A 43650-nucleotide genomic window follows, 5' to 3' on the forward strand; every position below is an offset into this window, starting at 1 on the left:
ATGACCTTCGCCCAATTCCAGAAAATTGATAATCGGGAGGCTGCAATACGCAAATTAGAGCGAATATCACTTGAGAATTTGCATAATACATTACGGATCCTTAAGCATAATGCCGCTTCTGACATTTATTTTTATCGGTTAACCTCCCGATTAATCCCTTTAGCCAATCATGAAGAACTGCTTGATTGGGATTATATGAAACCACTAAAAAGAAGTTTGCATGAAGTTGGTGATTTTGTCAGAAAGCATAGGATGAGAGTTGATTTCCATCCAGATCATTTTGTTTTACTTAATTCCCAGCAAGATAACATCTTAAAGAATTCAATCAAAACCTTAAAGCTGCATTATTTATTATTAAAGGGGATGGGGATTGACCCAACTCACCGCTGCGTCATGCATGTTGGCGGGAACTATAAAGAAACCGAAACATCACTGGAACGCTTTGTTGATAATTGGATGGCCGTACCTAGATCGATTCAAAAAATGATCATGCTTGAAAATGATGATACTTCCTTTACCCTTGAAGATACTCTTTATTTATGTGAAAAATTAGAAATACCGCTCGTTTTCGATTATCATCATCACCTTGCCCATCATGAGAATCCAAACTGGGAGGTGAATTGGGATCGGATCGTTCATACATGGAAGTACTCTCCGCTACCCATAAAAATGCATATTTCCAGTCCAAAAAGCCAAAAAGAATTTCGCCACCATTCAGATTATGTTGATATTAATATGTTTTTCAAGTTTCTAACAGAAATTAAGGGAAGCATCCCGCAAATTAATTGTATGATTGAAGCTAAAAGAAAAGATGAGGCACTTTTTCATTTAATGGAGGAAATAAGAGCTCGAGAGGATGTTGAAATCATTGATGGCTCTTCTTTTCTGTTGAAATAGGCAAAAAAACAATTGTGTTCGTAATTTTATAAATAAAGCTTGGCATTCGCCAAGCTTTATTTTTTTCTTAATACTTTTTTCATTAATATCCCTATAAAAACCCCAGGAATCACACATAACATTGGAAACCAGACTGTTCCCAGCAGCATCCCGAATACCTTTATTTTCGCTGAAAACATCAGCCCCACAGTGACAAAAAAGGCTGAAAGCACAAATGGCAGAAATGAATAAGGTTCTTTGCCTCCACCTGCATCTTTATAGGCATCCCACATGGCAAAAAAATAAACACAAGGATAAAACATTAGCCATTGGAATTCAGTGCGAAGAAAGGTCTTTTCAATTTCCCCATTAAAACTATGCATGATTACTTCGTTAAAATGTGAACGGATGTTTATCATAAATTCTAAAAAGATAAAGAGGATACCTTTTACATACTTCCCATTAAGCAATTGACCAAAACCAGGGAAAGCAATGCTCCATAATAATTTTTCTTTTGGATTCACATTTGATTAACCTCAATTAGATGCTAAATTTTTTCTATCAACGGCATGTGGGGGTTGTTCCATCCAGCCTTTTTCTACGAAGATTTTTGCTGCCATTTCAACAAATTTTGAGATTTTCAATAACGACTTGGTATACATTAACCCAATATCATGCCTTCCGTTAACTGCAGCTGAATTTCCAAATGCTCTTATTTTCATTGAGAACATATCCATTTTATGAAATAACATTAGCTTATCTGAAAATGGTGAAAAAGTAGATGCTGTCACCAAATCGTCTAAAAAAGTAGGAGTAGGTAAATTTTCATTATGTAACTTTTGCATATAGTGTTCAATGTTTTTGGTGGTCATATCTTTGCCCCACTCAAACAATTTTCGAATCTTTTCATCCTTTACCACTTGTGCAAATGACAAAATAAGTGCCTTGCTCGTTACATTATTTTCAATATTATCGTAAAGGTGGGCAATTTCTAGGGCATGTAAAGAACGTACATGTCCCATGAAACCATTTAAAAAGTCCTGATGAACAAAAGCCACCTTTTCAGGTACTGGAATTAAAGGAGGTTTCATAATAAATCCCTTATTCATTAAAATTTCATTGATTTGCTCCATTAAGTCCATTGTGGCATCCATACAATACCTAAAGAATTCTTTAACATCCTTTCTAATGACAAGAGGAATTGCAACGTTATAGATACTCATTCCTGCTTTTCCAGCGTATTTCAAATAATGAACATAGAATTGATCTTGATATAAACGTGGAGCTCCAAGGTTTACGTCCTCATTCCCAAAACCTTTAGGAATAGGGTAGTTCTCCTTTTCAAAAATTCCTTTAGTTGTATTCAAAAATTCTAAGCTTAGCTTTAATGCATTTTCTAATAACGTTTTAATATCCTTATCTTCAACATGTTGGAGATAATAACTTAATATGCATGTGGACATGCTGTTTCCCATATAGGTAGCCCAAAGTTTACCCATTTCTGCAGAAGTTAATTTTTCGCTAGTATCTTCTTTATATGAACCTAATTTAATTGGCTTAATCGTTTTCATGGATACTCCCCTTCATGCACGCTTTAGGATAGTATTCTCTTCAAATTGTATTATAATCGGCAGTAAAACCTCTTCAACAGGGAAGAGCGGTTCATTAACTGAGATTTGAAATAATCAGTAAAAAGAGCCAATTTTATACAGTAATCTCATGTGGCGGTTCACCATGAAGATTTAAGAGCCGGACAGTTTCAGGTACGATTTGAAGAAACACATAGTTCGGATCTTCTGGGCCTTCGAACCATTGATTGAATGATTCATCCCAATATTGCTTTTTTAGATTTTGTGAGTCATTAATGCTAGTTGTTCCAATGATTTCTACATAGGCGTCGCTTTATCCATTCTTTTCATAACCTAATAAGACAGAGACGGATGAGTTCTTCTCTATTTCTTCAATTTTTTCAGTATCCTTTTTTGTAGGTGTATACAGGGTAAGGTCATCATTGTAAAACGTCATATAGCGTGAATGGGGCTTATTATTTTCAACTGATGAGAGGACACCGGTTTTGTGATCAGAGATAATCTTGATAACCTTTTCTTTTAAATTTTGATTGTTCATTGATTATGCTCCTTTTTTATAAGTCAATATTAATTTCCTCATAATTAACTAACCTATACTAATCGATGGTTAATTACCATTATCAAGAAAACATAATTTAAGCTGCGAAAAGGGAAAAATTTTAATAATGGGTGACAATAGTTAATTGCGAAGAAGAAAAGGTGATGGAATGGAAAACCAAAATTACCATGCTGGAGATATCGTTTATGTTTTTTACCGAAATCCCCATACACAGGATGTTGCAAACATCCAAGCAGCTGCGGTTGTCAATAATCCTGACCAGCCCAATGAATTAGCGTTATTTTTGTACGAAACCTATTACCCGCTCTCCAATGATATGGCCATTTATTCTACAGAAGAAGAGGCAAATCAAGCCTTTGATTACTATTATGGAAGTGCCTCAGAAGGGATATTGGAATGAATAACCCTTTCACACCTAAACTGGTTTACTTTGAGCCAGATGCATTGGACTACCCATTAGGGCAAGAACTTCTAGAAAAATTTGAAAAGATGGATGTCGAAATCCGTTACACCACTTCCCATAATCAAGTAAGAAATTTGCCCGGTGACAATGACTTCCAAAGATATCGAGTTGCTAAGTCAACACTGGTGGTTGGAATTAGAAAAACACTGAAATTCGATACTTCTAAGCCTTCGGCAGAGTATGCCATTCCATTCGCGACTGGATGTATGGGGCATTGTCATTATTGTTATTTACAAACAACAATGGGCAGTAAACCATATATCCGTACATACGTGAATGTTGAGGAGATTCTTGAAGCTGCCGATAAATACATGGAGGAGCGGGCTCCAGAGCCGACTAGGTTTGAAGCCTCCTGTACCTCTGATATTGTCGGGATTGATCATTTAACACATACGCTAAAAAGAGCCATTGAGCATTTTGGAAAATCTGAACTTGGAAAACTTCGATTTGTAACCAAGTTTCATCATGTGGATCACCTCCTTGATGCGCAACATAATGGAAGAACAAGATTTAGATTTAGTGTTAACGCTGATTATGTCATTAAGAACTTTGAGCCTGGGACCTCGCCATTGGAAAAAAGGATTGAGGCGGCAGGAAAAGTCGCAAGAGCAGGGTACCCACTTGGATTTATTGTTGCGCCGATTTATCTCCATGAAGGATGGGAAGACGGTTATTACAAAATGTTTGAGCGTTTGGAAGCTGAATTGCCTCCGGAGGCTAAGGAGGACTTAACCTTCGAATTTATTCAACATCGTTTTACCAAACCAGCTAAAAAAGTAATTGAAAAAAATTATCCGATGACAAAATTAGAGTTGGATGAAGAAAAAAGAAGATATAAATGGGGGAAATATGGAATTGGAAAATACATTTATCAAAAAGAGGAAGAAGAGGATCTAAAAACTCACCTATACGGTTATATGGAAAAGTTTTTTCCAAATGCAAAATTGGAATATTTCACATAATGGAGGTTGAAAAAATGTCAAAACAACAAACTAATAGCATTAAGAATCAAAAAGGTAAATATCAGCAGGGTTCAGGAACAAAATATCATAATGAGCATGCGGGCAGTGTCCCTGGATATGGAAACAATCAAGTGGATCAAGTTCAAAAGAGTTAATATAGGTTTGATAGGGTAAGTTGGTCTGGGAATATATTTCCCAGACCTTTTTCAATGTTGTACTTCCTGGATGTAGGATATATTTTTCCATAAAAATGGAAATTTATTCAGTTTACTATTAAATAACAGAATTAAAAAGTTAGGTTAATAACTTATTTAAAGGTGAACTATACAAATATATATTTACTTTTATGGAGGCTTTTAAGTGGATAATATTAGCATACCGCAGAACTTACTTCAGCCGAAATCGCAAATCTTTGGACTCAATATATAAACGACTCGTTATCCATTTGTATATTGACTCATTCTATTGATAAAGCGGAAGATCCAGAAATTAAGGACTTGCTTGAATTCGCCCGCAGCATTGCCGAATCTCACATTGATAACATCAAACGATTTTTAAGCCAACAGAATTTTCCCATACCGAAAGGTTTTTCACTTGAAGAAGATGTTAATCTTAGTGCTCCATCTTTATTTACCGATAAATTTATGATGGTTTATATGCATGTGATGACATTGCTTGGATTAACTGGATACGCGGGTGCTGTTTCCACTTCCACAAGAGATGACCAAATCAATTACTTTATCAAATGTGATAATGAAGCGATGGAATTATATAACCGAATTGTAAACTTAATGCTTAATAAAGGGATTTACAGCAGACCTCCACATATTAACGCACCAAAGGAAATTGACTTTGTAAAGAATGAAAATTATTTGACGGGCTGGTTTGGAAAGCAGCGGCCATTAAATGCGGTCGAAATTAGCGGGATTAGTTTTAACATGATGAAACTCGTCGTTAAAGTGGTTTTAGAAATAGGATTTGGACAAGTCAGTCAAATAAAAGAAATTCAAAAGTATTATTTAAAAGGGAAAAACTTATGTGAAAGACAATTTGGGGAACTTAGTTCTTTTTTAACAAAAAGTAATTTGGCATCCCCTGCCTCATGGGTATCTGAAGTGACAAATTCAACTATTTCACCCTTTTCTGAAAAATTGATGCTAAATCATATTGTTATCCAGGTTTCCGCTGCCATTGGTTATTTTGGGGCTGGTGCATCCGTTTCTCAAAGAAGGGATATAGCTTTGGAATTCATGAAGCAAATGGCGGAGGTAGGATTATATGCAGAGGACGGAGCCGAATTATTAATAAAATACGGATGGCTGGAGCAGCCGCCGCTAGCAGATAATCGTGAGGATTTGGCAACTAAAAAACAATAATTTTAGAATCATTTAATTAATCTTGGGAAGGTTATTTATGTGCTTTAAGAAAGGTGGCACTATAAATGAATTCATTTTCCTATTTACTAAGGAGGGCAACAATGGGAATTTTAAGTGGAAATCCTAAAGAGGAACCATTACACTACGGTGAAGCTTTTGATCTTTGGGCATCAGTATTAGCAGGAAATGGTATGATTGCAGGATATCAAACCATGATTAACCATGCAGGTGACGATGATTTAAAAAAATTATTACTAGAAGCAATTGATAATTGCCAGCATGAAAAGAAACAGGTGGAAGAACTCTTAAAAGAAAATGGTATTGGTTTACCACCGGCATCACCAGAGCCGCCCGATGCATGTTTAGAGGATATTCCAGTTGGAGCTAGAATCCCAGATCCGGCTATTTCCGCAACGCTTTCAGCAGATATTGCTGCAGGGCTGGTAACCAGCAGTCAAGTGATAGGTAAATCAATTAGGGAAGACGTAGCCATGTTATATCTTCAAATTCACAACCAAAAGGCTGCACTTGGGGCAAAAGTACTCCGCTTAAATAAGGAGAAAGGCTGGCTCATCCCGCCACCTTTGCACCCAAATAAGCACGGTGATTGTTAAGACCCTTGTTAAATGAAAAGCCTGTTCCTAAAAAGGAACAGGCTTTTTTCACACAAAGTTCTGAGTAGAATTATTTCTGCTGAACCTATAAACGGCTATTAGGAAAAAGGCTGCCGCAAAAGCAATCAGAATCATAAAATTTAATGATAAACTGCTGAAGGAGCTTCCTTCTTGCAGTTTTGTCAGGGTAGCCAAGGTCCAGCGCTGCGGCAGGAAATCAGCTATTTTTTGCAGCGTTTTTGGCATAACTTCGACCGGCCAGAAGCATCCGGAAATCATAACCGTCGGGGTAATAATCAAATTTTGCATCGCTCCAGCTGCACTGCGGCTATTTGAAAATGCAACAATCACTAAATTGAGTCCTACTGAAATAAATGAAAATAGAATCATCACGAAGGCAGCCTGCCAAAATGACATGTTTATGCCGATATTAAAAAGGATTTTCATAATTGTTAACGTGATGAGAACCTGTATCGTCATAATAATCATGTTGACTGATACATTAGCCAATAAATATTTTCTTGCATTAATGGGTGTTGAAAGTAAGCGGAAATAGGTTCTGTTTTCTTTATCAAGAAGAATGATCTCTGACATATTTCCTGCAGACATAAGCATGATCATGATAAGGAACCCAATGGTTTGATTGGTCATATTCTTGTTTTTAGATGTATCCTCTAACGAATGAGTAGTCAGTTTGTAATTAGTTTGTTGAAAATCCTGATACATCAGCTTAAAGGTTTGTTGATTACCAGCAGCTGCAATACTAATTGTCGAAATATTATCGATGTACTGATATAAATAGGATTTAACAAATCCTGTGATTTGAGCTCCTTTTATCGAACTAATCTGGACATTATCAGGTTTACCAGTTAAAACACTTTCTGAATACCCTTTTTCAAGGGTAATAACACTATCTAGCTCGCCCGAAATTATTTTACCCTGAACCTTATCAGCTGGAATTTCTACAATTTTAACATTCTCCAAGCCTTTTAAAAATTTAATTGTATCGGATGCGATTTCACTATTGTCTTGATTGACAATTCCGACATGCAGTATTACTTTCTGATCTCCGCCATACACGAGCAGGGAAATCAAGATCCCGATTAAGGGCATACAAAGATATAAGATAATATTTTTCTTTTTTCGGAACGTTACACTTAGCGTATTTTGAATTAACCAGAGGATATCCTTCATTATAGTCCCTCCCGTTTTTGTAAAGAGATGACAGCCACAAGTAAGAATATGAGTGCTCCAGTCAAATGGATGGTCACTGCCGGAATGGCTGCTGCAAGATCATTTGCATAAATCATTTTGGTAATGGCTGAATTTATCCAAGTAAGGGGAGAGAGGTCCGTAATAATCTTAAAGATTCCTGTCGGATTATCAATTTTAAAATAGGCTCCACCGAAAAATGACGCTAACTGGACAAACAGCATGATGATAATTCTTGGAGCCGCACTTGTCTTCGTTAAAAAGCTGAGTCCAATTCCCATGCTGACGGCAAAAATGATTTCGGTCAGTAAGACGAGAATGACCATCCCCAAATGATCGCCCCAATTGGCTTTAAAAAATAGTTTGCTGCACAAAATGACTAATAAGATACAAACGGTATTGCTGACAAGACTCCCTAGAACTTTCCCGATAAAAATTTCGCTTCTCCTCACTGGTGAGGCAATTAAACGATCTGCCGTTTTCCTGACCCTTTCACTGACAATTAAAGAGCTTGATGACATTGCTCCATATAGGACAATCATCGTTGTAATCACTATCGCATAATAATCCATCGAACCTGGCTGTTTATTTGGAAGAATAGAAGTTTCCTTAATAAAATCATCCTTTTTCTCGCGAGTTAAGGCACTTTCCAGCTTCTCAGGGGCAACCTTCATGATCTCTGAAGCAATATTGTATTTATCGACATAGGAAGTGAGCATTCCTTGAAGAATATTCCCTTGGATGCCGTTATTGACATACAGCTGTAATCCTTTTGGTGTCACTTCTACATATCCATCATATTTGCCTTGTTTCACTTTATTTTTTGGATTGATTTTTTCGGTCACTTTTTGAAAGTGAATCCCAGATTTTTCTGCTGCATCGATAAATTGATTAAAATTTTTACTTTGTGAAGTATCTTGATATAAAACATGAAGGTCATCCACAGGAAGGCTATCCCCAAAGGTATTCGATAGGGCAGATCCGAGTACAAGCATCAGCACGATAGGAAAAGCGAGCATAAAAAACAAGGTCCTAGTATCCCGGAAGTCTGTTTTAATTCCTTTCCAAGCAATATTCAATATGTTCAAAGTAAATCCCCCTTATTGGTCACGAAGATTTCTACCTGTTAATGTTAAGAAAACAGTCTCTAAGTTCGGCGCTTTTTCTTGGAGGGATCGGATTTCAATATGACTATTGATAAAATGCTCGATGATTTTATTAAGATTGTTAACGCCGGTGTCAGAGTTTATTTTGATCAGATTTTCATCAACTTGAACGGCTTCCACACCATTGATTGCTTTGATAGATTCCACATTCACATTTTCCGTTGATTTGACTTCAATCCATAAATCCTTTGTATTGGTGATGATGGATTTTAGCTGTTCCTTTGTACCTTCGGCAATGATCTTGCCATGGTCAATGATCGCGATGCGCGAACAGATTTCCTCGACTTCCTCCATATAGTGACTGGTATAAATAATGGTGCAGCCCATTTCATTTAATTTTCGAACGGAATTTAAGATATAATTCCGTGATTGTGGATCAATTCCAACCGTTGGTTCATCCATGATGATCAGTTTTGGATGGTGAGCAATGGCACAGGCAATATTCAGCCGTCGTTTCATGCCGCCCGAAAAACTATTAGGATAACTTTTGTGTTTATCCTGTAGACCGACGAATTCCAGTGCTTCTTCCACCCTTGCATTTAACTCCGTACCGCGCAGGCCGTAAAGTCCAGCAAAGAATTTCACATTTTCAAAGGCGGTCATGTCCTCATAGATCGCTAAATCTTGAGGGACCATCCCGATGTTCATTTTGGCAAAACGGCTGTTTTTGGAAGCATTTTTTCCTAGAATATTGATGACACCCTCATTTCTCCGCAGAAGGCCAGCAATCATATTGATGGTGGTACTTTTTCCTGCACCATTAGCGCCTAGAAATCCAAATATTTCACCTTCGGCAACTGTTAAAGACATATTATCGACAGCAATAAAATCACTGAATTTTTTGGTTAAATTTTTAATCTCTAAAACGTTCATCTTTTCACCCCTAAATCGTTTGTATGGTCTAAGTATAAAAAAAAGAATGAACGGAGATAAGTGCAATCGTTCATTCTTTTCACATGAGAATATTCATATTGTTTGCGTGAGTTTTTCACGGTTGAATGGGGAGGAGGGTGGTGACGGAAAAACCACGGGTTCCATCGACAATCACTTTCCCGTTAACGGTAGCAGTTCGTTCTTCCATCCCGATGATCCCTAGTCCTTTTTTAATTTTTTCCGCTCCTGACCCATTGTCCTTAACTTCAACTCTAATCATTTTGTTCAACACTTTCAATTCGACTGAAACGAGCGTTGCTGTGGAATATTTCATGGTATTGGTTAAGGCTTCTGTGATATTTTCAAGTATAATTTTCCATTGGATCGGGGTAATAATATCTAAATTGCCATCATGAGTCAGGACCGTTTTAAATTGATGTTTTGCAGCTAATTCGTCAATGATCAGCTTGATCCGATGAATCCCCACCTGCTCAGAAGGTGGCTTCATATTTTTAAGTGTCAATCGAATGTTTTCAATCCCATCCTTGGAAATATTAATGGCATTTTGCAGCAGCTCTGTTGCTTTGCGTTTGTCTGTTTCGATTAATCGCTTGGCTGCTTCCATTTGAAAAAGCGCTCCCGTTATGGAGTGCCCGATTTTATCGTGGATTTCCTGTGAAATTCGATTTCGTTCTTCTAATTTAAAGGTGTATTCAGACTGGCGGATGTATTCTGTATTTTTATTTAAGTTTTTGGTCATTTTCTGAAGCGTTTTTCTCATTGAATCCAGTTGTTTTTCATCTTTTAACAGTCTATCCCCATACACTGATGTAATGGTAAAAATCATGAAACAAAAATTCGCCACTAATCCGTAAAGTGGCTGTAGTGTTTCATTAATATTTATTATAGGGACAATGGAAATGAGCAGGATTATGATTTTTTTATTGAAAAAATCAGAGGTTAATTCAATCAGGGCTAACGGTAAAAGTAAGATAAACAACGAATTTATCTCGAAAAAGGATGTAATCGATATTCCGATTGAGAGTAATAACAGGATTCTTTTTAATGAAATTTCTTTAAAGATATTTAGGGTGATATTTATACAGAAATAAAGCAGAATAGTGAAAACAACCCATGAAATGTGACTAATGTCAGTCCTGACACAGGTAAAGGCTATAAAAATTAATAAGGCCAGTTTGCTAAAAATAATCCAAAAATCCATCTTATTCTACTTTCCCAGTAATATAGTAAATGGCAATTTGTGTTCGATGCTCGAGTCCTGTTTTCCCAAATATAGAGGTGATGTAATTGGCGACCGTTCCTTCTGAAATAAATAATTGCTTGGAAATGGCTTTGTTTGAATAGCCCTTGGCTATTAGAGACATGATTTCCCTTTCTCTTTCTGTAAACAATGTGGTATCAATTTTTGTTTCTGTTTCTTTTTTCTCCATTAAGTTTGATTTGATTTTTTCCAAAACAACATCCTGTATGATGCTATTTCCATTCATGACGCTTTTGATGGCATCGCGAATCCGTTCAGGATCATTATTTTTCAGTAAGTAACCTTTTGCACCATTTTTGATGGCATCCAAGATGTACTCATCATCATCAAAGGTCGTTATAATGATCGGTTTTGTTTTCGTTTGTTCACTGATGAGTTTCGTTGCTTCCACGCCATTCATATTCGGCATACGAACATCGAGTAGGGCAATATCCACTACATGTTTTAAGCAGTATTCCGCTGCTTCTTTGCCATCATTTACTGTATCTAAAACTTCAAATTCCTCGTATGTATTAAGAATAATTTTTAATCCTTCTCTGATAAAAGAATTATCATCCGCAATAATGACTTTAATTTTATTTGGATCTAACAAAGTCATATTCTCCCCACTCACTTCTCTTTTTTCTCCATTATAAACCATTAAAGGGAGGACCTGTGAATTTTGTTTTTTTCCTTTTTATCATTTCCTTCAATACTTATAACATATTTCTTGAGACTTACTACTTCTTTTTCGCTTAAGACGACAGGTATTGGCCAATTGATTAGTGTTATCCGCTAATTGAGAGAAGCTATACGCTAATTGGAAAAAGTTATCAGCCAATTGAATTACGCAAAACACAAAAAATTTCGTCTTCCTCTCCAATTATGAAATTTTTTCACCTTCAAAACCCCTAATCCTAACAAAAAATACCTCATTTAGAACTAAACATTATGGAGTAAATTAATTTTGTACAAATAAAGGGGGTATTAAAAGGATTATGTCCATAACAAAAATAGAAGATAAGCAGTCATGGCAAGAGGTTTTAAAAACGGTTAAGGCTCTTGACCCACAAAAGCTCGAAATTATTAAAGCAACATTGCCAGTCGTAAAAGAGCACGGTGAAGCAATTACGAAAGCTTTTTATAAGCGGATGTTTAAGCAGCATCCAGAGCTTTTAAATATATTTAATCAAACACACCAAATTACAGGCCACCAGCCGAAAGCACTTGCAGATGCGGTATATGTGGCAGCGGCTAACATCGAGGATTTTAGTCAAATCATGCCTGTATTAGAGAGAATCGGGGAAAAACATAGAAGTCTGCAAATCAAACCAGAGCATTATCCGATAGTGGGTGAAAACCTTCTTGGAGCGATTAAAGAAATATTAGGGGATGCGGCTACTAATGAAATTATTGATGCTTGGGCAGATGCTTATGGAGTGATAGCAGATGTTTTCATCAGAATGGAAAACAAAATGTACAAAACCACTGAAGCTATGCCAGGCGGTTGGGCTGGTTACCGTGATTTCGTCGTCAATAAAAAGGTGGAAGAAAGCGACGTTATTACATCGTTTTACTTAAAACCGAAAGATGGGAAGGAGATTGCCGGCTTTATACCAGGGCAATACATAACTGTTAAATTAGAGATTCCAGGTGAGACCTACACCCATTTGCGTCAATACAGCTTATCTGATAGTCCCGGATTAGACTATTACCGAATCAGCGTAAAACGTGAAGATGTAAATGGCGATAATATTCCTGCAGGGATTGTGTCCACTTATCTACATAATCATATCAATGAAGGAGATATCATTCCGATAACAGCGCCAGCTGGTGATTTTTATTTGGATATGGATTCTAACCGGCCTTTAGTTTTAATTAGCGGCGGAGTTGGATTAACACCGATGATGTGTATGTTAAATACCACAGTAAAAGAAAAGCCAAACCGGGAAATCTATTATATTCATGCATCCCTCAATAGTAAGCTGCATGCTTTTAAATCACATGTGAATGATGTGGCAGCAGAACATAAAAATATGAAATCCTTCGTAATCTATGAGAAACCATCAGAAGAAGATAAAGAAATGCGGAACTTTGATAAGGAAGGATTTTTTAGCCTAGAATGGCTTCAACAAACTTTACCGTCCAAGGAAGCTGATTTTTATTTTTGCGGGCCAGAGCCTTTCATGAAGGTGGTAAATAAAGCGTTAAAGAAGTGGGGAGTACCGGAAAATCATATTCATTACGAATTTTTTGGGTCTTTTGGTAAATTGGATGAAATGGATTAAAACAAAAAGGCAGCAGGTATTCTATTCCTCCTGCCATTTTTGCGATAAAATTTTGCAAAAAATCTAATGGTATTATTGGTTTCTAATGGGAATCATACTTGTATAGCACTCTTAAAGATTAGAAAAATTAGTGTGTATATTGAATAATGTAAGGGGGAAGGCAAATGAAATGCCCGGAATGTGTATATGTTAATCCGGATGGGGTAAAGTTTTGTTTAAACTGCGGTGAAAAGTTTATGCGTCCTGACAACGGTAACCAGGACGAAAATAGCTATTTCTACGAATTTGCCCATTATGTCGACATGGTTCCCAAATTTGAACGTTCAGTGGAACCAAAATTTCAAAATATATTCTCACGTGTGTTCCGAAATCATAATATTCTTGAGGCAGAACGGCTTTTCATAGTAGGAACAGCGCTTACTACACCTAAAATAGAGGAAGTAAAGGAAACATGGCCGAAACCTTGGCTATTTACGAGGGTTTTCATCATTGCACTTATTGCTTTCCTTGGATTGTTTTTGGGTGTGAGCTTGTTCAAAAATATTAACTTCATACCAGGACTTATTATTGTTGGTGCTTTTGCAGTGCCATTTACCACTCTAATTTTCTTCTGGGAAATGAACGCCCCTCAGAATATTGCATTTTATAGAGTCATTTATGTAGTGTTTATCGGCGGGATCCTCTCGATGCTGGTCGCCCTTGTTTTTTTTAATATCTTAAAACATAACATTAATCCAATTACGATTGGGATCGCCGAGGAGCTGGCAAAGGTTGCGACTGTAATACTTTTCGTGCGCAACATTAAATACAGATATATCCTTAACGGTCTCTTGATAGGAGCTGCGGTTGGGGCCGGCTTCGCTGCTTTTGAAACAGCTGGTTATGCATTAAGGGCACTTCTTTCAGGTAGTTTCCCAAGCCTATATTCCACCATCCTTTGGCGTAGTTTTCTAGCTCCTGGCGGACATGTCGCTTGGGCCGCATTGACAGGTGCTGCATTTTGCATGGTACAAGGGGATAAACATCCTGAATTAAACATGTTTATAAAAGCAAAATTCCTTCGGATATTTTTTATCGTCGTTTTGTTACATGCTTTATGGGATGCTCCGATTCCAGGCATTTTCCCGGTTGGACAAATCGTTTTGATGACCGCCTCATGGATTCTCGTATTTCGGATGATTCGAATGGGCTTAAAGGAGATCGCTGAGAAGAAGGGAAGGGTAGTTATGAGTCCCTTGAATGAATTTAAATAACCAAAAAAACATCGACTATAGTCGGTGTTTTTTTGGTTTTGAATAATTATTTTATAATTTTTAGGATATGCTTCGTGGGATTGAACTTGTGTTTTTGGCTGCTGATTTTTTATGCAGCCATTCATATATAATCGGAATGATAATAAAACTGTTAATCGTTGATGTTACCATTCCGCCGATTACTACAATCCCGAGCGTTTGAGAAATTACCGTATCAGCATTATGGGTAAATGCAAGTGGTAACAAAGTAAGGACGGTTGCAGCTGCTGTCATTAAAATCGGTCTAATCCTTGAAAGACTGCCATTTAATACAGCCTCTTTAACAGGCATTCCTTCTTTTCGATTTCTTTCAATTTTGTCAATTAACACAATACCGTTGGTTACTACAATACCAGTAAGCATTAGAATACCGATTAAGGCTGCAAGATTCCATTCACCGTGGAATAAAACCAATGCGATTACCACACCACTTAATGCAAGCGGAATGCTTAATAGTACTGATAGTGGTGCTCTCCAGCCTTTGAAAATAGAAGAAGTAATCAGCAATACTAAAAGAATCGAAAATGCAACCGCAACTGACATATCGAAAATCATATCTTTTACCTGTTGAGTAATTCCACCCAATGAATACGTCACATCTTTAGGAAGTTTCATGCCGCTTAGAGCTTTCTCCGCTTGGCTTGACACTTTGCTGATATCATTTGATGTAATCTGTGCAGTGACAAGAGAGAATGGCTGACCGTCTCGTTCGCTAATAGTTGAAGGAGATGTATCCTTTGAAATTTTAGCAATTTGGTCAAAACGAACCATTTCTCCATGATTACCATTTAACGTTTCAGCAGCTAGAGATGCTAACACATCATCTGCAGTAGCATTTAACGTAATAGTAGAATTTGCTCCTGATGCAATTTGATCTAAATATTGGTCCACAGGAAGTGCTTTATGATTAATAGTGATTGTTGCATCTTTAGATGCAGACATATAACGATTAATGATTGTTAGAATGTCAGCTACTTTTACGCCTTTGTCTTGAATAGTTTTTTGGTCAAAAGTCACTTTATATTTAGGCGCGCCATTTGTTAAATCTACTTTTCCATCGACACTTAAGTCAGATATTTTTGATAAGTTGGTCCTTGCTTCTTGAGCTACTTGATCTAATGTTGCTTGGTCTGAACCTGTAAACAAAATACGCATTTGTGAATCGTCACCAGAAATGTTCTGGCTTGTTACGGTATAAGTAACATCTTTAGATAATGTCGGAAGCTTTGTTTGTAACTCTTTAATGACAGAATCTGCATCCTTGTCATTCTTTAACACAACTGATAGGTTAGCGACATTTGGATAGGTGATAAAGCCGCCGCCTTGGTCAAACACGTCATCACTTTGCGGTGTCATGGTTGAACCAAAATTGGCTGAATATGCATCAACTTTTGGATTTTCTTTTAATGATTTTTCGATTTTTTGTACTTCAGAATCTACTTGAATTAATGTGCTTCCTTTTGGCAATTCAGCTTTAATGGCAATTTGCCCGATTTTTGCACTAGGCAATAAGCTTACTGGAAGGAAAGCAGAATAGATTCCTGCACCTAAAAAGACTAAGATCGAAACAATTATCATTGCTTTTTTGTGTCTAAAAGCCGATTGCAATATAGGTTTCATTTTTATATCGAGTTTGACGGTTTGTTTTTCTCCGTTTCCGCCTTTCCAGCCCATAAACGCAAGCGCAGGAATGACAAGCATTGCCACAAAGAATGAAATGATAAGGGCAATTACGACTGACCAGGCAAAGCCACTGTAGGAAGCACTAATGACGCCGCCTACAAATGCGATTGGGATATAAACTGCGATCGTTGTTAAGGTCGAGCCTAAAATCGCAGGAATCATTTCAACAACAGAGGATGCCAAAATGGAAAGAAGAGATTTATCCTTCGATTCTTCCCGCTTCCGATACATATTGTCTAATATAACAATTGAATCATCGACAATACGACCCATCGCTACAATCAACCCAGAAACCGTTAAAATGTTTAACGTGATACCCATTGATTTTAAGAAAGCCGTTGTTGCCAGTAACGAGATTGGCAATGAAATAGCAATTAATAATGTACTTCTTACATTTCGGAAGAAGAAGAACACACAGATCATTGAGAATAAGCAGCCAAGCAACCCTTCACGGACTAGTCCAAATAGTGAGCTGTTTAATTCTTTCTCCCGGTCGAGTAATACTTTAAACGAAACATCTTTTGGATTTACTGTATCTAAGTGAAGATGCGCGATGCGGTCTTTTACTTGGTCAGCAACATCGGTAATATTTGCTGAAGGCGTTTTGATTACATTCAATGTAACACTTGGTGCTCCGTTTGTTCTGGAAACCGTTTTTACATCATTTAATGAATGAGTGATGGTACCGAACGCTGAAACAGGAATGGCTTTTCCTTCCTTATTCTTAATTGTTGCGTTTTCCATTTGCTGAACTGTTAATGTTAATCCATCAAATGATACTGGAATAGATAATTGGTTGTTTACAATATTCCCTTGTGGCATGGATGGAACAGCCAAAGCAAACGATTTATTCACATCATCCAATGTTAATCCGTTTTTCACTAGGTCTTTCATACGGACAGTTAATACATACCCATCTTTCGCTCCCCCAAATACGGATACATCTGCTACACCAGGAACAGATTTTAATTGCTTCACAATTTCCTGTGTTGCGGTCGAGCGAAGAGTTGGTTCATACAATTTTGAACTTGTTACACTGTAAGTCAAAATAGGAAATGAGCTTGTTGTTAATCGCGTCACCGAAGGAGTGCTAGTAATTGTCTGCGGAAGATCTGCATTTGCCAAGGCTTTATTAACTTGATCCTCCGCTTGTTTCATGTCGGTATTCATCGGAAAATACAAACTCATAAACAAGCCGCCATCATACGATGTGCTTTCAACATTGGACAAACCATCCACTGTTTTGACGGCACTTGCGAGATTATCGGTTACTTGCTGCTTCACCTGTGCGGCTTGATAACCAGGTACTCTCATACTAACCGAAAGGGTAGTATTATTAATTCCAGGCAAATAATCCCGCTGCATTTGAAAAGCGGAAATACCACCCCAAGCCAAGATGATGACAACACACACAATCATAAGTATGGCTCTTTGCATGGTTGCCTCTACTAATTTTTTCATGTTTTTACCTCCCCATATCTATATATAATGAACCCTATTTTTTTCTTTATAAGTTATTAGAAAATGTGCCTGCTTTCCAAAAAAGGGCACTCTAAGTATATAAAATGAACTTGAACGTTCACTGAAAAAAAGATTAATAATTGATTAAGATGCAATTTTTATCCAATTACTGTGCTACATTTCAGGAAGATAAAGGAGAGCTTATATGCTAACTCTATTTCTATATATTTGGAGGCATCATATGTCACATCTAATCACTCTATTTGAGCAGCATAGCTATGTCATTTTACTTATAGGGATCTTTCTAGAGCTCTTGGCACTGCCTATTTCTGGAGAATTTCTAATGAGTTATGCGGGATACTTTGTCTTTCAGGGAAAAATGAATTACACTCTCGCTCTCTTGACAGTCTTTTTAGCGGGTGGTGCCGGCATAACCGCAACATATTGGATAGGAAAATCAGGAGGATATAAACTCATCGAAAAATATGGCAGGTATATACACATGGGACCCGAAAGATATAAAAAAACAGCTGCATGGTTTGAAAGATCCGGCAGCAAATTGCTAGTGTTTGCTTATTTCATTCCTGGTATTAGGCATTTCACAGGTTATATTTCAGGGATTTCCAGAATGCCGTTTCGAAGATTTATAATTCCTGCTTATATTGGTTCTTTTCTTTGGGGGTTATTGTTTTATTACCTTGGGAAAAGTATTGGGGCCCCAATGGGAGGTTTTCCATCAGGCTGCAAAGAAATATTTCACTATTTTTATCATTGTTATCGCCATAATTATCGCAGTGTATTTGGTCTATAGTTTCTATAAAAATCAAATAAAGGATTTTCTTATTCGTTTTTTAAATTGGTTAATGAATCGGTTTAGAACGATTAGAGCTACTGAAGTTTTTCTTATTGTTCTTACATTGGTTTTTATTGGAATGGTCGTCCTTATGCTGGGCTTAGCTCAAGACTATTTATATGGTGAGTTTACGCAGTTTAATGAGATTACTGAATATTTGGTCCAGTCCACTATTTTTATTAGCTGGATGAAGTTATTTAATGTATTTCAATCACCCTATTCTGTTTGCGTAGTAATAGCGATAACCATAGTTCGTATTTGGAGAAGAGGCAAGAATCGGATGCTGGAGTATCTTCTTCTCATTGTTTCGATTCTAGGAGCAAGAATATTTCATGAAACCATTATGCAGATTTTTCACACGCTTCAATCCATCGGGTTTGTAGGAAAATTTCATTCTGCTAATTTTCCTGATATTAATAGTACTTTTATGATAATTGCCTATGGAACCACCATATTCTTACTTGTCAGGCATTCGAAAAATAATTATTCGCCCATTTTAATTCCAATATTGGGGTTAGTCATATTAATCGGGTTGGCGATCGTAAAAATTGCATCAAATGCGCTACTTCCTAGTGATATTGTTGGTGGATATGTCTATGGCGGAGTCTGGATATTTTTTAACTTTCTGTTGTTTGAAATGTTTCGCCTTGTGGTGCAAAAAGATTAATTGTCTTTCGGAACTTTACAAGGAATTAAACTAACTTTACGAACCTTTAACAAAGTGGAAACCCTAGGTTAACATTCATTTTATTTAATAATGTTGTGGAAGAAAATGAATTGACCAGGGGGAGAACAATGAAAAAGAAGCGTTTTAGCAAAAAAGCAGCTGCAATCGCACTAGGATTAGCTATAACAATTCCGGCTTTAACACCTGCTGCAGCGGCAGGAAATGGGCATGTTACGATTGATTCTGTAAGGTTTAATGGAATGGAAGCACCGAAAACGATCGATAAAATGGTTCAAACCTATACGAACGCATCTATGGAAGTGAAGTATAGCAATGGTGAAGTGAAGAATTTCCCACTTTCATATAAGAGACTTTTTAAATCCGAAGACAAAGTAGCTATGAACAAAGGGAAGTTGATTCCTGCAGGTACACCAATTGATGTGAATGGTGACCCAATTATGGATACGAGTGTGGAGGGTAACCCTACATATTATGTATCAGACGCCCCAGATTCAAACAGTTTATTGAAGCCAATTGACGGAAAACTTTACATGGTAACCCATTATGAGTACCAAACCATTGATGCGGCTGGTAAATCAGCATATGGAATCGTTCCTGCATCAATGTCTATATCTACTCTTAATCAAGATAAGAAAACGGGTGAATTAACACCTCAATCGGTTAAGAAAATTGATTTTTCGAGTGTTAATGGACTTTGGATTCCATGTAATGGTTCCCTTTCCCCATGGAATACCCATTTAGGGTCTGAAGAGTATGAGCCAGATGCCCGCAGTTTTGAACTAAATCCGAATTCGTCAGCAAGAAGTCAGGTAGAAAGCTTTGCTAAGCTTTACTTTGGCGATAAGTCAAAAGCAAACCCTTATTTCTACGGATTCATTCCTGAAATCAGTGTCAACAAAGAAGGGAATGCTTCTGTATCCAAACATTACAGCATTGGCCGTTTCTCCCATGAATTAATGAAGATGATGCCTGATAACCGGACTGCCTTCTTTGGTGATGATGGTTCTTATACAACAATGTTCATGTATGTAGCCGATCAAGCGAAGGATCTTACTGCTGGTACGCTTTATGCCGCAAAATTCCACCAAACTGGTACTGAAAATGGCGGAGCCGGTAACTTAGAATGGATTAAACTTGGTCATGCAACTGATAAAGAAGTCAAACAGACGATCGACAGCGGTATTAAGTTCAGCGATATTTTCGAAACATCTGATGTTCCAAAAGAAGGCTTTAAAGCAATTAAGCAATACTCATACGGCAAAACGGAATATTTAAAACTGAAACCTGGTATGGAAAAAGCGGCTGCGTTCCTAGAGTCCCGCCGATATGCAGCAATGCTTGGTGCGACGTCTGAATTTAATAAAATGGAAGGTGTAACCTTAAACGAGAAGGATAAAAAGGTTTACATTGCGATTTCCGATCAAAGCAATGGTATGCTCGAAAATGCTGCAGATCCAGCAGATGATATGAAACTTCCAAAATTTAAATCAGGTGTTACGTATCAATTAGATTTGACTGATGGTCAAAAAGACAGCAAAGGCGAAAAGATTAATAGTAAATATGTGGCGGCCAGCATGTCTGGATTGATTGCTGGTAAGGATATGCCAACTGCGGATGCATACGGCAATACAGCGGATGTCAATTCAGTAGCCAATACGGATAATTTAAGCTATTCGGAAGCTTTAAGAACGCTATTTATCGGTGAGGATAGCGGTATGCATACAAATAACTTCGTATGGGCTTATAATGTAGACACAAAGGAACTCTCCAGAATCCTCTCCGTTCCAGCAGGTGCTGAATCGACTGGTTTGTTTGCAGCGGATAACCGCAATGGATTCTCATACATTATGAGTAACTTCCAGCATCCAGGGGATGAATTAGAAGGTAAGAAAATCACAGCAGTCGATAAAACCGCATTAGAACAGGCAATGGAAAAAGAAATTGGTATTGATCGCACTGGTGGAGTAGGCTATATTTCCGGGATGCCTTTTGTAGGTGACTTGCAAAATACCAAAAGTGATGTAAAAAACGATTTGAAAAAATAATAAACAGAATCAAGCTGTTTATCAAGAACCTACTTTTTTAAACTCCGGTAATCCAAGGTTACCGGAGTTTATAATTCTAGGACTTGTTCTGTTCTACCTACCATATTAAGGAGTGTTTACATGAAGAAAGGATCAATCATACTATTTATATCCGTTTTTTTCTGTCTTGCATCAATTGTGGTTTTCGCGTTTAACGCTAAGCATGAAGCTGCGTCGGCCCAAACAACTAAAGGCGGAACAAAGGTGTTTCATTTATATGCAGCAGATATGGAACAAGAAGTGTCTAAAGGGACTACCCTTTATTCTTGGGGTTTTGGCTTATGGGACCCTAAGAAAAATGCACCGGCTTCTCCGCCTAGCGTTCCTGGCCCTGAAATTCGGGTCAAGGAGGGGGATCATGTAAAGGTAGTATTTCATAATCAACAAAAAGAGGTTCATACCATTCATTTTCACGGTATTGACAATAGTTTTGCAGGCGATGGAACACCCGAAATGAGTCAACATCCAACCTTGAAAGGAGATTCCTTCACCTACGAGTTTGACGCTAAACACGCTGGCACCTATTTTTATCACTGTCACGTTGAACCGGACAGGCATCCAGAAATGGGTTTATACGGGGCTTTTATCGTAGAGCCAAAACAAACAAAGTATAAGACAGATGGGGAGTTTACATTGCTCCTATCAGAAAGAGATCCGCTTTTAAGCTTAGCCGAAGGAACAGAAGCACATCAATATGTAGGAACAGCTGCTGAGCATCTTCACTTAGAGGGTGAATATGACACAACCGAACGAAAAGCTAAGTACTACACAATTAATGGTAAAGTAGATCCAGAAATACCACCTCTCCATGTAAAAGAGGGAGGCACTTATTTAATCAGATTAATAAATGCGGGTTCGGAAGTTCATACTTTCCATACCCATGGACATCATTTTAAGGTGGTTGCATCTGATGGCCGAGATATCTCGCATCCAATGACTAAGGATTCGATTACCATCGGTCCAGGTGAAAAATATGATTTATTGCTGAAAGCGGACAATCCTGGTATTTGGCCAATTCATTGTCATATGGGTCCTCATACGACACATGGAATGCATATGATGATGGTTTACGATCAGTATCATGAGAAAATAAACCACGTCAGCATGAGTCCTGTCAGTGATGTAAAACACCATTTAGCATTATTAAAACAATATCAATTTGAAAAGAACTATGATTCAATGAAACTCGAAACAAATGAAATCATTAAGGGAATACAAGGGTTTTATAGTATCGCAGCATCGGAGCATTTTGAAGAATGGACTGCTCTTGATAACGCTGCGGCTGTGGTTAGCAAGCAATTGAATAGCCCTGCGGCAATGGAGAAGGCAATTAATGATCTTGAACAAAAGATAAATGCAATGGAGCAAATCTTACAATCTGGTGATATGAGTTAATTAATATGATTAATTTGAATAGAAATAGATGTATTAAAAGAACCCGATTGATAAAATCGGGTTCATTTCTTATACAAGAATCGCACTTAATAGTAATAAATTGAAAGTTTAATAAGGGTGTACCACCATAATCGCCGATTTTGGGAGAGTTAATGAATCTGAAGGAAATAGAAGATTTAGGGTATGTTTTGTTTGGTTAATGACAAATCATTTTAGATGAAAATAATAACCTTAATTTATGACCATTTCCGAAAATTAGCTTTAATAAATTTGTTTAATTCCTGATAAACGGATGGAGTGTAACACTTGTTTTTCATCTTTTAATGAAAGTAGTTGCTCTTTAAGATTGAGGCAATAAACACGCCCTTTCAGGGTCTTTAAAGCACCATTTTTATAATAATCAATCGTAATCAGACCATTTTGAACAAGTTTTTTCAGGTACATTGTAATCCTCCTTTATTCGAATTGATTTTACACTACACATTATAAGATAAGTTTATAAAGAAAACATGATGCAAATGTTAAGTTATTGTGAACAAATGCACAAAATAATGGAAAAATTAACTAGTCTAATAGTAGTAGATAAATAGTCAGAATTTTATTAATTTGTTATTAACATTTAATCAATATGAAATTAATAAAAGGGGAGTAATCTTAAACCGTACAAAACAAAGGGAGTGAGAGGAATGCTAAAGAAATTCAGAAAAAAGAAGAGGCTGCTTGCGGGACTAACATTAAGTACCATGCTATTGGGTTCAGCCGGTGTCTATGCTGCGCAAGACGGTGTTTTTGGAAGCAATTTAGTGGGGCAACAAGCAGATGGTTCCGTGCAAACACCTGTTAACCAATTGATTACACCAGCTGGAAAACAAATTGAATTTGGCGGAAATCCAATGACTGTTGCAGTCAATCCGAATGGAAAAACTGCAGTAACTATCGTTGGCCGCAACAATTACGGCGGCACTGGAATCAATGTCATCGATCTTGCAAGCGGTGTGATGAAAGCCCAGGATATCAGCTTAAGTCTTTCCAGTATGTGGGGCTTGGCTTATTCAAAAGATGGAAGCCAGCTCTATGCAACTGGTACGTCAGGCAATACTGGTAAAGTTGTCGTTATGACCGTTGGACAAGATGGCACTCCAAAAGTTCAAAAATCTATCAACCTTCCAGCAGCATCTGTTGGCGGTAAAATCAACCCGCTTGATATTACTGTTGCGCCAGACGGCAAGCTTCTGGTTGCTTTAAACCGTGACAACAGCCTTGGCGTCATTGATCCGGTAACAGGTGCATTAACCAAAGTTGCTGTCGAAAATGCTCCAACAAGCGTAATAGTTGAAGGTAACTTCGCTTATGTAACCAACCAAGGCGGCCGCAAAGCACAAGCAGGCGACATTACGGTTGACTCTTCTGGCACTCAAGTTGTTACAGATAAAACAGGTGCCACTACAACGGGAACTGTTTCTGTGGTTGACCTTTCGACAAATACAGTGGTTAAAAACATTACAGTTGGCGTGCAGCCGGAACGGATGACACAGTCAGGCCAGTACATATTCGTAACCAACACAAATAGTGACACCGTTTCGGTTATTGACTCAAAGACAAATGATGTGGTCCAAACGATTGACATTAAACCATATCCAAATGCTCCAAAAGGTTCAGCACCAAACGCTGTTAAAATGGTGGATGGCAAGTTAATGGTCAGCCTTGGCCGTGACAATGCCATTGCGGTCTATGACTGGCAGGGTCCGGATAAGACACCTGAATTGCAAGGACTTTTACCAACAGCATGGTTCCCAGTCGATATCGCAGTCGATACAGCCAATAAAAATCTTGTCGTTGCCAATGCCGATGGTATTGGATCACGGGGGCCAACACGTAATTTGAACATCCAGGGAATTACCGTTAACGGTCACTCTTCTTATGCGCAGCAAGGGTCACTTTCCTTGATTCCGTTCCCGACTGCACAGGCCTTAGCAATGGGAACAGACCAAGTATACAAAAACAATAACTGGTACGGCTTAAAGGATCTTAACGCGAAACCACGCGACAATAGAAAGGCTGTTGCGATGCCTGAGCGTATCGGTGAGCCTTCAACGATTAAACACGTATTCTATATTATCAAAGAAAACCGGACATATGACCAAGTATTGGGTGATGTTGGAAAAGGAAACGGAGAAGTAGCTTTAACGCAGTTCCCGCAAAAAGTAACTCCAAACTTGCATAAACTGGCTACTACGTTCCCGCTTCTGGACAATACTTACGTTGGCGGTATCCAATCAGCAAGCGGCCACCAATGGGTTATGCAAGGAACCAACAATGACTATGAGGATAAAGAAACAGATTCTGCAAACGTAAGAAGCTATCCTGGTGGTGCTGGGGATGCGATGGCATATGCACCAACAGGCCATTTATGGGATCAGGCCCTTAAACATGGTAAGACTGTAGAAAACTTCGGAGAAGATACAACTGCTTTTACCGGAACGTTGCCGCAAGGCTCTTGGACTGATTGGTATAATGATTATTTAATTCTTTCCGGCCAAAAGCAAGGCGATCTTCATGTTCCGATCGGAAACTATGAGGCAAAGACGGATATTCCGTCACTTGAACCAATTACACATAAACCGTTCCCAACGTTTGACATGGGCATTCCAGACCAATATCGATTTGAAATTTTCAAAAAACAGTTTGAACAACACGTTAAGAATAATGATTTACCTGCACTTACTACAATGTGGGTAACGAATGACCATACCAACGGACTCGCTTCGGGCTTCCCTACACCTCAAGCGATGGTTGCGGATAATGACTTGGCTGTCGGTAAAATTGTGGACTTGATTTCTCACAGCCCTTACTGGAAAGACTCTGTCATTATCGTTACAGAAGATGACGCCCAAAACGGTCTAGATCACGTTGACGGCCATCGTCAGCCTGCATTTGTCATCAGCCCTTGGGTGAAGAAAGGGATTACAAACAGCCACTATTGGACTGTCATCAATATGGTTCGCAGTATCGAGCAGATTCTTGGAATTCCTACAATGAACCAAAATGATGCAGCTGCAGAGCCAATGAGTGAACTCTTTACGAACAAGCCGGACTTTACACCATACGAATTTGTGCCAAACCAAATCCCGCTTGACACGTTAAACGGAACACCTGAAGCCAATACGGCTGTTCTTGCCAGCACAACCAATGTAACACCGGAGGCAAAGGAACTTTCGAAAAAATGGACAGAGTGGTCCAACAAGAACAAAGATAAGTTAACCGGCAAAAATGCAGTACCGGATGAAATCAACGCAAATATGCAAAATCATGCCGTTTGGTATGCTACAGAAGGCTTTGATAAACCATACCCAGGTGAGAAAAAAGCTCTTGCACCAGAAGAGGTCGAAAAACAGCCAGAAAGCTTTGCTCCGACTACTACTGACAAAGACTAAAAGCTTAATTCTACTATTCTTATAAGGGATTGCTGCGAAAATTAGTTTGAAACCCAACAATAGCTATCCGTCAGGGTAGCTATTGTTGTTAAAGATTTATACCATGCCAGTCGTGGTGGACGTGTAAATTTATAGATAAAACTGGCCACCATTGGCACCATCCAATTACTGAAAATAGAGGGGGAGCGGTTCGGGCTTCATTGCCCGAATAAAATGACATGAAACCATTAATTTATGAAATGATGAAGCGCGGAATTCTTATATTAACTTTAATAGTTCTTATACTCGTGTGGGGTGGAATGTCTGCATGGCAAATACAGAGGGACTACCTGCCAGAAATCAATAATTCAACCCTGTCGGTAACAGTGCGTGCAGATAATTTCCAGGCGGATCAAGTAAAAGCAACGATTACAGAACCTATCCAACAGGCTGTACGGGTTGTGGATGGTCTTCAAGATGTTGAAACAAACTCCTTTAATGGCGGATCATTGATCAGTCTAAACTTTCCTATGAATTATGATATGGAACAAGCGGAGGAACAGGTTACAAAAGCCTTGGCTGATGTTAAATTGCCTGCTGATATTGATAAACCGCTGGTAACCCGCCTTAGTACACATTCCATACCAATTATTAGAATGAGTCTGATGAGTTCTTCTGAAAATATCTCAGAAAATATGCTCCGAACCTCTATTCAAGAGGATTTCGTAAACCGATTGAAAACTGTACCAGGAGTTAAAGATGTCCGGGTATCCGGTGGTGGAACTGCTGGTTATGCAGTTAATCTCCGGCTGGAAGATTTAAAGAAAGCCGGATTAACCGTTACTGACGTAAAACAATCCCTTGAAGAAAACTATACAACTGGAATAGAAGGAAAGGTATCAAACAACCAGGTGTCTATTCCTGTCCAAGTTTCTGGCTGGGGATTAAATCAACAAGATCTATTGAAGCTCCCTATTCATGACGGAGAAGGAAAAAACGTTCCTCTTTCAGAGGTTGCTGGCATTTCAAATTCGATTGTCAATCTGGAAACGATTTCAAGAACCGATGGGAAACCAAGCGTCCTATTAGATGTTTTGAAGACCTCAACATCCAATATCACTGATGTTTCAGATCGGATAAAGAGCAAAATCAAAGATATATCAGCATTGAAAAATAAAGATATTCAAGTGTCCATTTTATTTGATCAAGGCGTGCAGGTAAATGAATCTCTAAAAGGTCTAATAAAAGAGGGTTTATTAGGCTGCTTGTTTTCAATGATTTGTGTATTTCTGTTTTTCCGGAAAGTCCGTTCTACCTTATTAATTGTCCTTTCACTGCCAATTTGTCTTTTGGCAACAACTGGCTTATTAAAAACGATGGGTATTAGTCTCAATATTCTTACTGTTTCAGGACTTATTGTTGCCATGGGCAGAGTTGTCGATGACTCGATCGTTATCCTTGATAATATGAACCGGAAAGTACATGAGGCAAACGCGAAAACCAGCGTCCACTTGCTGACACAGGCTGTAAGAGAAATGATTCCTGCCATTGTTTCATCAACTGCGACTACAGTTGCCGTCTATGTTCCAATCGCGCTTATTGGCGGGATGGTAAGTTCAGCTTTTTCCGGATTTGCTTGGTCTGTGGTGATTGCCTTAATTATCTCACTATTCGTTTCCATTTTGGTTGTTCCTGCACTTTACAACCTGTTTTGGAAGGGAAGACCGATGTCGGGCGATGATAAATTAGAGACTTCCGCCCAAAAAATTCTAAATTGGGTATTTGAACGAAAGAAAAAAGTGGTCTTAACCTTTGTTTCATTATTTCTATTAACGTCGGTGGGAGCTGCCTTCCTGCCAGTGAATTTTTTGCCAACAGCCAAAACTGGTCAAATCGCTGTCCAAATAGAAATGCCTCAAAATACTTCCTTATTAGAAGTCGACGGAGAAGTAAAAAGATTGGAAGCCCTATTGGGTACGAATCCTAAAGTTGAGTCATTTTCTTCAGGACTAGGCTCTTCGTTTACTCCTCAATCGGATGATGTATTTGATGCAGGAGGCGGATGGCTTCAGAAACCGAATATTGCTAATTTATCAATAAAAGTAAAGGAAGGTATTGACGTAAATGCCTTTATTATGAGTTTACAGAAACAATTAAATGCTTCGTCGAGCAAAGCTGTTTTTGCTGTTTCAAATCAAAATATTGCAGGCGATGATTCCCAATTAAAAATTAATCTTACAGGTTCAGATAGTCAGACACTAGAAACAATAGCTCAGACCGTACGAAACGAGCTAAAACTTATTCCTGGTCTATCAGTACAGGGGGCCGCAGAGTCTGAAGATCATCTCACTCAGTATCAGATTACTCTAAACCGGAAAGCAATCGAACATTATGGTATTAAGCTTGGAGACGTTATCAATCGAATTCAGCAATATACTGCAGAAGGTACAAAAGGGTTCATTTCGATTAATCAAAATCAATTTCCAATTGTCATTCATACAGATAAACAAATGGGCACAACAAAGGATATTTTTACGTTAATGGGCGGGGAGACCTTCCTAGATAAGGATGGAAAAAATGTAACTTTGGATCAGCTCGCTGTATTGGAGCCAACAGGTTCATCGGTGATTCAAGAGAAGGATGGACAACCGTATGCTGTAATTACCGCAAACATCATTTCAAATGATATTGGGAAAGTATCAAAACAAGTCAAAACTGCCCTTGGAAAAATTCCTCTGCCGGAGGGTATCGAGTATTCATTTGCGGGTGCTCCTCAACAGGTATATGAAATGATATACGAAATGGCACTCGCTTTGTTCTTTTCCATCTTGCATGTACTTATCATTATAAGTTCCGTCTTTCGGGGATGGAGAGCACCTATAACTGTATTACTCTGCATCCCATTAGCCTTTATTGGCTCTGTAATCGGAATGTTTATTTTTCAACTCGAATGGAATCTTGCAGCATTAGTGGGATTATTGATGTTGACGGGGATCGTCGTGACCAACGGGATCGTCCTTGTCGATAAAATTGAAAGAAATCTTAGAGACGGATTAGAACCAAAATTAGCGATCATGAGCGGGACCGCTACACGGGTCAGACCAGTTTTAATGACAGCAGGTACAACTGTATTAACTTTGCTTCCTTTAGCCGTGTCAGGAAAAGCAGACACCATCGTATCACAAACATTGGGTGTTGTTGTGGTGGGAGGCATGATCAGCTCGACGCTTATTTGCCTCTTGGTCATTCCAATTATGTATGAATGGATGAGTGGAAAAGGCAGAAACACAAAGGCTTCGCAACAGTCCCAGATTTCAGCATAGAAGTCATGATTGGAAAGAAATAATCAGTTTTTACAAAATCTTTGCATTCCGTTAACAAAAGCAAAACGCGGCATTAATATTCTTTATGTTTAATAGAACTATATTTACAAAATGGAGGTATAGGATAAGCCTATATCTTACTATTAAGCGGGTGATTTGATGAAAAATAAAGTACTTGTTGTTGATGATGAACAGTCCATTGTTACGCTCCTTCAATATAATTTGGAGCAAGCTGGTTTTGAAGTCATTACAGCGATGGATGGTGAAGCTGGAAAACAATTAGCAGAAATCGAATCTCCTGATCTTATCGTTTTAGATTTAATGCTTCCCAAGTTAGATGGATTAGAAGTATGTAAACTGCTTCGCCAGGATAAAATCATGACTCCTATATTAATGCTGACGGCAAAAGATGATGAATTCGATAGAATACTAGGACTTGAGCTTGGAGCAGATGATTATATGGTAAAGCCATTTAGTCCAAGAGAAGTGATTGCCAGAGTAAAAGCGATTTTAAGGAGAACTCAGGTTCAAACTGAAAATGCTGGAGAGAAAGTTAATAGGGACTCGAAAATTAAGATTGGTAAATTAACAATCTATCCCGAGAAATATGAAGCCCACATCAATGGAAATCTTCTTATGTTAACATTAAAGGAATTTGAATTACTTCTTTACCTGGGACAAAATCAGGGACGTGTCGCAACACGGGATCAACTGCTAAGTGCAGTATGGGATTATGACTTTGCTGGCGATACAAGAATTGTAGATGTGCATATCGCGCATTTAAGAGAAAAAATTGAAGAGGAAACAAAGAGGCCGGTTTATATTAAAACCGTTCGTGGTCTTGGCTATAAGATAGAGGCACAATAAGGAGAGTGACACCTTTACAGAAGCTTTACATTCTATTAAAACTGAGTTAATACTTTTCTCCTATACTATAAATGTAAAGCGAAACAAAAATTCATAACTCTTAGGGGGAAATAAAGCAAATGAAAAGCTTTAAAAAACTAAGCCTACTTACAGTATTCGCTGCATTAATGGTAATCATGGCAGCATGTGGAGGCGGAGCATCTACTGAGAAAACAGAAGGAAGCGCCAAGAAGGAAACTCCAAAAACGGAGGAAAAGAAAGAACTTTCCGGCTCATTAGTCGTTTCAGGTTCATCAGCTATGCAGCCATTAGTAGCCGCAGCTGCTGAAGAATTTATGGCTGCAAATCCAAATGTTGATATTCAAGTAAATGCGGGCGGATCTGGTACAGGCTTATCACAAGTTGCTGAAGGATCTGTTCAAATTGGTAACTCAGACGTTTTTGCTGAAGAAAAAGAAGGCGTTCCAGCTGATCAGCTTGTAGACCACAAAGTAGCGGTTGTAGGTATGACTGCTGCGGTCAACCCTAAAGTTGGTATTAAAGATATCAAAAAAGAAGACCTAATCAAAGTATTCACTGGAAAAATTACTAACTGGAAAGAACTTGGCGGTAAAGACCAAAAGATCGTTCTTGTAAACCGTCCTGACTCTTCTGGTACACGTGCAGTATTCAATAAATTTGCACTTGATGGTGCTACACCAGCTGAAGGTGTAACAGAAGACTCTTCAAACACTGTTAAAAAGATTATTAACGAAACAGATGGTGCCATTGGATACCTTGCATTCTCATACTTCACTGATGACACTGTAACACCACTTGCAATTGACGGTGTAGAACCAACTGCTGAAAACGTACAATCTGGTAAATTTCCTGTTTGGGCATACGAACACTCTTATACAAAGGGTGAGCCTACTGAATTAGCTAAAGCGTTCCTTGATTTCATGATGGCAGATGATATCCAAAACACTTTATTAAAAGAACAAGGATACCTTCCTGTAACTAAAATGGAAGTAGAGCGTGACGCAAAAGGAAATCAAACAAATAAATAAATAATTAATTTAAAAGGGTAAGTGCCTTGTGGCATTTACCCTTTTCTAATGGTATGACTCTTCTAAATATATCTACACTTCTTATTCACCCCGGTCTATTCACCTAGGAAAAAAGATGCAAAAGTATTAATAAATATTCAACACTATCTTCATATTTCTTTTACAACAAAACCTTAATATTTGATTTAGTAGAAGTTACTGAATGAAATTACTAGATTAAAGGTGTGAATACCATTGAAAAAAATAATAGCTGGGTTTGCTGCGTTTATCTGCTTTATCACATTAACACTTTTACCTATTAATGCATCGGCCCATACGGATAATAGTGAAGGGTATTCGAAAATTACAGTTGAAAAGGATAAGCTCCATATAGAATTACATCTTGATTTTTTCGAACTTGGGCGGCTGATCGATTTTGGTGTTCGTACAGGTGTGGAGGAAGACCTGTTGAATAGTGCGTTAGCAAAGCAACGTGGGGCTGTTGCTGAATACCTTGATTCTCACTTCGAAGTATTTATTGATGGGGCCAAAGCAAGGGGAGCTGTAATATCTACAGATATCGAAAACAGGGTAGGGAGGGACTACGCCAAAATAGGGCTCGAATTTCCTATCCCTTCAGACAAATCCTCCATACAAATACATTATAGTGTTTTCTTTGATGACAATGACTCCATGCATCGAAATATTATGTCATACGACTTAGATAATAAAAAAGGGCAATTTATTTTCAATGCCGAAGACAGGGAATTTAATGCTGGAAAAGAAAGCTTGGCAGGACAGTTTTTACGGTTCGTTCAGCTTGGTTTCCACCATATCATGATTGGTTATGATCATATCCTTTTTGTCATCGCCCTCGTATTTGGGGCTCGCCGAATTTCTGATGTATTAAAGGTCATTTCAATTTTTACTTTAGCCCACAGTATTACCCTTGGGTTAACCGCGTTAAAGCTGGTCCAATTCCCTGCAGACATTATTGAGCCGCTAATTGCTCTAAGCATTGCATTTGTAGCCGTAGAAAACTACTTTGGTTTTTCACCCAAATATCGATTTGCCGTCGTATTCGGATTCGGACTTATCCATGGGGTTGGCTTTGCGGGGGCATTGCAGCTTTCAAACGACGTTACCTGGAGGTCGATCCTGTCGATTTTCTCATTCAATATTGGTGTTGAAGCAGGACAAGCCTTAATTATTTTGATTTTATTTCCCTTACTGGTTTATATCCGAAAGTTTAAATGGTCCACTATCGTTCAGGCAGCAGCGACGGTTGGGATCTTTGGAATGGGAATAATCTGGTACTTTGAGCGTTTCTTTGCTTAATAAATAACTTTTAAGGTGGTGATGCGAACATTTACTTACTTAGTTATAAATTTGATAGGGGAAATAAATAAAAAAATAGGGGGGAAACAAGATAAAGACACGAAAAGACAAAGGGAAAACCGTCAAACAAAAACTTAAACCAGTAGCTGCGGCTGCGATGTGCGGTCTCGCTCTTGCAGCTACAATAAAACCCGTTGTTGCGGATAATCCAACTGCTACGATTAAGGGAACTGTTTTCGCTGACAAAAACGGGAATGGAATTCGGGACGGGAATGAACAAGGGATTCCAAATGTATCCGTCTCGGACGGTAAAAACATAATCGTCACTGATGATCTGGGCAATTATACCTTAACAATAGACACAGACAGGCGTCTGGACGATATAGTGTTTGCGACCGTTCCAAGCGGATACAGCGTTCCGACTGACCAAAACAAAACGCCGCAATTTTACAAGCGGTTAGGGAATGTTCAAGCTGGAGAATCAAAGGAACAAAACTTTGGTCTAGTACATACGCCTGAGAGTAGTAATCCGAATTTTAGCTTTGTCAACATTGCCGATGTACACGTTCAAGCCGGCACGGCCAATAACCGTGAACGCTTTACTGACCAGTTGGCACAAATTAATGAATCGACAGGAAATCCCGCTTTTATCGCTGTTAGCGGTGACTTGACCAATCGTGCAGATCCTTCTGAATTTGGGGATTATACGGCAAGTACGTCTACTTCAAAACTTCCTGTTTATCCAGCAGTCGGCAATCATGACTTTGCGCCGGGTTCGGACTATAAGACAAGAATTGATCGGTACCGAGATTATCTTGGACCGGAATGGTATTCTTTCGATTATGGCAACCGTCACTTCGTAGTATTGGAAAATACTCTTGGTTTTGATCAGCCAGACCAATTGGAATGGCTGCAAAAGGATCTGTACATTAATGCGAAGGATGATAAGGAAGTGGTTGTATTCGTTCATAGACCTATGAATACGCCGCAAACACCTTCTCCGGATAAAACGAAGCAATTTATCGACCTTCTTAAGCAATACAATACCCGCTTGGTGATGGTGGGACATACTCATGTTAACGATGTAGCAACAGATACTATACCTGGTGCAGACCATGTGACAACGGTTTCTAGTGCCTACACGATTGACCAGATGCCAAACGGATTCCGGATGGTTTCTTTCCTGGGTGATAAGCAGGAAGAGAAATACAAAATGTATGACGTAAAACAAAGCGCTGCGATTGTTCATCCGGCAGCCGGCAGCGAAGTCCCGGAAGGAAAAATGGACATATTGGTAAATGCCTATAACACGTCAAGTAATGTCATTAAGGTTGAATACCGGATTGATGGCGGTTCTTGGAGAAACCTAATGCAAAGCAGCGGTATGGCTTGGCATGAACAATGGGATGCCGAAAAGGCAGAAAAAGGTCAGCATGCCATCGAAGTTAGAGTAACAGATGATGCAGGAAAGGTTTGGGTTAAAAACAACACCTTCAATATCGTAGATAAAGACAAACGTGTTGCGCCGAAGAAGGGGAACGACTGGTCCATGTTCCATGGCAATGCCCAGCACACTGGAGCGGCGAAAGATACTCTTGATGCAGGTCTTAGTCTGGGCTGGACATACCGGACTCCAGGAACAATCCTGACCTCATCCCCGGCCATTTCAAATGGAATGGTTTATGTTGGAACACGTGATGAAAGCGGCAGTGAACACCATGCCATCCATGCTGTCGATCTTGAAACTGGTAACAAGCGATGGGAAGTTAAGGCAGATGCCCAGGTACAAGCATCTCCTGCCGTTGCAGACGGGATCGTCTATGCATCTTCCATCCGTGGGACTATTTATGCAATGAATGCCCAAACAGGAGAGATTATTTGGGAAAAAACGGTTGGGAAAGATCAAGTACAAAGAGCTTGGATGTACTATTCTCCGACTGTAAAGGATGGAGTAGTTTACCAGGCATACAGTACAGGCAGCGGCGGTAAAATGATGGCTCTTGATGCCAAAACTGGTGAAGAAAAATGGAATGTTCCTTTAGCAGGCGGCTGGATTGTCGAATCCACTCCTGTTGTTGAGGAAGGTAAGATTTATGTAGGAGGAGATGGCGGCTGGCTGATCTCTCTAGATGCCTCAACCGGTAAAGAACTGTGGAGGAAAAAACCGGCTGGCGGCTGGATGCACTCAATGCCATCGATTGCAGATGGACGGGTATACATGGGATATGATGGCGGATTGCTGGTTTCTCTTGATGCATCCACCGGCAAAGAACAATGGCGTTACAAGAGCCCGGATTCATCCTATATTGCTGGGGATACAACTGGTTCGTCTCCAGCCGTAGCGGACGGAGTCGTATATATGGGATTCCCTGATGGAAATGTCGCAGCATTGGATGCAGCAACCGGTACAAAGAAATGGAGCTATCACACAAAGGGAGGAATCATTTCTTCTGCAGCAGTGAGCGGCGAAACGGTTTTTATCGGTTCGAACGATGGAAATCTTTATGCTTTGGACAGCTTAACGGGACAACCTCTATTGCAGCATGAAATTGGGGCATGGGTTGCTTCATCGCCGGCCATTTCTGGTAATACGCTCGTGGTTGGAGCGCTTGATGGAAACCTATATGGTTTTACTCCAGGAGGTAAGGCTGCCCAGCGCTGGCCGCGTCTGACTGGCCAAGTGACTGATGACTTGGGTAAACCTGTTGGCAGTGCTACGGTTATTGCAACAGACAGCGAAGGGAAACGCCAAATTTCATCTGCCAATACCGAGGGACAATACCTGCTTGGACTAAAGCCTGGTACCTATACTCTGACAGTTGTACGCAGGGGCTACCAAAGCAATGAGCCGGTTTCAGTGGAACTTGCCAACGGAGAAAACCGGACAATGGGATTACACGTAAAAGTAGTCACTGAACCAGTTGCAGGAGTATCTCAGGAAGCACCAGATTTTAATTTCGGAAGCCCGAGATTGGATGCCAATAGCGGCAATCCGTTTCACTTCGTCATGAATAACCGAATTCAAGCGACCATTTCCTCCCAGGTTGCAGCTAATAATCAGCCTGGTACATTCCAGCCTGGGTGGCTTGGGGATATCGCCTTGCTAGATACCAATGCATTGGAAACGCTTGATTGGAGTGAATGGATCCTTTCGCCAACGATGAATGATCCGAAACGTCCATGGGGCCGTGATGGCGAGTGGTTATCACTTCCGAATATCGAAACGATTGGTGATTCCATCCATGCTTCCGGACAAGCACAGATCGATCCTTCTATTAAAACTTCCGTTACGTATCGGGCACTTCCAAATGCACCTGTTGTGAAGATTACGCTCCAATTGGAGAATACAGGTGAGAAGGATTTCAATGGTTATTTCCAATACCTGCTTGATCCAGACAGTGCCGATGACACAGCGTTTGTTCCAGGAATTGCGAAAACAAATCCCGGCTTTATGACTTCCGGTTGGACTGGAAACTATATTTATGACGGTCCGAAAACTGCAATCGCAAGCCCTGCTCATGGAATTGCCTGGACGAAAAACCATCCTTCCGGCTTAAGTGCTTTTGGCTATATCTTCGGAGTCTCGTTTGATGCTAGCGTGAAAGCTGGCGAAAAACGTACGCTTAGCTGGTATCATATTACGGACTATCCTGCAGATGGAAGCAGCCCGTCAGCAAACATTGCCAAGTGGGCAAATCAACTGACAGATATTGATCCGGAAGCGAACTGACCTATAGGTTTCTTGCTTAAAAATTAAATATTAAAATACTTTCGTAAAAAAGAAGAAGATACATTAATTATCATTTGTATCTTCTTTTTGTTATTAACCGAATCGGAATTAGATTAGAAAACATTAAGGTTCGAATGTGTGCAATGTGAAATGTTAGGATTCTGGTTAAAGGTTATTATTTTTTTATTGGAGGATTGTTGACATCCACATGGAACGGTGCAAGATTATCTTCGTTCCTACCATAAAATTGTTCTTGAATGTCATGATTGGCCATCTCAGCTTCAGAATTTCCCTCTGAATACTCCCTTGCACTGTAATCTTTAAATTTTTGACTCATCCTGCGATTTGCAACCTCAGCCTCTGTTTGATATTTGTTATTTGCTGACATAATGATCCCTCACTTATAAATGAATGTAATCTTAGGTTATAAAAAAATTTAAAAAATAACCCAAATAATTAATTTGGGGGAAGGCAATATATAAAAGAGAAAAAAATTTTTCTTTATAGATACTTGACACTGATCTATAACCATACATTAAATTCGAACAAGCCAACTATACAACGTTCTTATTGAAATGTAAGGGAGGCATTAACAACGTCATAGGGAGGTTTTTAAATGAAGCAATTGAAAAAAATCAGGTTAATGATAACAGTCATAGCTTTAATGGTGTTTACAGCTGCTTGTGGCGGCGGTGCAACAAAAGATGAAACTAAAGATACTGCTGAGAAAGGTGGCAAGGAACTATCAGGTTCCCTGGTTGTTTCAGGTTCATCAGCGATGCAGCCTCTTGTTGCTGCTGCAGCGGAAGAATTTATGGCCAATAATCCAAAAGTGGATGTTCAAGTAAATGCAGGCGGATCTGGTACAGGTTTATCACAAGTGGCTGAAGGATCCGTTCAGATTGGGAACTCTGATGTTTTTGCCGAAGAAAAAGAAGGCATTCCAGCCGACCAGTTAGTGGATCATAAAGTAGCGGTTGTTGGTATAACCGCTGCAGTTAATCCAGATGTTGGAATTAAGGACATTTCAAAAGATAATCTCATTAAAGTTTTTACGGGCAAAATTACAAATTGGAAGGACGTTGGCGGGAAAGATCAGAAAATCGTCTTGGTAAATCGCCCTGATGCTTCTGGTACTCGTGCAGTTTTTAATAAATTTGCTCTTGATGGAGCAACACCTGCAGAAGGAATTACCGAAGATTCTTCCAACACGGTTAAGAAAATTGTTAATGAAACGGCTGGGGCAGTTGGTTATTTAGCTTTTTCTTATTTCACTGATGATAAGGTAACGCCATTATCTATCGATGGTGTTGAACCGACAGATGAAAATGTGCAATCAGGCAAGTTTCCTGTCTGGGCATACGAACATTCATATACAAAAGGGGATCCCACTGGTGTTACAAAAGCGTTTTTAGATTATTTAATGTCTGATGATGTTCAAAACACTTTGTTAAAAGATCAGGGTTACTTACCTGTAACAAAAATGAAAGTAGAACGTGACGCTAAAGGGAATCAAACAAATAAATAATTTACTATAGGGCATTAAATAGGGTAAATGTGGCTGCACATTTACCCTTACGACGTAATTTAGGGGTGTTTGGTGCAATATGGAAAAACTGGTTCCTGCAAAAGAAAGACTCTTAAAATCAAGTAAAGATAGGATGGGTGGGGAATTCAGAGGAAAAGCCCTAGTGATTTTATGTGCTGTCATTATGATTTCGGCAACGATTGCTATCACAATTTTTCTAGGAACAAAAGGTTTGCAATCCTTTATTAAAAATGGTGTTAGTCTCATTGAGTTCTTAACCAGTAAGACTTGGAATCCTACTAATCAAGCTAAGCCCGCATACGGAACATTACCATTTATTTTCGGTTCATTTGCTGTAACTTTTCTTTCGGCACTAGTAGCGGCACCGTTAGGTATTGGCGGAGCCATCTTTATGACAGAAATTGCACCTTCTTGGGGAAGAAAAATTTTGCAGCCAGTCATTGAGCTATTAGTCGGAATTCCTTCCGTTGTTTATGGATTCATCGGACTTACAGTATTAGTTCCATTTATCAGGGAAAATGTCGGTGGACTTGGATTTAGTCTACTGTCCGGAACCATTGTTCTTTCTGTCATGATTCTGCCAACGGTAACAACCATTGCTACAGATGCGATGAGCTCTTTGCCAAAGCCCTTAAGAGAAGGCTCTTATGCTCTTGGTGCAACTCGGTGGCAAACCATTCGAAAAGTGCTGATTCCGGCAGCAATGCCAACATTGCTCACTGCTATTGTACTTGGGATGGCGAGAGCATTTGGAGAAGCTTTAGCTGTTCAAATGGTTATTGGTAACGTGAAGAATTTGCCTTCAAGTTTACTGGATGCGTCCGCAACCTTGACAACCATTATTACGTTAAATATGGGGCACACCACATATGGAAGTGTGGAAAATAATACTCTCTGGTCGATGGGATTAATCTTATTAATCATGTCGTTCGCATTTATTCTCCTCATCCGATATTTATCTTCAAGGAGGAAGATGAAATGAATGCCAAATCTGCTGATCGATTAGCTTCAGGTGTCTTTTATGTCATTGCACTTGTTATTATTTCAATACTAGTCGGCTTATTTTACTATATTTTAGTAAACGGATTAAAAAACATCTCCCTTGATTTCTTAACAGGTCCTTCGTCTAACGTAAGAGCGGGCGGGGGAATCCGCGATCAATTATTTAATTCTTTTTATGTCCTGTTTATTACGATGCTGATTGCCGTACCACTAGGAATTGGCGGCGGAATTTATATGGCTGAGTATGCTAAACCTGGAAAGGTAACAGACATTATTCGTTCATGTATTGAAGTTTTAGCGTCGCTTCCTTCCATTGTAATAGGCATGTTTGGTTTATTGATGTTTGTTAATTTAACAGGGTGGGGCTATACCATATTAGGGGGTGCATTAGCACTTACAGTGTTTAATTTACCTGTAATAGTGCGTGTAAGTGAGGACGCTATCCGTTCTGTCCCAAGGGAATTGAAAGAGGCCAGCCTTGCATTAGGAATTACACATTGGCACACGATTAAAACCGTCATATTACCAAGTGCATTCCCCACTATTTTAACAGGAATCATCCTTGCTTCCGGGCGGGTATTTGGTGAAGCAGCGGCACTTTTATTTACAGCAGGATTGTCTACACCCAGACTGGATTACGCAAATTGGAATCCATTTTCTCAAACCTCACCCTTAAATATTTTTCGCCCGGCGGAAACTCTGGCGGTTCACATTTGGTCTGTCAATACTCAGGGGTTAATCCCGGATGTAGAAGAGGTCTCTAGTGGTGCAGCTGCGGTTTTGGTAATTTCTGTATTAATTTTTAATTTATTGGCAAGATGGATCGGAAGTATGATTCATCGGAAAATTACAGCATCTAAATAAAAGCAGGTGAGTAATCATGGTTACAGCTACAAAGGAACGACCGGTCGAAACAAAAGCGGTTGAAAGTCTTGAGAATTTGCAAAGAAATAATATATTGCAAGTAAAAAACTTAGAGATTTTTTATGGAGAAAAACGAGCTGTTAATGGGATTTCATTGGATATTGAAAAAAATTCCGTAACCGCTCTCATCGGCCCGTCTGGATGTGGAAAATCCACTTTTTTACGAAGCATTAATAGGATGAATGATCTTATTCCTGGAGCACATGCAAAAGGAGAAATCATTTATGAGGACCTGAATATTTTATCTGATCAAATAAACGTTGTTGCATTACGAAAAGAAATTGGAATGGTCTTTCAAAAACCGAATCCTTTTCCAAAATCGATTTATGAAAATATAACCCACGCTTTAAAGTTTGCAGGAACGAGAAAGAAAAGCGTGCTTGATGGAATCGTTGAGGAAAGCTTGCGAAAAGCCGCATTGTGGGAGGAAGTAAAGGATCGTCTTCATAAATCAGCACTAGGTCTTTCAGGAGGACAGCAGCAACGTCTTTGCATTGCAAGAACGATTGCGATGAAACCAACCGTTATGCTTCTAGATGAGCCTTCTTCAGCACTCGATCCAATCTCTAACGGAAAGGTGGAAGATCTTATTGTAGAATTAAAAAAGGACTATTCCATTATAATTGTAACCCATAATATGCAGCAGGCATCTCGTATTTCCGACAAAACAGCTTTCTTCTTAAGCGGTGATTTGATTGAATACGATTTAACGGAAAAAATATTTACCAATCCTTCACAAAAAAAGACCGAAGAGTACATTTCAGGAAGGTTTGGATAAGGGAGGATTCGTATGTCTGCCATAACGGTACATAGACAGGTTTTTCAAATAAATGATTTGAATTTATGGTATGGTGAGCATCATGCATTAAAAAAAATAAACTTCCCGATAAACAAAAAAGAAGTAACCGCGATTATTGGTCCTTCCGGCTGCGGAAAGTCAACTTTTATCAAGACATTGAACCTGATGATTAATTATGTCCCGAATGTCAAGATGACGGGAGAAATTAACTATAATGGCCAAAATATTTTAAATGAAAGAATGGATCTAGTAGAACTGCGGAAAAATGTGGGAATGGTTTTTCAAAAAGGAAATCCTTTTCCACAATCGATCTTTGATAATGTTGCTTATGGACCAAGAATCCATGGCATCAAAAGAAAGACCCATCTTGAAGAGATTGTAACCAAATCTTTAATGGACGTAGCCTTATGGGACGAAGTAAAGGATCGATTAAATGCGCCAGCACTTGGTCTATCAGGCGGGCAGCAGCAAAGATTGTGCATTGCAAGAGCACTTGCAACAAAACCGGATGTCTTACTTATGGATGAACCAACATCGGCCCTTGATCCTATTTCGACCTTAAAAATTGAAGAATTAATCCTAGAACTGAAGGAAAAATATACGATTGTGATTGTTACACACAATATGCAGCAAGCCTCGAGGGTTTCGGATCAAACTGCTTTCTTTTTGATGGGGGAATTAATTGAGCTCGATAAAACCGAAAAGATTTTCTCAAATCCAAGTGATGAACGGACTGAAGGATATATTACAGGAAGATTTGGTTAATAGGGGTGACAAAAATGATCACAAGATTAAATTTCGATAGTAATTTAAAACAATTAAAAGATATGCTTATAGAAATGGCTCGTAAATCGGAACATGCTATTAAAGAAAGTATTAATACCCTCATAAATCAGGATATTGAAAAAGCGAATGAAATCATTAATAATGATACAATTATTGATGAGTTAGAACATGAAATTAACAATAAAGCGATTATATTAATTGCAAAGGAGTCCCCAGTGGCCAGGGACCTTAGAAAAATTGTTGTTGCTTTAAAAATTTCTTCCGAGGTAGAAAGAATTGCTGATAATGCCGTTAATATTGCAAAGTCAACCTTGCACATAGGGAAAGAAAAACATATTAAAGAAATAGTCGACATTCCCAAAATGATGGATCTTGCCTTAGAAATGCTAAGTGATTCTTTAAAAGCCTTCCTTTCAGAAGATGTTGATCTCGCAAAGCAATGCGCTAAAAAAGATGACAAAGTGGATGAAATGTATGGAACTTTAGTTAAAGAACTTTTGGGCTATATACAGAAATATCCTGCACAAACGAATCAAATTACACAGTTAGCTTTTGTTTGCAGATACATTGAAAGAATTGCGGACCATTCGACGAACATCGCCGAACATGTTATCTACCTTGTGACTGGGGAACGTTTTGATTTAAACGCGTAGTTCATTTCTTTATTTCAAGAAGGAAAGGGAGAACCGTATGAGAAAAGAAATAAAAGAAACAGGTTGGAACTTTGACAATAGTTATTCTCATCTGCCTAATATATTTTTTACAAGCCAAAACCCAACTCCTGTCCGCTCACCTAAGTTGATTATACTCAATGGCGCATTGGCAACAGAACTAGGCTTGGAGGCCGCCACCTTACAAAACGAAGATGGCATAGCCGTCTTTGCTGGCAATCGTATACCTGATGGAGCTTCGCCTCTGGCACAAGCATATGCCGGTCATCAGTTTGGCGGGTTTACCAAGTTAGGGGACGGACGTGCCTTGTTGCTTGGTGAACAGATTACTCCCAAAGAGAATCGGTTTGATATTCAACTGAAGGGGTCAGGGAGAACGGCGTACTCCCGCGGGGGTGATGGCAGGGCGGCCCTTGGGCCGATGCTGCGCGAATACATTATCAGCGAAGCCATGCATGCCCTAGGAATCCCAACCACCCGCAGCCTTGCCGTAGTGGAAACAGGTGAGCCAGTTATTCGAGAAACCTACCTGCCTGGCGCTATTCTGACTCGTGTGGCTGCCAGTCATTTGCGAGTTGGTACTTTTCAGTATGCAGCAAATTGGGGAACCGTAGAAGATCTACGAGTTTTGGCTGATTATACACTTAACCGCCATTATCCAGAAGTTGAAGCAGGGGAGGGGCAATACCTTTCGCTGCTTAAGGAAGTAATAAAGCGTCAGGCTAAACTGATTGCAAAGTGGCAGCTGGTTGGTTTTATTCATGGGGTGATGAACACTGATAACATGACCATTAGCGGCGAAACGATCGACTATGGTCCGTGCGCCTTCATGGATACGTACGATCCGGAAACAGTTTTCAGCTCGATTGACCAGCAAGGCCGCTATGCATACGGCAATCAGCCATATATTGGCGGATGGAATCTCGCAAGATTTGCAGAAACTCTGCTGCCGCTGCTCCATGAAGATGAGAATGAGGCTATCAAAATAGCCCAAGAGGCGATTTCAGAATACATGGAGTTGTATCGTCGTCATTGGCTTGAGGGAATGAGAGCAAAACTTGGAATATTTAATGAAGAAGCAGAGGACAATTCCTTGTTCGATGATCTCCTCGGCATAATGCAAAAGTATCGTGCAGACTATACAAATACCTTCAGGGCCTTAACTATGGATAATCCAGATGAAACGGCGATGTTTGGAACACCAGAGTTTGTTCAATGGCAAAAGCAGTGGGAGGAAAGACTAAGCAGGCAGAAGGAGTCGAAAGAAGCATCACAGCAATTGATGCGAAAATCCAACCCGGGAGTAATCCCGCGTAATCACCGGGTTGAGGAGGCACTGGATGCCGCCGTCAATCAGGGAGACTATAGTGTGATGGAAAGGCTTCTTCAAGTTCTTTCAAACCCATACACAGTGTCGCCTAAACACGAGGAATACTGCACACTTCCAGCGCCATCAAACCGCCCATACCGCACTTTTTGCGGTACATGATAAAAAAAGGCCGCTCAATATGATATTATCCCCTTT

General features: G+C 39.1%; 34 protein-coding genes and 2 pseudogenes (1 of these 36 only partly in view). 25 read left to right on the forward strand and 11 right to left on the reverse strand.

Annotated features, from left to right (window positions below):
* A protein-coding gene (uvsE, locus tag ACIFOT_RS07255; RefSeq protein WP_430063509.1) for a UV DNA damage repair endonuclease UvsE crosses the window boundary here: on the forward strand, positions 1-897 show its 3' portion. Its footprint begins 69 nt before the window's first position; the window shows 897 of its 966 coding nt (coding positions 70-966); the start codon falls outside the window, past its left edge; the stop codon is at positions 895-897.
* A gap of 56 nt (positions 898-953) precedes the next feature.
* On the opposite strand, the gene ACIFOT_RS07260 is transcribed toward uvsE, so the two are convergent.
* The 3 genes and pseudogenes from ACIFOT_RS07260 to ACIFOT_RS07270 all read right to left on the reverse strand — a co-directional run bounded on the left by ACIFOT_RS07260 (position 954) and on the right by ACIFOT_RS07270 (position 3003).
* The gene (locus ACIFOT_RS07260; RefSeq protein ID WP_430063511.1) at positions 954-1400 is read right to left on the reverse strand and encodes a hypothetical protein; all 447 of its coding nucleotides are present in this window, start codon (positions 1398-1400) and stop codon (positions 954-956) included.
* A 12-nt stretch (positions 1401-1412) separates the two neighbouring features.
* Positions 1413-2447 carry a DUF3231 family protein gene (locus ACIFOT_RS07265; RefSeq protein ID WP_430063513.1) on the reverse strand — a complete coding sequence of 345 codons (1035 nt, stop codon included), beginning with the start codon at positions 2445-2447 and terminating at the stop codon, positions 1413-1415.
* Positions 2448-2580: 133 nt separating this feature from the next.
* Positions 2581-3003 (reverse strand): annotated as a pseudogene (locus ACIFOT_RS07270) (pyridoxamine 5'-phosphate oxidase family protein).
* Positions 3004-3172: 169 nt separating this feature from the next.
* On the opposite strand from ACIFOT_RS07270, the gene ACIFOT_RS07275 reads away from it, so the two are divergent.
* From ACIFOT_RS07275 to ACIFOT_RS07295, 5 genes and pseudogenes are all read left to right on the forward strand, one after another.
* Positions 3173-3424, forward strand: a complete 252-nt coding sequence (locus ACIFOT_RS07275) for a transcriptional regulator SplA domain-containing protein (RefSeq protein WP_430063589.1) — start codon at positions 3173-3175, stop codon at positions 3422-3424.
* Positions 3421-4449 carry a spore photoproduct lyase gene (gene splB, locus ACIFOT_RS07280; protein ID WP_430063515.1) on the forward strand — a complete coding sequence of 343 codons (1029 nt, stop codon included), beginning with the start codon at positions 3421-3423 and terminating at the stop codon, positions 4447-4449. Before ACIFOT_RS07275 ends, splB begins: the two co-directional genes overlap by 4 nt.
* Positions 4450-4463: 14 nt before the next feature.
* Positions 4464-4604 (forward strand): hypothetical protein, encoded by a 141-nt coding sequence (locus tag ACIFOT_RS07285; RefSeq protein ID WP_430063517.1) that lies wholly within the window; start codon positions 4464-4466, stop codon positions 4602-4604.
* 237 nt (positions 4605-4841) lie between these two features.
* Positions 4842-5825: pseudogene (locus ACIFOT_RS07290) on the forward strand (DUF3231 family protein); the annotation flags it as partial.
* A 101-nt stretch (positions 5826-5926) separates the two neighbouring features.
* Positions 5927-6439, forward strand: a complete 513-nt coding sequence (locus ACIFOT_RS07295) for a DUF3231 family protein (RefSeq protein WP_430063519.1) — start codon at positions 5927-5929, stop codon at positions 6437-6439.
* A gap of 48 nt (positions 6440-6487) precedes the next feature.
* Here the strand turns inward: ACIFOT_RS07295 and ACIFOT_RS07300 are convergent, their stop codons facing one another.
* From ACIFOT_RS07300 to ACIFOT_RS07320, 5 genes are all read right to left on the reverse strand, one after another.
* Positions 6488-7633: an ABC transporter permease gene (locus ACIFOT_RS07300; protein ID WP_430063521.1), complete on the reverse strand. Its 1146-nt coding sequence runs from the start codon at positions 7631-7633 to the stop codon at positions 6488-6490.
* On the reverse strand, positions 7633-8739 hold the full coding sequence (locus tag ACIFOT_RS07305) for an ABC transporter permease (protein WP_430063523.1): 1107 nt from the start codon (positions 8737-8739) through the stop codon (positions 7633-7635). The genes ACIFOT_RS07300 and ACIFOT_RS07305 overlap by 1 nt, the downstream gene beginning before the upstream one ends.
* Positions 8740-8751: 12 nt before the next feature.
* A complete protein-coding gene (locus tag ACIFOT_RS07310; protein WP_430063525.1) occupies positions 8752-9690 on the reverse strand; it encodes an ABC transporter ATP-binding protein in 939 nt (312 codons plus the stop codon).
* Positions 9691-9805: 115 nt separating this feature from the next.
* On the reverse strand, positions 9806-10912 hold the full coding sequence (locus tag ACIFOT_RS07315) for a sensor histidine kinase (protein WP_430063527.1): 1107 nt from the start codon (positions 10910-10912) through the stop codon (positions 9806-9808).
* Between the two features lies 1 nt (position 10913).
* The gene (locus ACIFOT_RS07320; RefSeq protein ID WP_430063529.1) at positions 10914-11564 is read right to left on the reverse strand and encodes a response regulator transcription factor; all 651 of its coding nucleotides are present in this window, start codon (positions 11562-11564) and stop codon (positions 10914-10916) included.
* A 385-nt stretch (positions 11565-11949) separates the two neighbouring features.
* Here ACIFOT_RS07320 and hmpA point away from each other — a divergent pair, with 385 nt between their 5' ends.
* On the forward strand, positions 11950-13239 hold the full coding sequence (gene hmpA, locus ACIFOT_RS07325) for an NO-inducible flavohemoprotein (protein WP_430063531.1): 1290 nt from the start codon (positions 11950-11952) through the stop codon (positions 13237-13239).
* Positions 13240-13403: 164 nt separating this feature from the next.
* Positions 13404-14492, forward strand: coding sequence for a PrsW family intramembrane metalloprotease (locus ACIFOT_RS07330; protein ID WP_430063533.1), 1089 nt, complete (start codon positions 13404-13406; stop codon positions 14490-14492).
* 60 nt (positions 14493-14552) lie between these two features.
* On the opposite strand, the gene ACIFOT_RS07335 is transcribed toward ACIFOT_RS07330, so the two are convergent.
* On the reverse strand, positions 14553-17675 hold the full coding sequence (locus tag ACIFOT_RS07335; RefSeq protein WP_430063535.1) for an efflux RND transporter permease subunit: 3123 nt from the start codon (positions 17673-17675) through the stop codon (positions 14553-14555).
* 241 nt (positions 17676-17916) lie between these two features.
* Between ACIFOT_RS07335 and ACIFOT_RS07340 the strand changes: the two genes are divergently transcribed.
* From ACIFOT_RS07340 to ACIFOT_RS07355, 4 genes are all read left to right on the forward strand, one after another.
* Positions 17917-18486: a DedA family protein gene (locus tag ACIFOT_RS07340; protein WP_430063537.1), complete on the forward strand. Its 570-nt coding sequence runs from the start codon at positions 17917-17919 to the stop codon at positions 18484-18486.
* Positions 18487-18538: 52 nt separating this feature from the next.
* A complete protein-coding gene (locus ACIFOT_RS07345; RefSeq protein ID WP_430063538.1) occupies positions 18539-19195 on the forward strand; it encodes a hypothetical protein in 657 nt (218 codons plus the stop codon).
* Positions 19196-19323: 128 nt separating this feature from the next.
* Positions 19324-21261, forward strand: coding sequence for a PhoX family protein (locus ACIFOT_RS07350; RefSeq protein WP_430063540.1), 1938 nt, complete (start codon positions 19324-19326; stop codon positions 21259-21261).
* A 120-nt stretch (positions 21262-21381) separates the two neighbouring features.
* The gene (locus tag ACIFOT_RS07355; RefSeq protein WP_430063542.1) at positions 21382-22695 is read left to right on the forward strand and encodes a multicopper oxidase domain-containing protein; all 1314 of its coding nucleotides are present in this window, start codon (positions 21382-21384) and stop codon (positions 22693-22695) included.
* 261 nt (positions 22696-22956) lie between these two features.
* Here ACIFOT_RS07355 and ACIFOT_RS07360 read toward each other — a convergent pair whose 3' ends face one another.
* Positions 22957-23139, reverse strand: a complete 183-nt coding sequence (locus tag ACIFOT_RS07360) for a hypothetical protein (RefSeq protein ID WP_430063543.1) — start codon at positions 23137-23139, stop codon at positions 22957-22959.
* Positions 23140-23381: 242 nt separating this feature from the next.
* Here ACIFOT_RS07360 and ACIFOT_RS07365 point away from each other — a divergent pair, with 242 nt between their 5' ends.
* The 6 genes from ACIFOT_RS07365 to ACIFOT_RS07390 all read left to right on the forward strand — a co-directional run bounded on the left by ACIFOT_RS07365 (position 23382) and on the right by ACIFOT_RS07390 (position 36394).
* The gene (locus ACIFOT_RS07365; protein WP_430063545.1) at positions 23382-26129 is read left to right on the forward strand and encodes an alkaline phosphatase family protein; all 2748 of its coding nucleotides are present in this window, start codon (positions 23382-23384) and stop codon (positions 26127-26129) included.
* Between the two features lie 242 nt (positions 26130-26371).
* On the forward strand, positions 26372-29431 hold the full coding sequence (locus ACIFOT_RS07370; RefSeq protein WP_430063591.1) for an efflux RND transporter permease subunit: 3060 nt from the start codon (positions 26372-26374) through the stop codon (positions 29429-29431).
* A 159-nt stretch (positions 29432-29590) separates the two neighbouring features.
* On the forward strand, positions 29591-30298 hold the full coding sequence (locus tag ACIFOT_RS07375; RefSeq protein WP_430063547.1) for a response regulator: 708 nt from the start codon (positions 29591-29593) through the stop codon (positions 30296-30298).
* A 119-nt stretch (positions 30299-30417) separates the two neighbouring features.
* Positions 30418-31347 carry a phosphate ABC transporter substrate-binding protein gene (locus ACIFOT_RS07380; protein ID WP_430063549.1) on the forward strand — a complete coding sequence of 310 codons (930 nt, stop codon included), beginning with the start codon at positions 30418-30420 and terminating at the stop codon, positions 31345-31347.
* Between the two features lie 234 nt (positions 31348-31581).
* On the forward strand, positions 31582-32664 hold the full coding sequence (locus tag ACIFOT_RS07385) for a DUF6702 family protein (protein WP_430063551.1): 1083 nt from the start codon (positions 31582-31584) through the stop codon (positions 32662-32664).
* Positions 32665-32821: 157 nt separating this feature from the next.
* Positions 32822-36394, forward strand: coding sequence for a PQQ-binding-like beta-propeller repeat protein (locus ACIFOT_RS07390; RefSeq protein ID WP_430063553.1), 3573 nt, complete (start codon positions 32822-32824; stop codon positions 36392-36394).
* Between the two features lie 175 nt (positions 36395-36569).
* Here ACIFOT_RS07390 and ACIFOT_RS07395 read toward each other — a convergent pair whose 3' ends face one another.
* Entirely contained in the window at positions 36570-36782 is a 213-nt protein-coding gene (locus tag ACIFOT_RS07395; protein WP_430063555.1) for a hypothetical protein, read from the reverse strand.
* A 228-nt stretch (positions 36783-37010) separates the two neighbouring features.
* Here ACIFOT_RS07395 and ACIFOT_RS07400 point away from each other — a divergent pair, with 228 nt between their 5' ends.
* From ACIFOT_RS07400 to ACIFOT_RS07430, 7 genes are all read left to right on the forward strand, one after another.
* The gene (locus ACIFOT_RS07400) at positions 37011-37922 is read left to right on the forward strand and encodes a phosphate ABC transporter substrate-binding protein (protein WP_430063557.1); all 912 of its coding nucleotides are present in this window, start codon (positions 37011-37013) and stop codon (positions 37920-37922) included.
* Positions 37923-38001: 79 nt separating this feature from the next.
* Positions 38002-38925 carry a phosphate ABC transporter permease subunit PstC gene (gene pstC, locus ACIFOT_RS07405; protein ID WP_430063559.1) on the forward strand — a complete coding sequence of 308 codons (924 nt, stop codon included), beginning with the start codon at positions 38002-38004 and terminating at the stop codon, positions 38923-38925.
* On the forward strand, positions 38922-39809 hold the full coding sequence (gene pstA / locus ACIFOT_RS07410; protein ID WP_430063561.1) for a phosphate ABC transporter permease PstA: 888 nt from the start codon (positions 38922-38924) through the stop codon (positions 39807-39809). Before pstC ends, pstA begins: the two co-directional genes overlap by 4 nt.
* Positions 39810-39825: 16 nt before the next feature.
* Complete coding sequence (gene pstB / locus ACIFOT_RS07415; protein ID WP_430063563.1) at positions 39826-40647, forward strand: phosphate ABC transporter ATP-binding protein PstB; 822 nt, start codon at positions 39826-39828, stop codon at positions 40645-40647.
* 12 nt (positions 40648-40659) lie between these two features.
* Positions 40660-41433 carry a phosphate ABC transporter ATP-binding protein PstB gene (gene pstB, locus ACIFOT_RS07420; RefSeq protein WP_430063565.1) on the forward strand — a complete coding sequence of 258 codons (774 nt, stop codon included), beginning with the start codon at positions 40660-40662 and terminating at the stop codon, positions 41431-41433.
* A 14-nt stretch (positions 41434-41447) separates the two neighbouring features.
* Positions 41448-42107, forward strand: coding sequence for a phosphate signaling complex protein PhoU (gene phoU / locus ACIFOT_RS07425; protein ID WP_430063567.1), 660 nt, complete (start codon positions 41448-41450; stop codon positions 42105-42107).
* Between the two features lie 37 nt (positions 42108-42144).
* Positions 42145-43614, forward strand: a complete 1470-nt coding sequence (locus tag ACIFOT_RS07430) for a protein adenylyltransferase SelO (protein ID WP_430063569.1) — start codon at positions 42145-42147, stop codon at positions 43612-43614.
* The last annotated feature ends 36 nt before the right edge of the window (positions 43615-43650 follow it).

This window comes from Neobacillus sp. NRS-1170, from assembly GCF_050468025.1.

Excerpts from the sequence above, each read along its gene's own strand:
- ACIFOT_RS07315 (WP_430063527.1), bottom strand. The coding sequence starts at position 10,912 with ATGGATTTTTGGATTATTTTTAGCAAACTGGCCTTATTAATTTTTATA.
- ACIFOT_RS07430 (WP_430063569.1), top strand. The coding sequence starts at position 42,145 with ATGAGAAAAGAAATAAAAGAAACAGGTTGGAACTTTGACAATAGTTAT.
- ACIFOT_RS07295 (WP_430063519.1), top strand. The coding sequence starts at position 5,927 with ATGGGAATTTTAAGTGGAAATCCTAAAGAGGAACCATTACACTACGGT.
- ACIFOT_RS07350 (WP_430063540.1), top strand. The coding sequence starts at position 19,324 with ATGAAAAAGAAGCGTTTTAGCAAAAAAGCAGCTGCAATCGCACTAGGA.
- ACIFOT_RS07365 (WP_430063545.1), top strand. The coding sequence starts at position 23,382 with ATGCTAAAGAAATTCAGAAAAAAGAAGAGGCTGCTTGCGGGACTAACA.
- ACIFOT_RS07265 (WP_430063513.1), bottom strand. The coding sequence starts at position 2,447 with ATGAAAACGATTAAGCCAATTAAATTAGGTTCATATAAAGAAGATACT.
- ACIFOT_RS07340 (WP_430063537.1), top strand. The coding sequence starts at position 17,917 with ATGTCACATCTAATCACTCTATTTGAGCAGCATAGCTATGTCATTTTA.
- ACIFOT_RS07300 (WP_430063521.1), bottom strand. The coding sequence starts at position 7,633 with ATGAAGGATATCCTCTGGTTAATTCAAAATACGCTAAGTGTAACGTTC.
- pstA (WP_430063561.1), top strand. The coding sequence starts at position 38,922 with ATGAATGCCAAATCTGCTGATCGATTAGCTTCAGGTGTCTTTTATGTC.
- splB (WP_430063515.1), top strand. The coding sequence starts at position 3,421 with ATGAATAACCCTTTCACACCTAAACTGGTTTACTTTGAGCCAGATGCA.
- ACIFOT_RS07275 (WP_430063589.1), top strand. The coding sequence starts at position 3,173 with ATGGAAAACCAAAATTACCATGCTGGAGATATCGTTTATGTTTTTTAC.
- ACIFOT_RS07335 (WP_430063535.1), bottom strand. The coding sequence starts at position 17,675 with ATGAAAAAATTAGTAGAGGCAACCATGCAAAGAGCCATACTTATGATT.
- ACIFOT_RS07400 (WP_430063557.1), top strand. The coding sequence starts at position 37,011 with ATGAAGCAATTGAAAAAAATCAGGTTAATGATAACAGTCATAGCTTTA.
- ACIFOT_RS07285 (WP_430063517.1), top strand. The coding sequence starts at position 4,464 with ATGTCAAAACAACAAACTAATAGCATTAAGAATCAAAAAGGTAAATAT.
- ACIFOT_RS07355 (WP_430063542.1), top strand. The coding sequence starts at position 21,382 with ATGAAGAAAGGATCAATCATACTATTTATATCCGTTTTTTTCTGTCTT.
- ACIFOT_RS07330 (WP_430063533.1), top strand. The coding sequence starts at position 13,404 with ATGAAATGCCCGGAATGTGTATATGTTAATCCGGATGGGGTAAAGTTT.
- phoU (WP_430063567.1), top strand. The coding sequence starts at position 41,448 with ATGATCACAAGATTAAATTTCGATAGTAATTTAAAACAATTAAAAGAT.
- pstB (WP_430063563.1), top strand. The coding sequence starts at position 39,826 with ATGGTTACAGCTACAAAGGAACGACCGGTCGAAACAAAAGCGGTTGAA.
- ACIFOT_RS07370 (WP_430063591.1), top strand. The coding sequence starts at position 26,372 with ATGAAGCGCGGAATTCTTATATTAACTTTAATAGTTCTTATACTCGTG.
- ACIFOT_RS07390 (WP_430063553.1), top strand. The coding sequence starts at position 32,822 with ATGTGCGGTCTCGCTCTTGCAGCTACAATAAAACCCGTTGTTGCGGAT.
- pstB (WP_430063565.1), top strand. The coding sequence starts at position 40,660 with ATGTCTGCCATAACGGTACATAGACAGGTTTTTCAAATAAATGATTTG.
- hmpA (WP_430063531.1), top strand. The coding sequence starts at position 11,950 with ATGTCCATAACAAAAATAGAAGATAAGCAGTCATGGCAAGAGGTTTTA.
- ACIFOT_RS07375 (WP_430063547.1), top strand. The coding sequence starts at position 29,591 with ATGAAAAATAAAGTACTTGTTGTTGATGATGAACAGTCCATTGTTACG.
- ACIFOT_RS07360 (WP_430063543.1), bottom strand. The coding sequence starts at position 23,139 with ATGTACCTGAAAAAACTTGTTCAAAATGGTCTGATTACGATTGATTAT.
- ACIFOT_RS07345 (WP_430063538.1), top strand. The coding sequence starts at position 18,539 with ATGAATCGGTTTAGAACGATTAGAGCTACTGAAGTTTTTCTTATTGTT.
- ACIFOT_RS07310 (WP_430063525.1), bottom strand. The coding sequence starts at position 9,690 with ATGAACGTTTTAGAGATTAAAAATTTAACCAAAAAATTCAGTGATTTT.
- pstC (WP_430063559.1), top strand. The coding sequence starts at position 38,002 with ATGGAAAAACTGGTTCCTGCAAAAGAAAGACTCTTAAAATCAAGTAAA.
- ACIFOT_RS07395 (WP_430063555.1), bottom strand. The coding sequence starts at position 36,782 with ATGTCAGCAAATAACAAATATCAAACAGAGGCTGAGGTTGCAAATCGC.
- ACIFOT_RS07380 (WP_430063549.1), top strand. The coding sequence starts at position 30,418 with ATGAAAAGCTTTAAAAAACTAAGCCTACTTACAGTATTCGCTGCATTA.